The 55,334-nt window shown below is 72.8% G+C and carries 58 protein-coding genes and 3 pseudogenes (1 of these 61 running past the window's edge); 43 read left to right on the plus strand and 18 right to left on the minus strand.

The genetic code is table 11. From position 1 onward, the window contains the following. From BN2279_RS30555 to BN2279_RS11625, 3 genes are all read left to right on the plus strand, one after another. On the plus strand, positions 1-371 hold the 3' portion of the coding sequence (locus BN2279_RS30555) for a hypothetical protein (RefSeq protein WP_059008753.1). The gene continues 85 nt to the left of window position 1, outside the view; the window shows 371 of its 456 coding nt (coding positions 86-456); its start codon lies off the left edge, out of view; the stop codon is at positions 369-371. Beyond that, positions 368-1,585, plus strand: coding sequence for a glycosyltransferase family 4 protein (locus tag BN2279_RS11620; RefSeq protein WP_059008620.1), 1,218 nt, complete (start codon positions 368-370; stop codon positions 1,583-1,585). The genes BN2279_RS30555 and BN2279_RS11620 overlap by 4 nt, the downstream gene beginning before the upstream one ends. A 211-nt stretch (positions 1,586-1,796) precedes the next feature. Beyond that, a complete protein-coding gene (locus BN2279_RS11625) occupies positions 1,797-3,296 on the plus strand; it encodes an MDR family MFS transporter (protein ID WP_059008756.1) in 1,500 nt (499 codons plus the stop codon). Between the two features lie 86 nt (positions 3,297-3,382). Here the strand turns inward: BN2279_RS11625 and BN2279_RS11630 are convergent, their stop codons facing one another. Both BN2279_RS11630 and BN2279_RS11635 read right to left on the minus strand, forming a co-directional pair. After that, positions 3,383-3,622 (minus strand): DUF397 domain-containing protein, encoded by a 240-nt coding sequence (locus tag BN2279_RS11630; protein WP_059008621.1) that lies wholly within the window; start codon positions 3,620-3,622, stop codon positions 3,383-3,385. A gap of 6 nt (positions 3,623-3,628) precedes the next feature. Continuing rightward, positions 3,629-4,486, minus strand: a complete 858-nt coding sequence (locus BN2279_RS11635) for a helix-turn-helix domain-containing protein (protein WP_059008622.1) — start codon at positions 4,484-4,486, stop codon at positions 3,629-3,631. Between the two features lie 194 nt (positions 4,487-4,680). On the opposite strand from BN2279_RS11635, the gene BN2279_RS11640 reads away from it, so the two are divergent. Both BN2279_RS11640 and BN2279_RS11645 read left to right on the plus strand, forming a co-directional pair. Beyond that, positions 4,681-5,151, plus strand: a complete 471-nt coding sequence (locus tag BN2279_RS11640; protein WP_059008623.1) for an ATP-binding protein — start codon at positions 4,681-4,683, stop codon at positions 5,149-5,151. Between the two features lie 236 nt (positions 5,152-5,387). Then, a complete protein-coding gene (locus BN2279_RS11645) occupies positions 5,388-7,136 on the plus strand; it encodes a VanW family protein (protein WP_234347758.1) in 1,749 nt (582 codons plus the stop codon). 724 nt (positions 7,137-7,860) lie between these two features. Here BN2279_RS11645 and BN2279_RS28550 read toward each other — a convergent pair. Further along, a pseudogene (locus BN2279_RS28550) lies at positions 7,861-8,169 on the minus strand (replication initiator); the annotation flags it as partial. A gap of 1,285 nt (positions 8,170-9,454) precedes the next feature. Here BN2279_RS28550 and BN2279_RS11655 point away from each other — a divergent pair. From BN2279_RS11655 to BN2279_RS11685, 7 genes are all read left to right on the plus strand, one after another. Further along, positions 9,455-13,801 (plus strand): ATP-binding protein, encoded by a 4,347-nt coding sequence (locus BN2279_RS11655; RefSeq protein ID WP_234347759.1) that lies wholly within the window; start codon positions 9,455-9,457, stop codon positions 13,799-13,801. Positions 13,802-14,014: 213 nt separating this feature from the next. Next, the gene (locus BN2279_RS11660; RefSeq protein WP_059008626.1) at positions 14,015-14,716 is read left to right on the plus strand and encodes a Crp/Fnr family transcriptional regulator; all 702 of its coding nucleotides are present in this window, start codon (positions 14,015-14,017) and stop codon (positions 14,714-14,716) included. Between the two features lie 113 nt (positions 14,717-14,829). Next, the gene (locus BN2279_RS11665) at positions 14,830-15,621 is read left to right on the plus strand and encodes a hypothetical protein (protein ID WP_059008627.1); all 792 of its coding nucleotides are present in this window, start codon (positions 14,830-14,832) and stop codon (positions 15,619-15,621) included. Beyond that, on the plus strand, positions 15,618-15,905 hold the full coding sequence (locus tag BN2279_RS11670; RefSeq protein ID WP_059008628.1) for a hypothetical protein: 288 nt from the start codon (positions 15,618-15,620) through the stop codon (positions 15,903-15,905). Before BN2279_RS11665 ends, BN2279_RS11670 begins: the two co-directional genes overlap by 4 nt. Beyond that, on the plus strand, positions 15,905-16,660 hold the full coding sequence (locus tag BN2279_RS11675; RefSeq protein ID WP_159037193.1) for a hypothetical protein: 756 nt from the start codon (positions 15,905-15,907) through the stop codon (positions 16,658-16,660). Before BN2279_RS11670 ends, BN2279_RS11675 begins: the two co-directional genes overlap by 1 nt. After that, positions 16,657-16,965 (plus strand): helix-turn-helix domain-containing protein, encoded by a 309-nt coding sequence (locus BN2279_RS11680; RefSeq protein ID WP_059008630.1) that lies wholly within the window; start codon positions 16,657-16,659, stop codon positions 16,963-16,965. Before BN2279_RS11675 ends, BN2279_RS11680 begins: the two co-directional genes overlap by 4 nt. Beyond that, on the plus strand, positions 16,962-18,089 hold the full coding sequence (locus BN2279_RS11685) for a hypothetical protein (protein ID WP_059008631.1): 1,128 nt from the start codon (positions 16,962-16,964) through the stop codon (positions 18,087-18,089). The genes BN2279_RS11680 and BN2279_RS11685 overlap by 4 nt, the downstream gene beginning before the upstream one ends. Before the next feature lie 1,018 nt (positions 18,090-19,107). Here BN2279_RS11685 and urtE read toward each other — a convergent pair. The 6 genes from urtE to BN2279_RS11715 form a co-directional block, all read right to left on the minus strand. Then, positions 19,108-19,800 carry an urea ABC transporter ATP-binding subunit UrtE gene (gene urtE / locus BN2279_RS11690; RefSeq protein WP_059008632.1) on the minus strand — a complete coding sequence of 231 codons (693 nt, stop codon included), beginning with the start codon at positions 19,798-19,800 and terminating at the stop codon, positions 19,108-19,110. After that, the gene (urtD, locus tag BN2279_RS11695; protein WP_059008633.1) at positions 19,800-20,573 is read right to left on the minus strand and encodes an urea ABC transporter ATP-binding protein UrtD; all 774 of its coding nucleotides are present in this window, start codon (positions 20,571-20,573) and stop codon (positions 19,800-19,802) included. Before urtD ends, urtE begins: the two co-directional genes overlap by 1 nt. Beyond that, positions 20,570-21,652, minus strand: coding sequence for an urea ABC transporter permease subunit UrtC (urtC, locus tag BN2279_RS11700; RefSeq protein ID WP_059008634.1), 1,083 nt, complete (start codon positions 21,650-21,652; stop codon positions 20,570-20,572). Before urtC ends, urtD begins: the two co-directional genes overlap by 4 nt. Continuing rightward, entirely contained in the window at positions 21,649-22,545 is an 897-nt protein-coding gene (gene urtB / locus BN2279_RS11705) for an urea ABC transporter permease subunit UrtB (protein WP_059008635.1), read from the minus strand. The genes urtC and urtB overlap by 4 nt, the downstream gene beginning before the upstream one ends. Continuing rightward, the gene (gene urtA, locus BN2279_RS11710; RefSeq protein ID WP_104531013.1) at positions 22,542-23,810 is read right to left on the minus strand and encodes an urea ABC transporter substrate-binding protein; all 1,269 of its coding nucleotides are present in this window, start codon (positions 23,808-23,810) and stop codon (positions 22,542-22,544) included. The genes urtB and urtA overlap by 4 nt, the downstream gene beginning before the upstream one ends. A 162-nt stretch (positions 23,811-23,972) precedes the next feature. Further along, on the minus strand, positions 23,973-25,091 hold the full coding sequence (locus BN2279_RS11715; protein ID WP_079032073.1) for a substrate-binding domain-containing protein: 1,119 nt from the start codon (positions 25,089-25,091) through the stop codon (positions 23,973-23,975). Between the two features lie 161 nt (positions 25,092-25,252). On the opposite strand from BN2279_RS11715, the gene BN2279_RS11720 reads away from it, so the two are divergent. From BN2279_RS11720 to BN2279_RS11770, 11 genes are all read left to right on the plus strand, one after another. Further along, the gene (locus BN2279_RS11720; protein ID WP_059008637.1) at positions 25,253-25,720 is read left to right on the plus strand and encodes a MarR family winged helix-turn-helix transcriptional regulator; all 468 of its coding nucleotides are present in this window, start codon (positions 25,253-25,255) and stop codon (positions 25,718-25,720) included. A 539-nt stretch (positions 25,721-26,259) separates the two neighbouring features. Then, positions 26,260-26,586, plus strand: coding sequence for a gas vesicle protein GvpO (gene gvpO, locus BN2279_RS11725; RefSeq protein ID WP_079032074.1), 327 nt, complete (start codon positions 26,260-26,262; stop codon positions 26,584-26,586). Positions 26,587-26,652: 66 nt separating this feature from the next. Further along, positions 26,653-27,111 (plus strand): gas vesicle structural protein GvpA, encoded by a 459-nt coding sequence (locus BN2279_RS11730; RefSeq protein ID WP_059008638.1) that lies wholly within the window; start codon positions 26,653-26,655, stop codon positions 27,109-27,111. Continuing rightward, positions 27,108-27,845, plus strand: coding sequence for a GvpL/GvpF family gas vesicle protein (locus tag BN2279_RS11735; RefSeq protein WP_059008639.1), 738 nt, complete (start codon positions 27,108-27,110; stop codon positions 27,843-27,845). Before BN2279_RS11730 ends, BN2279_RS11735 begins: the two co-directional genes overlap by 4 nt. A gap of 7 nt (positions 27,846-27,852) precedes the next feature. Then, positions 27,853-28,095 carry a gas vesicle protein GvpG gene (locus BN2279_RS11740; protein WP_059008640.1) on the plus strand — a complete coding sequence of 81 codons (243 nt, stop codon included), beginning with the start codon at positions 27,853-27,855 and terminating at the stop codon, positions 28,093-28,095. Continuing rightward, positions 28,092-28,586, plus strand: coding sequence for a hypothetical protein (locus tag BN2279_RS29890; RefSeq protein ID WP_199827710.1), 495 nt, complete (start codon positions 28,092-28,094; stop codon positions 28,584-28,586). The genes BN2279_RS11740 and BN2279_RS29890 overlap by 4 nt, the downstream gene beginning before the upstream one ends. Positions 28,587-28,652: 66 nt before the next feature. Beyond that, a complete protein-coding gene (locus tag BN2279_RS11750) occupies positions 28,653-29,366 on the plus strand; it encodes an SRPBCC family protein (protein ID WP_079032075.1) in 714 nt (237 codons plus the stop codon). Further along, the gene (locus BN2279_RS11755) at positions 29,363-29,707 is read left to right on the plus strand and encodes a gas vesicle protein (protein WP_059008641.1); all 345 of its coding nucleotides are present in this window, start codon (positions 29,363-29,365) and stop codon (positions 29,705-29,707) included. The genes BN2279_RS11750 and BN2279_RS11755 overlap by 4 nt, the downstream gene beginning before the upstream one ends. Then, complete coding sequence (locus tag BN2279_RS11760) at positions 29,704-30,513, plus strand: GvpL/GvpF family gas vesicle protein (RefSeq protein ID WP_234347760.1); 810 nt, start codon at positions 29,704-29,706, stop codon at positions 30,511-30,513. The genes BN2279_RS11755 and BN2279_RS11760 overlap by 4 nt, the downstream gene beginning before the upstream one ends. Positions 30,514-30,575: 62 nt before the next feature. Continuing rightward, entirely contained in the window at positions 30,576-30,737 is a 162-nt protein-coding gene (gene gvpJ / locus BN2279_RS11765; RefSeq protein ID WP_079032096.1) for a gas vesicle protein GvpJ, read from the plus strand. Next, positions 30,734-31,057 (plus strand): gas vesicle protein K, encoded by a 324-nt coding sequence (locus BN2279_RS11770; RefSeq protein ID WP_059008643.1) that lies wholly within the window; start codon positions 30,734-30,736, stop codon positions 31,055-31,057. The genes gvpJ and BN2279_RS11770 overlap by 4 nt, the downstream gene beginning before the upstream one ends. Here BN2279_RS11770 and BN2279_RS11775 read toward each other — a convergent pair. Genes BN2279_RS11775 through BN2279_RS11785 form a run of 3 tightly spaced genes read right to left on the minus strand, consistent with a single transcriptional unit; the run spans position 30,982 to position 33,340 of the window. Beyond that, positions 30,982-31,938, minus strand: coding sequence for a 5-oxoprolinase subunit C family protein (locus tag BN2279_RS11775; RefSeq protein ID WP_079032076.1), 957 nt, complete (start codon positions 31,936-31,938; stop codon positions 30,982-30,984). The two genes, BN2279_RS11770 and BN2279_RS11775, sit on opposite strands and share 76 nt — an antisense overlap. Continuing rightward, positions 31,935-32,576 (minus strand): 5-oxoprolinase subunit B family protein, encoded by a 642-nt coding sequence (locus BN2279_RS11780; RefSeq protein WP_059008644.1) that lies wholly within the window; start codon positions 32,574-32,576, stop codon positions 31,935-31,937. Before BN2279_RS11780 ends, BN2279_RS11775 begins: the two co-directional genes overlap by 4 nt. Next, positions 32,573-33,340, minus strand: a complete 768-nt coding sequence (locus tag BN2279_RS11785) for a LamB/YcsF family protein (RefSeq protein WP_059008645.1) — start codon at positions 33,338-33,340, stop codon at positions 32,573-32,575. The genes BN2279_RS11780 and BN2279_RS11785 overlap by 4 nt, the downstream gene beginning before the upstream one ends. A 95-nt stretch (positions 33,341-33,435) precedes the next feature. Here BN2279_RS11785 and BN2279_RS11790 point away from each other — a divergent pair, with 95 nt between their 5' ends. The 7 genes and pseudogenes from BN2279_RS11790 (at position 33,436) to BN2279_RS11810 (ending at position 38,448) form a co-directional block, all read left to right on the plus strand. Beyond that, complete coding sequence (locus tag BN2279_RS11790; RefSeq protein ID WP_059008646.1) at positions 33,436-33,834, plus strand: YidH family protein; 399 nt, start codon at positions 33,436-33,438, stop codon at positions 33,832-33,834. Then, a pseudogene (locus BN2279_RS30565) lies at positions 33,831-33,936 on the plus strand (DUF202 domain-containing protein); the annotation flags it as partial. The gene BN2279_RS11790 and the pseudogene BN2279_RS30565, both read left to right, overlap by 4 nt. A gap of 121 nt (positions 33,937-34,057) precedes the next feature. Beyond that, positions 34,058-34,237 carry a hypothetical protein gene (locus tag BN2279_RS29310; RefSeq protein ID WP_159037194.1) on the plus strand — a complete coding sequence of 60 codons (180 nt, stop codon included), beginning with the start codon at positions 34,058-34,060 and terminating at the stop codon, positions 34,235-34,237. Between the two features lie 33 nt (positions 34,238-34,270). Continuing rightward, positions 34,271-34,732, plus strand: coding sequence for a MaoC family dehydratase (locus BN2279_RS11795; RefSeq protein ID WP_059008647.1), 462 nt, complete (start codon positions 34,271-34,273; stop codon positions 34,730-34,732). A gap of 236 nt (positions 34,733-34,968) precedes the next feature. Then, entirely contained in the window at positions 34,969-36,285 is a 1,317-nt protein-coding gene (locus tag BN2279_RS11800) for an NsdA family TPR-like regulatory protein (RefSeq protein WP_059008648.1), read from the plus strand. 60 nt (positions 36,286-36,345) lie between these two features. Further along, positions 36,346-37,668 (plus strand): homogentisate 1,2-dioxygenase, encoded by a 1,323-nt coding sequence (gene hmgA / locus BN2279_RS11805; protein ID WP_079032077.1) that lies wholly within the window; start codon positions 36,346-36,348, stop codon positions 37,666-37,668. 24 nt (positions 37,669-37,692) lie between these two features. Next, the gene (locus tag BN2279_RS11810; RefSeq protein WP_059008650.1) at positions 37,693-38,448 is read left to right on the plus strand and encodes a GntR family transcriptional regulator; all 756 of its coding nucleotides are present in this window, start codon (positions 37,693-37,695) and stop codon (positions 38,446-38,448) included. A 63-nt stretch (positions 38,449-38,511) separates the two neighbouring features. Here BN2279_RS11810 and BN2279_RS11815 read toward each other — a convergent pair whose 3' ends face one another. Next, complete coding sequence (locus BN2279_RS11815; RefSeq protein WP_059008651.1) at positions 38,512-38,778, minus strand: hypothetical protein; 267 nt, start codon at positions 38,776-38,778, stop codon at positions 38,512-38,514. Between the two features lie 184 nt (positions 38,779-38,962). Between BN2279_RS11815 and BN2279_RS11820 the strand changes: the two genes are divergently transcribed. From BN2279_RS11820 to BN2279_RS11845, 6 genes are all read left to right on the plus strand, one after another. Next, complete coding sequence (locus tag BN2279_RS11820; RefSeq protein ID WP_059008652.1) at positions 38,963-40,063, plus strand: DUF5925 domain-containing protein; 1,101 nt, start codon at positions 38,963-38,965, stop codon at positions 40,061-40,063. Between the two features lie 41 nt (positions 40,064-40,104). Then, entirely contained in the window at positions 40,105-40,668 is a 564-nt protein-coding gene (locus BN2279_RS11825; protein ID WP_159037195.1) for a hypothetical protein, read from the plus strand. A gap of 42 nt (positions 40,669-40,710) precedes the next feature. After that, the gene (locus BN2279_RS11830; RefSeq protein ID WP_059008654.1) at positions 40,711-41,130 is read left to right on the plus strand and encodes a helix-turn-helix domain-containing protein; all 420 of its coding nucleotides are present in this window, start codon (positions 40,711-40,713) and stop codon (positions 41,128-41,130) included. A 10-nt stretch (positions 41,131-41,140) separates the two neighbouring features. Beyond that, on the plus strand, positions 41,141-41,557 hold the full coding sequence (locus BN2279_RS11835) for a VOC family protein (RefSeq protein ID WP_059008767.1): 417 nt from the start codon (positions 41,141-41,143) through the stop codon (positions 41,555-41,557). A 110-nt stretch (positions 41,558-41,667) separates the two neighbouring features. Further along, positions 41,668-42,657, plus strand: coding sequence for an ATP-binding cassette domain-containing protein (locus BN2279_RS11840; RefSeq protein WP_059008655.1), 990 nt, complete (start codon positions 41,668-41,670; stop codon positions 42,655-42,657). Next, positions 42,654-43,445 carry an ABC transporter permease gene (locus tag BN2279_RS11845; RefSeq protein ID WP_059008656.1) on the plus strand — a complete coding sequence of 264 codons (792 nt, stop codon included), beginning with the start codon at positions 42,654-42,656 and terminating at the stop codon, positions 43,443-43,445. Before BN2279_RS11840 ends, BN2279_RS11845 begins: the two co-directional genes overlap by 4 nt. Here the strand turns inward: BN2279_RS11845 and BN2279_RS11850 are convergent. Beyond that, a pseudogene (locus BN2279_RS11850) lies at positions 43,426-46,364 on the minus strand (ATP-binding protein). The gene BN2279_RS11845 and the pseudogene BN2279_RS11850 sit on opposite strands and share 20 nt — an antisense overlap. A 98-nt stretch (positions 46,365-46,462) precedes the next feature. Here BN2279_RS11850 and BN2279_RS11855 point away from each other — a divergent pair. From BN2279_RS11855 to BN2279_RS11875, 5 genes are all read left to right on the plus strand, one after another. Continuing rightward, a complete protein-coding gene (locus BN2279_RS11855; protein ID WP_059008657.1) occupies positions 46,463-46,822 on the plus strand; it encodes a DUF6204 family protein in 360 nt (119 codons plus the stop codon). A gap of 59 nt (positions 46,823-46,881) precedes the next feature. Further along, on the plus strand, positions 46,882-47,340 hold the full coding sequence (locus tag BN2279_RS11860) for a MarR family winged helix-turn-helix transcriptional regulator (RefSeq protein ID WP_059008658.1): 459 nt from the start codon (positions 46,882-46,884) through the stop codon (positions 47,338-47,340). Positions 47,341-47,356: 16 nt separating this feature from the next. Beyond that, entirely contained in the window at positions 47,357-48,421 is a 1,065-nt protein-coding gene (locus BN2279_RS11865; RefSeq protein WP_079032078.1) for an ABC transporter ATP-binding protein, read from the plus strand. A gap of 99 nt (positions 48,422-48,520) precedes the next feature. Continuing rightward, entirely contained in the window at positions 48,521-49,285 is a 765-nt protein-coding gene (locus tag BN2279_RS11870; protein ID WP_059008659.1) for an ABC transporter permease, read from the plus strand. A 343-nt stretch (positions 49,286-49,628) separates the two neighbouring features. Continuing rightward, positions 49,629-51,572: an NACHT domain-containing protein gene (locus BN2279_RS11875; RefSeq protein ID WP_159037196.1), complete on the plus strand. Its 1,944-nt coding sequence runs from the start codon at positions 49,629-49,631 to the stop codon at positions 51,570-51,572. 47 nt (positions 51,573-51,619) lie between these two features. Here BN2279_RS11875 and BN2279_RS11880 read toward each other — a convergent pair whose 3' ends face one another. Next, positions 51,620-51,826, minus strand: a complete 207-nt coding sequence (locus BN2279_RS11880; RefSeq protein WP_059008661.1) for a hypothetical protein — start codon at positions 51,824-51,826, stop codon at positions 51,620-51,622. 280 nt (positions 51,827-52,106) lie between these two features. Here BN2279_RS11880 and BN2279_RS29315 point away from each other — a divergent pair, with 280 nt between their 5' ends. Together BN2279_RS29315 and BN2279_RS11885 are read left to right on the plus strand one after the other, a co-directional pair. Then, a complete protein-coding gene (locus BN2279_RS29315; protein WP_159037197.1) occupies positions 52,107-52,283 on the plus strand; it encodes a hypothetical protein in 177 nt (58 codons plus the stop codon). A 7-nt stretch (positions 52,284-52,290) separates the two neighbouring features. Then, the gene (locus BN2279_RS11885) at positions 52,291-52,671 is read left to right on the plus strand and encodes an SDR family oxidoreductase (protein WP_079032079.1); all 381 of its coding nucleotides are present in this window, start codon (positions 52,291-52,293) and stop codon (positions 52,669-52,671) included. 41 nt (positions 52,672-52,712) lie between these two features. On the opposite strand, the gene BN2279_RS11890 is transcribed toward BN2279_RS11885, so the two are convergent. From BN2279_RS11890 to BN2279_RS11900, 3 genes are all read right to left on the minus strand, one after another. Continuing rightward, complete coding sequence (locus BN2279_RS11890; RefSeq protein WP_059008662.1) at positions 52,713-53,117, minus strand: hypothetical protein; 405 nt, start codon at positions 53,115-53,117, stop codon at positions 52,713-52,715. Between the two features lie 616 nt (positions 53,118-53,733). Continuing rightward, entirely contained in the window at positions 53,734-53,994 is a 261-nt protein-coding gene (locus tag BN2279_RS11895) for a hypothetical protein (protein WP_059008663.1), read from the minus strand. A 23-nt stretch (positions 53,995-54,017) separates the two neighbouring features. Beyond that, positions 54,018-55,088: a metallopeptidase domain-containing protein gene (locus BN2279_RS11900; protein WP_159037198.1), complete on the minus strand. Its 1,071-nt coding sequence runs from the start codon at positions 55,086-55,088 to the stop codon at positions 54,018-54,020. Between the last annotated feature and the right edge of the window lie 246 nt (positions 55,089-55,334).

Here is a 55,334-nt window from a genome sequence, read left to right on the forward strand (position 1 = left end):
CCGGCGAGGCGTGGGAGCTGCTGCTGACCCTGCGGGACGGCGACGGGCGGCGGCTGCGGTACCCGGCACCGCTCGACGGCCCGGCGTTCGACGTGTCGCTCCCGGTGGGTGACCTCGCGCCGCGGGACGTCGCGCTCCCCGCCTACTGGGACGCCCACCTGGCGCCCGGCCCGGCCGCCACCGCGCCGCGACTGCGCGTGGGGCGGCTGCTGGACGACATCCGGGGCAAGAAGCACGTCATGGTCTACCCCGGTCAGACCGTCGCGGCGGACGGCAGGACGGCGCGCGTCCGGCCGTACTACACCGTGCGGGACAACCTCGCGGTCGAGGTCCGCGAGGTCCGCGAGGACGGGGAGGGCGTGGCGCCATGAGGATCCGCTATCTGCTGCTGCACGCGTACGGCATGGGCGGAACGATCCGCACCGTGCTCACCCAGGCGAACACGATGGCGGCGGCCGGCCACGACGTCGAGGTGGTGAGCGTGGTGCGGCGGGCGGGCGAGCCGCCCCTCGCGGTCGATCCGCGGGGACGGCTCAGCGACATCGCCGACCTGCGCGGCCACGCCGCCGCCCCCGGGCCGGCGGGCCGGCTGCGCGCGTGGCGCGAACGGCGGCGGGCGGCCCGTCCGCCCCGGTACGTGCCGGGCAGCGAGCCGGGGCACAAGGCCATCAACCGGGCCGTGGAACGCGCGGTGATCGGCTATCTGCGCGGGCTGCGGGACGGCATCCTCGTCACCACCCGGCCCGCGCTGAACATCCTGGCCGCCGAGTTCGCCACCGGCGGGGTCCTCCGGGTCGGCCAGGAGCACATGAACCTGGGCACCCACCGCCCGGACCTGCGGGCGGCCATCGCCCGCTGGTACCCGCACCTGGACGCCGTGGCCGTGCTGACCGGCCGGGACCGCGACGACTATCTGCGGCTGGCCCCCGGCACCCGCGTCGTCCGCATCCCCAACGCCGTGCACTCGCTGGACCAGAAGCCGTCCACCTGCGCGAACAAGATCGCCGTGGCGGCGGGGCGGCTGCGCCCGCAGAAGGGGTTCGACCTGCTGATCCCCGCGTTCGGGCAGGCCGTCGAGGCCTACCCCGACTGGCAGTTGCGGATCTTCGGCACGGGGAACAAGCAGCCGCGGCTGCGCCGGCTCATCGAGGAGCACCACCTCTACAACCACGTCTTCCTGATGGGCCGCACCGACGAGATGGACGAGGAGCTGGCCAAGGCCTCGATGTACGTGCTGAGTTCACGGTACGAGGGACTGCCGATGGTGATGATCGAGGCGATGGCGCACGGGCTGCCCGTGGTCAGCTTCGACTGCCCGACGGGCCCCTCGGACGTGATCACCGACGGCAAGGAGGGGCTGCTGGTCCCGCCGGGCGATGTGGACGGGCTGGCGGCGGCGATGCGGCGGCTGATGGGCGACGAGGCGCTGCGCGCCGAGATGGGCGACGCGGCGCTCGCCACCGTCCAGGCGTACGGTCCGGAGGCGATCCGGGAGCGGTGGACGGAGCTGTTCGAGGCGCTGGAGCGCGGGAACGGCGTACCCGGGGCTTCGGAGCCGGGGTCCCTGGTGCGCGGACCCCGGTAGGCCGGGCCGGGGACCCCTGGGGGCGGCAAAGATTTCGCCAACTCGTTACGTGTATTAAGCATCTTTATCGTATCGTCGTACGAGGGAGGCCCCGCCACGATCCGCAGCACCACCCCGACAGGGAGCCCGTTTGACCAGCCAGAGCATCGACACGCCCGCACCGGCCCACCCGCGCCCCGAGGCCCCGGCCGTCGTGGAGGTGGCGGCGCCGATGACGCATCCGGAGATCATGCGGGCGCTGTCCGGGCTGCTGCTCGGCATGTTCGCCGCGATCCTCTCCTCCACCATCGTCACCAACGCCCTGCCCCGGATCATCGGCGAGCTGGGCGGCGGGCAGTCCGCGTACACCTGGGTCGTCACCGCGACCCTGCTGGCGATGACGGCGTCGATGCCGCTGTGGGGGAAGCTCGCCGACCTCTTCAGCAAGAAGCTGCTCATCCAGGCCGCGCTGAGCGTCTACGTGGCCGGCTCGCTCGTCGCCGGTCTCTCGCAGAACCCGGCCATGCTGATCACCGTCCGCGTCGTGCAGGGCATCGGCGTCGGCGGCCTGATCGGCCTGTCGCAGATCATCCTGGCCGCGATGATCCCGCCCCGCGAGCGCGGCCGGTACAGCGGCTACCTGGGGGCCACGTTCGCCCTGGCGACCGTGAGCGGCCCGCTGATCGGCGGGGTGATCACCGACACGCCGTGGCTCGGCTGGCGCTGGTGCTTCTACATCGGCGTCCCCGTCGCCCTCGCCGCCCTGGTGGTGCTCCAGCGCACCCTGCGGCTGCCGGTCACCCGGCGCGCGGTGCGGATCGACTGGACCGGCGCGCTCCTGGTCAGCGCGGCCATCTCGCTGCTGCTGATCTGGGTGACGCTGGCGGGCGACCGGTACGACTGGGTGTCCTGGCAGACCGTCGCGATGGTCGGCGGCTCGGTGGCGCTGGGCGCGCTGTTCGTGCTGAACGAGGCGCGCGCCGACGACCCGATCATCCCGCTGCGGCTCTTCCGGGACCGGACGATCAGCCTCACCTCGGCGGCCTCGCTGCTCGTGGGGGTGGTGATGCTGAGCGGCACCGTCTTCTTCAGCCAGTTCTTCCAGCTCGCGCGCGGCCAGAGCGCCACCATGTCCGGGATCATGACGATCCCGTTCATCGGCGGCATGACCCTGACCTCCACCGCTTCGGGGTGGCTCATCACCCGCACCGGGCGCTGGAAGCACTGGCTGGTCGCCGGCGGCGCCCTGATCACCGCCGGGTCGGCGCTGCTGGGCACCGTGCGGTACGACACCCCGTACTGGCGCGTCGCGGTCTCCATGGCCGTGCTCGGGGCGGGGATCGGCATGCTGCTGCAGAACCTGGTGCTGGCCACCCAGAACGTGGTGGACGCGCGGGACCTCGGCTCGGCCAGCTCGGTGGTCGCGTTCTCCCGCTCGCTGGGCGGCGCCATCGGCGTCTCGGTGCTCGGCGCGGTGCTCGCCCAGCGCGTCGGCGGCTACACCCGGGACGGGCTGGCCGGGCTGGGCCCGTCGGACGCGGCGGGCGCCGCCGACGCGGCCGGCGGCGGCATCCCGGACGTGGCCGCGCTGCCCGAACCGCTGCGGACGGTGATCGAGGGCGCGTACGGGCACGGCATCGCCGACCTGTTCCTGTACGCCGCGCCCGCCGCGCTGCTGGCCCTGGTGATCACCGTCTTCGTGAAGGAGACCGCGCTGCGGACCCGCGCCTAGGCCCGCGCGCCCCCGCGCACGCGGGCCCCGGACGCGCCAGGACCCCCGGCCCGTGGCGGGCCGGGGGGCCTGGCGTCGCGGTGGGCTCAGGCGAGCAGGAAGTCCGCCTCGCCGCGCTTGGCTCCCCGGATGAACGACTCGATCTCGGGCTGCGTGTAGATCAGCGCCGGGCCGTCGGGATCGGTGGACTGCCGCAGCGCCACCCGGCCGTCGGCCAGCTTCATGGCCTCCACGCAGTTGCCGCCGTTGGTGCCGCTCCACGGCTTGGCCCAGCCCTCGCTGCCGAGGTTCCTGGCCGGCATCCCGTTGTATATCTCGTCACTCATGCGGGTTCAGAGCTCCTTGCGAATCGCACCGAGAAGGGCCTCGGTGTCGTGAACCGGTGCGGCCTGCGCACCTATACGGTCCAGAACCTCCAGAAAGGCCACGGTGTCGGGCCGCTCGTCGAGGTAGACCCCGCCGGTCAGGCTCTCGGTGTAGATGATGTCGGGCAGCTCAGGGATCTCGAACCGGAAGAGCTGGAACGGCCCGAACATCCCCGGGTGCGGACCGGCGCTGAACGGCATGATCTGGAGCGTGACGTTGGGCAGCGCCGTCGCCTCCACCAGCCGGTCGATCTGCGCCCGCATGAGGTCGGGCGACCCGACCCGCCGGCGCAGCACCCCCTCCTCGATCACGGCCCACAACAGCGGTGCCCGCGACCGGGACAGCAGCTCCTGACGCTCCATGCGCAACGCGACCCGGCGCCCGATCTCCTCCTGCGAGGCGTTGGGGAACCCGGTGCGCAGCAGCGCCCGCGCGTACTCCTCGGTCTGCAACAGGCCGGGCACGCAGTGCGGTTCGTACGCGCGGATGAGGCTGGCCTCGCCCTCCAGGCTCACGTGGAGGCTGAACCAGTCCGGCAGCACGTCGCGGTAGCGGTGCCACCAGCCGGGCCGGTTGGCCTCGTTGACCAGCAGCAGGAACGAGTCGGCCTCGGCGCGCGGCACCCCGTAACGCTCCAGCAGCGCCTTGACGTAGAGGGGCTTGAGGCCGACTTCCGCCTTCTCCATGCGGCGCACCGTGGTGGTGTTCACGCTGAGCGCCTGCGCCGCGTCGGCGAACGAACAGCCGGCCCGTTCCCGCAGATCGCGCAGGCGCAGCCCCAGGACGATCTGTCCCACGGTCGGGCCCGACCGTGCCTCTGCCACGCCGCCTCCCTCGCACGCGAGTTGGCGACGCCAACTCCTGGCAGCAGTCTGCCACACGGGGTAGCGGCATCGACAAAGGTCATTTGTCTTTATGCGAATTGCAGAACTCCCCTTGCGTAATGCGCACCTGGGTGCGCATAGTTGACACGCGACCCGGTCCACCCCCACGGTTCGGCACCCCCGGAGAGGCGACCATGCCCGTGTTCCCGCTTCACGGCACGACGCCGCTCACCCTTCCCGCGCAGGCCCCCACCGCTCCGGGCACACCGCGACAGGGCGAGCGTTTCGCCCTGCCGGCGCTCGCCGAGTCCGTGGCGACCGCGCGCGACCGGGTCGAGCGGCGCTTCGATCACTGGGGACTGCCGCGGGAGGTCCGCGACACCGCCCGCCTGGTGATCTCCGAGCTGGTCACCAACGCCCTCCTGCACACGGACAGTCACATCATCACCTGCCGGCTGGAGGCGAGCCCCCGCCTGGACCGGCTGCGGATCGAGGTGGCCGACGAGGGCCGCGGGCTCGACCGCCGCGCGGCGCCGCGCCCGGCGAGCGCCGACTCCGAGCACGGCCGCGGCCTGGTGCTGCTGGACGCGCTGGCCGCCCGGTGGGGCGTCCTGTGCCCCGACCGGAACGCGGGCTGCACGGTGTGGGCGGAGCTGCGACCCTGACCCCGGGGTCTTGCCGCGCGTCCCGCTCCCGGCGGTGATCAGCGGCCGGAACGGGCTTCCGGTTGCCCCGGCCCCCTCACGCGCTTTTAGTGAGATATGACGCTCTTCTCGCTGGAAGTACGACTACACCGCTCATATCGGCTGTATCGCCTGAACGTCCCATTTCCGTGCGACGCACGCGGTTGGTTACCCTTCCACTCGTCTCCGCGCACTCCGCGCCGTCCCGAGGGAGCCCCGTGGCCGCCTACCCGCCGTTTCCGGCCGAGCCGCCGCACATAGCGCGCCACCGCGCCGTCACCCGCCGCCCGGCGGTGATCGCCATCGGCGTCGCGCTGACCCTGGCCGCGCTCTACCTGATCGGGTCCCTGCTCACCGGCGGCGAGATCGCCGGGGGAACCAGCGTCCAGGGCGTCGACATCGGCGGCATGTCCCCGGGCGCGGCGCGCGACAAGCTCACCGAGGAGCTGGCCTGGACCAGGACCGAGCCGATCGAGGTCACGATCGGCGAGAACGGGGACGTCCAGGAGCTGGACCCCGTCGAGCTGGGGCTGACCGTCGACATCGACGCCACCGTCGACCAGGCCGAGGTGCCGGGGCTGCTCGGATCCCTCTTCGGCACGGGCGGCGGCGAGCTGGAGCCGGTGGTCCGGCAGGACGAGGAAGCGGGCCGCTCCGAGCTGACCGCGCTGGCCCAGGACTCCGCCACCAGCCTCCGGGAGGGCGCGGTGGGCTTCGAGAACGGCGAGGTGTCCGTCACCGAGCCGCGCCCGGGCACCGAGCTGGACGTGGACCGCGCCCTGGACCTGCTGCGGGACCGTTTCCCCGACATCGGTGAGCCGCTGCCGCTGCCGGTGCGGGAGGCGGAGCCCGTCACCGGCCCCGACGAGATCGAACGGGCCGTGGAGGAGTTCGCCGAGCCCGCCATGTCCGGCCCCGTGGTGCTGACGGCTGACGAGGAGCGGATCACCGTCCCCACCGAGGTCATCGGTGACCACCTCACCATGACCGCCGACGACACCGGACGGCTGGAACCGGCGCTGGACGGCGAGGCGCTGGCCGCCGACGAGCGGCTGGCCGACGCGTTCGAGAACGCGGGCACCGAGCCCACCGACGCCACGCTCCGCCTGGAGGGCTCCGAGGTCGTCGTCGCCGCCGACGGCACCCCCGGCACCCGCGTGGTCACCGACGGGCTCGGTGAGACGGTGCTGCCGCTGCTGACCGGACGCGGCGACGAGGCCCGCACGGCGGCCCTCCGGACCGAGGAGGTCGCGCCGGAGGTGACGGCCGACACCTACCAGGACCTCGGGATCATGGAGCAGATGTCCACCTTCACGGTGAACTTCGACCCCGCCCCCTACCGCACCACCAACATCGGCCGGGCCGCCGAGCTGATCAACGGCTCGGTGGTGCTGCCCGGCGAGGAGTGGAGCTTCAACGAGACGGTCGGTGAGCGCACCGAGGCCAACGGCTTCGTGGAGGGCCTCATCATCCTCGACGACCAGTACCAGCAGGCGCAGGGCGGCGGCGTCTCGGCGGTGGCGACCACCATGTTCAACGCGGTGTTCTTCGCCGGCGTGGACCCCGTCGAGTACGGCGCGCACTCCTTCTACATCGAGCGGTACCCGGAGGGCCGGGAGGCCACCGTCGCCTGGGGCAGCCTGGACCTGCGCTGGGTGAACGACTCGGGCAACGCCATCTACGTCGCCGCCGACGCCACCGACACCTCCGTCACCATCTCCTTCTTCGGCACCAAGCGGTACGACGACGTCCAGTCCGAGACGGGCCCGCGCGAGAACATCGAGGAGCCCGAGCGCCGGGAGGACGACAGCGAGGAGGGCGTGCCGCAGCCGCCGATGGAGGGCTTCGACGTCGAGGTGGACCGGATCCTGCTGGACGGCGGCGAGGAGGTCGGCCGCGAGACGTTCCGCACCCACTACGTGCCGCGCGACGAGGTGGTCTGCGTCGGCGGGGACGGCGGGGAGTAGCGCCGGCCCGGGGGCACCAATAGCACCTACACCACGGCTCGTGCCTGCCTTGCCGGGCACGGGCCGTTCATCTTGCTCGGACGCAGTGAAGATCGTCGTGGACGTGTGGGTAACCTCGGGTATCTGGTCGGCGGGGAGCCTGAGCGTGAACGTGATGTCATCGCTGTTCTGGTGCAGGTCGATAGTCAAGTGGGTCACGTCGACCAGACGCCGCTGTAGGTCTTCGGGCGCGTCGGGCAGGCGCAGGCTCAGGGACGGCAGGGCGTCGGGAAGGTCCGCCGCGTCCAGGCTCGGCCCCGTCGGCTCGGCCGCCTCGGCCTTGTCGATGTCGGCCACGACCGCCAGGGTTGCCTTCCGCTGGGCTTCGCGGTCGTTGTAGGTCCGCCTCAGGCCGTCCGCGAAGGGGTCGCCCGGCTCGCAGTCCCGTGCCTGCCGCAGGATGTTCTCCTGCCGCCGTGTGAGGTCGGCCAGGGCCTTCTGGTGGCGTTCCCGCTCGGCCTGGCGTTCCTTCGTGGCGCGGTCGTCCACGCCGGCGATCTCTGCGGCCAGCAGGTCCCGGCGGTGCGGGCCGAATAGCCGGTCGGCGTAGAAGGCGCCTACCGCGTCCATGAGCACGTCCTCGCGCAGATACACGCTCTTGGGGTGACCGGCGTAGGTGTCGGGGCGGCCCCGGTTGTTCGAGCGCGGCCAGCACGTGTAGTACGTGATCGCGTCGCGGTGGTTGTCAAACATGAGCCGTCGGCAGCCGCAGCGGAGCTTGCCCCGGACCGGTCAGCCGCCAGACTCCCGACCGGCTGACCGCACAGCCGCGTCGGGGTATAAGCCGGTCGGGCAGGCCCAACGCCGTGCCCTGCTGGGCGCGGTGGTCGGTGCGGGCCGAACGGAGGGCGGGCAGGGTGGTGGAGTAGTGACGGGATCCGGTGGTGAAGTGGCCGCGACAGCCGAGCATGTGGGCCCAGCGGCGCAGCGGCAGCGGCTCCGAGGCGGGCAGGCCGCCCGGCCACCAGTATGCGCCGATCATGCGCACGGTGTGGGCGCATACAGAGTCAGGGTGGCCAGGTCGGCCCGGTCACCGCACCCGCGTTCCTCCGCTCCGTTGGTGGGGTGCTGGCGACGTAGCCAGCCACGGCCGAGGAGGGCAGCGCCTTCCCGGCGTCAAACGCGGTGATGGGCCGCACGTCGATCTGCGTGCCGAAGCGCAGGTGCGCGGGCCGACGACATCGCAGCCGACCGTGCAGGAACTGGACTAGGCCGACTGCCGGCGGGCGGCGTCGGCCTGGAGATCGGCGTCGCCCGGGTGGGCGGGGCTATCTCGGGTCCGTAGGGGCCGTCAAGAGGGATCACGGTGTGGAAGTGGAGTGCGCGAGCCCTGCCGCTTCTTGGGCATAACGCTGACCTTGTCGAACAGCTCCCGGGTGAAGAGCGACTCGTGAGTAGGCATGGGTGACGGACCCAGTCCTTAGAGTCGTTGTGGCGGCCTCCCTTCTTGGTGGCTCGGCGGCTGCAGACCTGATAGCCGGCGTATTCGGGGCTGTAGAGGATCTCGCGGACGGTGGAGCCGCTCCTGCGCCCCAGCCCTACGTGTGCCCGGGTCGGCAGCGGCGGGGGATACAGCCGGGCCGGAGGCCGTGGCTCTCGGCGATGGCGTCTTAGCCCAGCCCGTCGATGCCACGCACTGGAAGATTCAAGTGACGGCAGGTGTGTGGGCCGGGGCGGCGAACAGGCTGTGCTTGTGCGGCCTTCGGCGTGGCGGGTCAGGACCGGGTGAGGAACCTTCGCGGCGAGGTAGCCGTACGGCGGCTTGCCGGGGTTCCAGCCCGGACGGGTGAGCTCGATAAGGCCGTCCCCAGACAGCTTCAGCATCTGCGGGACGTACCACTCGGAGACGGCCTGCTCAACTCGGCACGTCAGGACCGGGGGCGCGCTTGGCCCGGTGCCCGGTGACGATGGGGCCGTCGGCGGCGCACAGGGGCAGGTCAGCCTGTTCCAACTGATACTCGATTTTGGTGCCCGGGTGGATACGCCGGGCCACCACTCAATCGACTCGCGGATGACGGCGGAAGACTACGGGGCGGAGCCAGGAACAGGGGAGACGTACCGGGCCTTTGAAAGCTGCCACCGCGCAGTAAAACCTCGCGTAACCGGCCTCGGGCCCCCGGACATGTGCGGTAGCGTCCGCGCACGTACGCGGCCGACGAGGTCGTTCAGCAGACACTGGGGGCGCGATGGTACCGCGGCCGGGAGGCGAGGCGGACAAGTTCGGCAACCGCTACGAGGGAGCCTGGACAATCAGACATGCCCTGTACGTGCTCCTGGGCATGGGGACATCGATAACGCTGGAGCCGGGCGCTCCCCTGGGTGACGGCGTCGAGTTTGTCTACCGTCACAACGGCGGGACGGAAGTGCACCAGGTCAAGCGGCAGAACCGGAACGCGAACAGCTGGAACGTGGCCTCCCTCCGCGGCAAGGAGGTCTGGAAGAACCTGGGTTCCCACGTCAACGCGGGCCATGCGTTCCACTTCGTCTCCTTGGTCCCCGCCCGTACGCTCGACGAACTCGCCGACCGCGCCCGTCGCTCCAACGACTTCGCGTCCTTCGAAGCCGAGTGGTTGACCGATGAACTCCAGGGCTCTTTCGACGCCCTTGCCTCAGCCGACATCTACGGCTCTGCCGCGACGGCGTGGCGCATGCTGAGAGGGCTCTGGGTGGAGTGGCACAACGAACGAGACCTCGCAAACACCAACGCGGTCCTGGCGGAACAGGCCCTTGCCGGGGCCCCAGGCCGGCTTGCGGCTGCAGGACTCGGCGACCTCCTGATGGACAACCTGGGAACCACTCTCGACGCCTCGGCCATTACCGCCCGGCTGCCACAGTACGGGTTGCGGCGAGTCAGCCGGGTGGACGGTGACGTAGTAATCGACGCGGTGACCAAAATCACGAGTCGGTGGACAGCGAGTGTCGAACGTGATCTGCTCCGGCCCACGATCCCCCGGCAAGAGGCCGACCAGCTGGTGGAACAGGCCACGAGAGGCACCGAGCAACTCATCCTCCTGACGGGTGCTGCAGGCAGTGGAAAGAGCGCTGTGCTGCACCAAGCCTTCACCGCGCTCGATAGGCAAGCCATTCCGGTGCTCGCCTTCCGTCTCGACCGGCTGGAGGCCTCGGCCTCGACTCATCAGCTCGGGCAACGCATCGGCCTGACCATGTCGCCGGTCAGCGCCCTCGGAGCCGTGGCGGACGGGCGGCCTTGTGTGCTGCTCGTGGACCAGCTCGACGCAGTCAGCCTCGCGTCGGGACGCATTCCGGACACCTTCGACGCGGTGGGCGACCTGGTGGGCGAGGCGGTGGCAAACCCTGCCATGCGTGTCGTCCTCGTGTGCCGCGCATTCGACGTCCAGGCCGATCCCCGCATCCGTCAACTCGCCACATCGGAACGCTGCGCACGCGTCACGATAGGGCCACTCTCCGACACTCAGGTCGACACCGCGGTCATCAATATGGGCCTGGACGCCTCCCAGGTGGCCCCGCCGCAGCGGGCATTGCTGCGGTCACCGCTACATCTGGTCCTCTTGGCGCAGGTCGCCAGCCAGGAAAAGGCCCTCTCCTTCCGTACTACCAGGCAGCTTTTCGACATGTTCTGGGACACCAAGCGGAAGGGGTGCATGCGTCGCCAGCCCTCCGTGCGCTTTCACGAGGCGGTGTCGGCCATCGTGGCGGCCATGAGCGCTCGGCAGCGGCTGTCCGTACCGCACAGTGTGCTCGACCCGGACGACCTGGCAGCGACGGGGGATGTGCTGGTATCCGAGCACGTCTGCGTGCGCGACGGCCGGCAACTTGCTTTCTTCCACGAGAGTTTTTTCGATTACGCCTTCGCGCGCGACTGGCTCCGGCGCGACGAGAGCCTGGTCGCCTTCCTCACCGGTGGAGAGCAGGAGCTCTTTCGCCGTGGACAGGTGCGGCAGGTTCTCGATCACCTGCGCGATCTGGACCCGGAGCGGTTCGTTGAGGAGGTCGAGGCACTGCTGACCAGCCCTGGGATCCGCTACCACCTGAAGGACACGACCTTGGCCATGTTGCGCGGCCTGCAGGCCCCCACGGCTGCCGAGTGGGGCGCCGTCGCGCGCGTATTGGACACCCGTCCTCCCTTCCAGGACCGTCTCGTGAATGCGGTCAGCAACGCGGCATGGTTCCATCGCGCGGACGATGAGTCAGTGATCGAGAACTGGCTCACCAGCGCCGATGCGAGGGAACGCGACTGGGGAGAACGAATGATGGTCGCAGCCGCCAGCACCTGCCCCGACCGGGTGGCCCGCCTCCTGGAATCCCATGCGCTTGATTCCAGGTACGGTTCCTGGTTGGCCAGGGTCGTTCCCTTCGTCCGCCTCGCCGACAGTCGACAACTTTTTGACCTCCTCCTCGATAGCGTACGAGCTGGCCTCTTCACCGGCCGAGATCGCAGTCTCTGGATCTCGGTGGGCGACCTGGCAAGGGAAGAGCCCACCTGGGCGGTCGAGTTGCTCGGTGTGGTGCTGGCGGATCGCCCGGACTCCCTCCAACTCGATGATCAGGGCATGGTCGCCGTGCTGCGGACCCGAGAGCATTCAGCACTCCGTCTGGTGGCGGCCGCCGCGCTGGGCGCTCCCGAGCAGTTCTGTGTCCGGCTTCTGCCCGTGCTACTGGACGTCATGACCGCGACCGCCTGCCCGCCACGAGCCGGTTGGCCCGTCTTCGACAAGCACTTCGCGTTCCGCTATCCCGACGACGAACCCAGTGACTTGGGCGGCGCCTTGTTCGAGGGCGCGGCCAGTGCGCTGCGGATCGTGGCGCGCCGAGACATCGCCCAAGTGCGGGAACTTGTGGCAGGGCTCGTGAGCGTGCCGTATGAGGCGGCGCAGTGGCTCCTCTACCAAGCGCTGACCGAGGCGGGGCCTGCCCTTGCTCCTTGGTCCGCCGAGATTATTCTGCAGGGCGGACACCGTCTTCTGTCGGGCTATGGGGCCAATGTCGTGTGGGGCGCACGCGAGGTTCTCCGTGCCGTCGGTGGCGCCCTTCCTGACGACACCCTTGGTCGGCTGGAGAAAGCTCTCCTCCACCTGCGTATTCCCCCTGATGAAGAGCTTTCGCCCTGGCATGAGTTCACCCTTCTGACGGCACTCCCCGAAGGCCGGCTTTCCGAGCGTGCAGCGCGTCGGCTCGGAGAACTCCGTCGACGTCATGGCGACATGCAGGAGCCGGACGAGCCGCGGGGGATGACGAGTGGGGTCATCGGACCGCCCATCTCGTTGGAAGCGGCCCAACACATGAGTGACGACCAGTGGCTAAGCGCCATGAGAAAGCATAGCCAGGACCGCACCGACTGGGCGACCTTCACAGGCGGGGCCCGGGAGCTGTCTCACTTGCTGCGGAACATGACCGTGGCGGACCCCGGCAGGTTCGCGCGACTGGCCTTGCGGATGGACGCCGAGACGCACCCGGCCTACGGAGCCTCGCTACTCCTGGGTCTTGGTGACGCGGAGCCATACAGCGATCCGAACACCATTTTTGCGGCGGTTCGCCATTTCGCCGGCCAAGGCAGACCGGCGTATGACCGCTGGCTGGGGTGGGCGGTGGGGAAGTACCACCCCAGTGCGCCTCTCGATCTCGTGGAGACGCTCTTGAGCCGCGCTCTCGTCTCCGACGATGTCGGTGACGCGTTCAGTGAGAACAACGGAGACGTGGAGCGCGACCTGCTCACGGCAGGGATCAACAGCGTGCGGGGCAGCGCAGCCTTGAGCCTGGGTAACCTGCTCATCCACGACGCAGACGGGTCACGGGCTGCCGTGGTCGTACCTCAACTGAGCCGACTGGCCGCCGATCCCTCCCTCTCCGTCCGGACGTGCGTGGCCCATGTGTTGCATGCCGCGATACGCCACGACCGCCCTGCGGTGGCCGACGCCTTCACGGTGCTCACGGAGGCACCCGACCAGCTTCTGGCCTCACCGTATGTGACCCGCTTGGTCGTGGCTCTGTGCCATGGAGACCCGGTGGCGGGCAGACCGGTGATGGAACGGATGCTGTGCTCCCCGCTGGCAACGGTTCGCCGGAGCGGTGGGCAGGTGGCCGCACTGGCAGCGATGGAATGGGAGATAACAGATCCGCTGGCGAAGGTGCTTGCCGGGGACGACCAAGCACAGAGACGAGGAGCCGCAGACGTGTGCGCTCAGCGCCTCGTGAACACCGGCGATGCGGCCTTGGCTCACCACGCCCTCGTCCGGTTCTTCCACGACCCAGAGAGGGACGTGCGGGAAGCCGCTGCCGCGGTCGCCGCCGCGTTGAGGGACCAGCGTCTGGGGCCCTTCCGCCGGACAGTGACCGCGCTGATCGACTCTCGTGCCTTCCTATCCGCCCTTCCCCAGTTGCTGATCACTCTGGAGCACGCGCCTGACCGGGTCGACGACCTGGTGCTGACGTGTGTGAAGCGATTCCTCACGGCGCTCGGTCCTTCCTCCGCCGACCTGGCGAGCGGTGCGGCGGCCGCCCACCACATCGGTAAGTTGCTGGTCCGCGCTCATGCCCAGGCCGCCTCGGCCGCGCGCCGGTCCGAGATCCTCGACCTGCTGGACCAGCTGCTGCTCCTGGGGGCCTACGGTGTGGCCGAGGCGATCAGCACCGTCGACCGAGGCTGAGAGAGGACTGGCCATCCCGGCGCTGTCCTGCCCCAGTCGTCGCAGGACCATGGGGCGGCCGACGTCCGTGCAGCAGATATCAGCCGCGTCTCTTCGCAAGTGGAAGGTGAGTGCTCCGGCTATGCGCCGCCGTGCGCCCCGGAGTGCGTTGCTCGCACCGGCGGATCGGCGGAAAGGCACACGGCCGCGTTGGGGAAGTGCTCTGCTGAGCACATGATTCACGGCTCGAACACGGATGATTGCGCGCCGTTCCTCGACACCCTGTCGGGTGGGGAGCGCGCGGCCTTCGCACAGCTGGGCAGCCGACGCCACTATGCCGTGGGGGACGTACTGATCAATGAGGGTGACCATGCGCAGGAGCTGGTTGTGCTCCACCAAGGGCTGGTGAAGGTGACCGCCCGGCTGGACGGCGACCGGGTGTCGCTCATGGACATCAGGATCACCGGGGATGTTGTGGGCGAGGTGGCGGCCATGGACCTTGGGCCTAGGTCGGCCACGGTCACTGCCTGTGGCGACGTAGTCGCCACCGTCGTCCCGAGGCACGAACTCTGGCCTTTCCTTCTCGCCAACCCCGAGGTGTCACTGGCCCTCAACCGGGTGCTCTGTGGCCGCCTGCGTCGGTCCGACCGCTGGCGGCTGGAGTTCGGCGGATACCCGGTCCTGGTCCGACTGGCCCGCGTACTCGTCCAACTGGCGATGTCGTATGGGCGGCACGAACGGAACGCGGTACGCATCGACGTGAACCTGTCCCAGTCCGAGTTCGCCGCCCTCACCGGGTCCACCAGGCACACCGTGCACAAGGCGCTCGCCCAGCTGCGAATGGACAAGATCATCAGCACCGGCCTCCGGCAGACCTACGTACGGGACCTGGCCCGCCTGCGGAAGGTCGCCCGGCTGAGTGTGCCGACCACCTAAAGGCGGCGGCCACAGAATCGCATTAATACGGCTTTCTCGACGGCCCGGTTCCTTCCCCCGCACAGTCTGGGTGTGCACCACACCCAACGACCTTTGGAAGGTGGCCAGTTGTCGTGACCAAGCCCTCCTCCCCCTGGCCGCAGGACGCCATCCCGCACCGCCGACTGTGCCTGGCGGCGGACATGGAGCAGTACAGCCGCCTCGACACCCGGACCCAGTCGGCCGTCCAGTCCGACCTGGTCCGGCTGCTGGACGAGGCGGCGACGCTGACCGGTCTGGACCGGGCCACCTGGGCTCGTCAGCCGCAAGGCGATCAGGAGTTCGCCGTTCTCCCCGAGGCCACACCGGAAGCCGCCGTGCTGGGGCCCTTCATGCACCACCTGACGGCCCGCCTCGGCGTCCTCAACGCCCGACTGGCTGCCCCGCGTGTCAGGCTGCGGCTGGCCGTCGACACCGGTGTCGTCGCGGCCGCCGCTCTCGGCCACGCCGGGCCCACACCGGTCGCCGTGGCGCGCTATGTGAACGCGCCCCAACTAAGGGCCGTACTGGCCTCCCTCACCTCGGCGGATCTCGCCGTCATCGTGTCGGACCGGCTGTACCAGGATGTCGTGCGGTTCGGGCACCCCGACCTCCACCCGGCCCAGTATGTCCGGGCCCACGTGCGGGTGAAGGAGTTCGGTGGTTACGGCTGGATCCGGGTGCCGGGCCACGGGCCGGACGAGGTGCGGCCGTCCGTGGAGAGTGTGAGCGGACCCCTGCCGTCGCCGGACGGAGTCGCCCTGAGCCGGACGACGCCCTCCCAATACGTCCACCAGGGTGTCGCCGTTGGCGGTGATGTGAGCGGCGGCCTCACCGTCGGCCTACCCATGGACCCTCCGCCAGCGGGCCCCGGGCACGCCTTGTGACGGCCCCGTACAAGGCTTCGCTCCGGCTCGAAGGGGACGGCATCCAGTGGGCGGACTACGGGGTGAACGTCGGCCACGACCTGTACGGCGACATTCACATCCACCCGCCCACCCCGCCTGACGGGCTGTCGCGGCCCCGGCGCGAGACGGCGAGCCCGGTCTCGGAGACGCGTCAGGCGGCTGCGCTTTCGGCTCTGTTCGCCCTTCTGAGTGCCTGCGAGCAGGCTGCCGCAGCGCTATCGGTCTTCAACCGGCCCGATGAGGCCGGAAAGGAGGAGGAGTGATGACATCGACTGCCCCTAAGGGCGTATTCGCCGTGATCGACAGGAGGCTTTCTGGAGCGCTCGACGGTATGCGGCTGCCCCTCTCGTTCAGCATCGGCCAGCACACGGTGAGGCTGTCTCCGGACGAGAGCAGGAAGGCAATGTATGGGCCGCAACGCGATGAGGCTCTGCGAACGGCGATCTGGCGACAGGCGGTTACGGAGGCCCGGCGGGAGCCCGAGGACAGCGACGGCACGGGGCGGTTGCTCGTCGTCTGGTTGGCGCTACCCGGGTTGTACCGGAACCTGCACCGAATCATGTGCCGGTTGAGGGTCGAGCGGGCCGACCTTGAGGCAGAGGCCGTCCTGGCCCTACTCGCGGCCCTCGACACGGCAGATCCGGACAGTCCGGACACAGGCGGCCGCTTGATCAAGGAGGCGGTGAACGGGATGTGGGCCTATGCGAACCGCGTCAGGCAGGAGGTTCCCGTCGCGGACATCGCCGCCATCGCCGAAGCCCGCAACGCCACGGCTCCGCCGGAGGAACAACCACGGCCGGCCGACGGGTGGGAACTCCACCTCACGCCCCCGCCCCGCAGCGACGGGCTGGCCGCGACGCTCCGTTTCGCCGAGTCGCGCGCCCGGCGGGAAGGGGAACGTCTCGGAGCGCTCGCGCACCGCGCGGGCTTGCCCGACCTGGCGTTCCGAGCCCGCCGTCACGAGGATGCAGACCTCATCGGCACGCTGGTGCTCCGCCCCTTGGGAGCCCGGCGGTGAGCGCGCGGTCTGGCCCGGCCCTGGGTTTCGCAGAGGCCTTCGACCTGCCCTTGAGCGTCGACCTGCGCACGGCTGCCCGCGCCTTCGGAGTTTGCCCCGGTACGGCGTACAAGCTGATCCGCCTCGGCACCTTCCCTTGTCCCGTGCTGCGCGTCGGCCGACGTTACCGCATCCCGACGGCGTACCTGTTGCGTTCCCTCGGCATCGAGGAGCGACCGGTGTACGCCGCCGACCTGGAAGCTGGCGCCGCGCACGCCGCCCGGCTCGACGACACCCACGCTCATGGAACGGAGGACCCCGCATGATCGCGTCACTGGCTCTGGGGCAGAAGGCCGACCGGCCCCGCACGTGTTTTGTCATCGGCCCCATCGGCGACCCGTACGCCGCGCACGGCAGCTCCGAGCGTGAGGCGTACGAGCACCACCTCGGGATCTTCGAACAGGTGATCGCTCCTGCCTGCAAGAGGTACGGAATCACCGCCGTGCGCGGCGACGGCATCCCGCACGCCGGTGACATCAACGAGCAGATCTGCCGGCATGTCATCGAGTGCGACCTGGTCATTGCGGATGTCAGCGGCGGCAATCCCAACGTGATGTACGAGCTGGGGCTGCGTCATATCACCGGCAAGCCGACGATCCACATCGGGGAGGCTGGGCTGCTGCCCTTCGACATCGCATCGATCAGGACGATCCGGTATCAACGGGCGCGTAGTCACCTGACCGGCGCGCGCAAGGAGATCGAGAGCGCGCTGGAAGTCGGGCTCCGGGACGGCTTCGAACTCCTCACCCCAGCGCGGGTGCTGCGTGGACTCCAGACCATCGAGGGACCGTCGTCCGCTGCGGAGAGCGGGGACACGGAGGACGAGGACTCGCCCGGCTTGCTCGACGACTTCGTCGCGATCGAAGTCGGGCTGGATGAGATGACCGCGGACATGGAGGCGATCACCAAGACCATCGAGACAATCGGAGCGCTGACCGAACAGACCAATATCGAGATGCTCGATCTGACCCAGGCGAATGCACCCGCGAGCGCACGGCTCGCGGCGGTGGCCCGGTATGCGCAGTCGATCGGCGCGCCGGCCGGGGAACTGAACGCTGTCGCCGGGGATTTCGCAGAACGGATGGCGACCCTGGACAGCGGGGTGAGGGCCGCGCTGGGTCTCATTGAGGTCACTCCGCTCGACGAGCGTGGCGAGGAAGCGGAGGAGTTCCTGGGGCAGCTCATGGCATTGGCTGAGTCTGCTCAGGAGGGCATGGCACAGCTCGGGTCCTTTGGCACGTCCGCGGGCGGCATGGTCGTTGTGAGCCGACACCTCCGCAAGCCAGTGAAGGACATCTCCGCCGCGGTGAAGCAGATGACCTCGGCCATCACATGCATGGGGGAGTGGGCAGGCAAGGCCCGCGCTCTGGCGCACAGCACCACCGAGTGACACTGCCGTGGCGGGGGGGCGGGGGCGGGGGGGCCGCCCCCCCCCCCCCCCCCCCCCAGCCCCCCCCCGCCCCCCCCCCCCCCCCCCCCCCCCCCCCCCCCCCCCCCCCCCCCCCCCCCCCCCCCCCCCCCCCCCCCCCCCCCCCCCCCCCCCCACCCCCCCCCCCCCCCCCCCCCCCCCCCCCCCCCCCCCCCCCCCCCCCCCCCCCCCCCCCCCCCCCCCCCCCCCCCCCCCCCCCCCCCCCCCCCCCCCCCCCCCCCCCCCCCCCCCCCCCCCCCCCCCTGGCCCCCCCCCGCCCCCCCCCCCCTCTGTCTTTTACACACATCGAGTGGTGAAAAGGAGAGGGCGGGGGGCCGCCTGGGGGCCAAACGCGATGCCCAAGGCGGCGCGGGGGGCGCCCTCCAACTCNGTGAGGGCCGCGCTGGGTCTCATTGAGGTCACTCCGCTCGACGAGCGTGGCGAGGAAGCGGAGGAGTTCCTGGGGCAGCTCAGGGCATGGGCTGAGTCTGCTCAGGAGGGCATGGCACAGCTCGGGTCCTTTGGCACGTCCGCGGGCGGCATGGTCGTTGTGAGCCGACACCTCCGCAAGCCAGTGAAGGACATCTCCGCCACGGCCATGCGAGGAGTGGAGACACGCATTACAGCCCGGCCAGCTCCTCATCCGGCACCTACCGCAACGCCAGCACCCCACCCCAGCCACAGCAAGCTCGCCGTGCCGATGCACGCATCTACAGCGCCCGCCGTATCCGTCGGAAGGTGGGACACGCTGAAATCCGGACTCGGACCGGCCGACCGGCACATGGGCGACTGGGATCCGCAGGAAGTCCGCCCGCAGACCACACACGCCAGGCCATCGGCCTGTAAGGGCACAGACCCTTGATGGTCTCCCCGGGATTCATCGAGCCTCACCTCCCTGGCAGCGGCGCGGGCGCTTCCGCTCAATCGCCATCGTCGCGGAGACGACCAGCTCACGAGCGGTGCGGCTACTTGTAGATACTGTTCGAGCCGCGCCGGGGGCTCACACGCTGAGCGCCCGGCGGACGGCCTGCTCCGCGTCCGCGTCGCCCGCGCCGGAGGAGGTGACGCGGCCCGCCTCCAGCACGTAGTACCGCCCGGCCGCGCGGAGGGCGAAGCCGACGTGCTGTTCCACCAGCAGCACCGACAGGCCGCCGCGCCCGCTCAGCTCCAGGACGGTCCGCTGGATCTCCGCCACGACCGAGGGCTGGATGCCCTCGGTCGGCTCGTCCAGCAGCAGCAGCCTGGGCCGGGTGATCAAGGCGCGGGCGAGGGCCAGTTGCTGCCGCTGACCGCCGGAGAGCAGCCCGGCGCGCCGCCCGGCGGCCCCGCGCAGCGCGGGGAAGAGGTCGAGGGCCTCCGCGAGCGCCGCGTGGCCGTCCTTGCGGCCGTCGGCGACGAGCCGCAGGTTCTCCATCGCGGTCAACTGCGGGAAGCTCTGCTGCCCCTGCGGCACGTAGGCCATCCCGCGCCGGACCCGCCGGTGGGCGGGCAGCCGCGTGATGTCCTCGCCGTCGAGGAGGACCCGCCCCTCGCGGGGGCGGAGCAGCCCCAGGGCCGTCCGCAGCAGGGTGGACTTGCCCGCGCCGTTGTGGCCGAGGACGGCCGACACCCCGTCCTCGGGCACCGACAGCGACACGCCGTGCAGCACGTCGCCGCGGCCGTAGCCCGCCACCACACCGGTGATCTCCAGCATCACGCCTCCTCTCCCACCGCGTGGCCGAGGTAGACCTCCTGCACCCGCGGGTCCGCCCGCACCTCGGCGACGGTGCCCTCGCTGAGCACCCGGCCGGCGTGCAGCACGGTGACGCTGGTGGCGAAGGACCGCATGAAGTCCATGTCGTGCTCGATGACGACGACGGTGCGGTCCTCCCCCACCGTGCGCAGCAACTGCCCGGTCGCCTCGCGTTCCTCATGGCTCATGCCCGCCACCGGCTCGTCCAGCAGCAGCAGCCGCACGTTCTGCACGAGCAGCATGCCGATCTCCAGCCACTGCTTCTGGCCGTGCGCGAGGCTGCCCGCGGCGCGGTCGCGGTGGGCGGTGAGCTTGATGGTCTCCAGGGCCTGTTCGACCTCTTCCGGCACGCCGCGGCGCTGCCGCAGCAGGGTGTGCGGGCGGCGCCGCGAGCCCGCGGCGATGTCCAGGTTCTGGAGGACGGACAGGTTCTCGAAGACGGTCGCGGTCTGGAACGTGCGGCCGATGCCGAGCCGGACGATGCGGTGCACCGGGCGGCCCAGCAGTTCACGGCCGCCGAACCGGACCGAGCCGGTCGCCGGGGCCAGCCCGCTGACGGCGTCCACCAGGGTCGTCTTGCCCGCGCCGTTGGGCCCGATGAGGAACCGCAGATCGCCCGGGCCGACCCGCAGGCCCACCCCGTCGACGGCGGCGAAGCCGTCGAACGTCACCCGCAGGTCCTCGATCTCCAGGCCCGCCAGGGGCTGTTCGGTTCTCCCCGTCACGGGTGTCATGCCGCGGCCACCACCCTTCCGGTTTCCCCGGCGCGCGACCGGCGCCGACGCGTGGCGAGGTGCCACAGCGAGGCCAGGCCGCCGGGCAGGAAGGCGACCACGACGACGAACAGGCCGCCCTGGAAGTACGTCCAGCCGGCGGGGAATTCCTCCGAGAGCGTGGTCTGCGCCCAGGCCACCGCGACGGCGCCGAGCACCGCGCCCGCCACGCTGGCCCGGCCGCCGATGGCCGCCCCGATGACGAACTGGATGGACGGCACGATCCCGACCAGCGCGGGCGAGATGATGCCGACGGCCGGCACGAACAGCGCCCCGGCCAGGCCCGCCATCCCGGCCGAGAGGGTGTAGGCGCCGAGCTTGACGAGCGCCGGGTCGTAGCCGAGGAAACGGACCCGCTCCTCGGAGTCCCGTACGGCGACGAGCAGTTCACCGTAGCGGCTGAGGAAGAGCTGCCGGGTCAACAGCATCAGCGCCAGCAGGGTCCCGGCGATGATGAAGTACACCATGCGCCGGTTGACGGGGTCGTGGAGCGAGAACCCGAAGAACCCCCCGAAGTTGGTCAGGCCGTTGGTGCCGCCGGTGGTGGCCTGCTGGCCGATCAGCAGGATCGCGAAGGCCGCGGCGAGGGCCTGGCTGAGGATCGCGAAGTACGCGCCGCGCACCCGGCGCCGGAACACCGCGTACCCGATGGCGGCGGCCAGGGCCATCGGCAGCAGCACCACGGCGGCCAGCGCGACCGCCGGTGAGCGGAACGGCTCCCACCACCACGGGAGTTCGTCGGTCGAGCCGTACAGCAGCATGAAGTCGGGCAGGTTGCCCGCTCCCGCGTCGGCGAGCTTCATGTGCATCGCCATGGCGTAGCCGCCGAGCCCGAAGAACAGGCCCTGGCCCAGCACCAGCATGCCGCCGCGTCCCCAGGCCAGCGAGATGCCGACGGCGACGATGGCGAAGCACAGGTAGCGGGCGAGCTGTTCGAGCCGGAAGTCGCTCATGGCGGCGGGCGCGACGGCGAACAGCAGGGGCGCGGCCAGGGCGTAACCGGCCAGTGTGGTCCGCCGCTTGAGGAGGTATGCCGTCATGCCAGGCTCCTGGTGCGCACGGTGTGGATGCCTTGGGGACGCCATTGCAGGAAGGCGACGATCGCGACCAGCACGACGACCCGGGCGACGCTGACGGTGGTGGAGTACTCCAGCACCGACTGGAGGACGCCGAGCGCGAACGCGGCGATGACCGCGCCCTTCAACTGGCCGATGCCGCCGACGACGACCACGAGGAACGCGTCGATGATGACGTTGGTGCCCATGGTCGGCCCGATGGGCCCGACCAGGGTGAGGGCGACACCGGCCAGGCCCGCCAGGCCCGAGCCGATGAGGAAGGTGACCCGGTCCACGCGGGCGGTGGGGATGCCGGACGCCTCGGCCAGGTCGCGGTGCTGGACCACGGCCCGGATGCGGCGGCCCAGCGGGGTCAGCCGCAGGGTGAGGGTCAGGGCGACGACGGCGGCGAGCGCCAGGCCGAGGATGAACAGCCGGGCGTGCGCCAGCGTCAGCGGGTCGTCGCCGCCGATGAGGGTGACGCGCCCGGAGAGCCAGTCGGGCGCCTCGGTGTGGACGTTGGGCGCGCCGAACAGGTCCCGCGCGAGCTGCTGGAGCATCAGCGAGACGCCCCAGGTGACCAGGAGGGTGTCCAGCGGCCTGGTGTAGAGCCGGCGGATGAGGAGCCATTCGAGCAGCACCCCCATCGCGCCGGCCACCGCGAACGCCACGGGCAGGGCGACGAGCAGGGAGAACCCGGCGGAGTGGATCGGGCCCTGGAGCATGTAGACGGTGTAGGCGCCGGCCATGATGAACTCGCCGTGGGCCATGTTGATCACGCCCATCTGCCCGAAGGTGAGGGACAGGCCCAGGGCGATCAGCAGCAGCACGGCGCCGATGCTGACGCCCGTGAACGCCTGGGTGAGGATGACGGTCATTCGTTCTCCGCCGCCGCCGCCTCGGCCAGGCCCTCGGCCCAGTCGTACTCGCGCAGGAACGGGTCGGGCCGGATCGGTCCCTCGGAACTCCACACCTCGGTGATCAGGCCGTCGGCGCCGATGCGGCCGATGCGGCTGGTCTTGTAGAGGTGCTGGGTCTCGCCGTCCACGGTGACCTCCCCCTCGGGAGCGTCGAAGGTGATGCCGTCGGCGGCGGCGCGGACGTCCTCGACCTCGAACGAACCGGCCGCCTCGACCATCGCGGCCCACAGGTGGACCGAGGTGTAGGCCGCCTCCATCGGATCGGAGGTCGGCTTGTCGGCGCCGTACCGCTCCTGGTAGGCGGCGACGAAGCGGTCGTTGGCCTCGCCCTCGGTGGTCTGGTAGTAGTTCCAGGACGTGAGCTGGCCCTCCAGGGTCTCCGCGCCGATGCCGCGGACCTCCTCCTCCGCGATGGACACGGACATGACGGGCATGGACTCGGCGGTCAGCCCGGACGCCTCGTACTCGCGGAAGAAGGAGACGTTGCTGTCGCCGTTGAGGGTGTTGAAGACCGCGTCGGCGCCGGACGCCTCGACCTTGTTGGCGATGGTGGAGAACTCGGTGGAGCCCAGCGGCGCGTAGTCCTCGCCGACGATCTCGATGCCGTACTCCTCCGCGTACGCGTTGATGACGCGGTTGGCGGTGCGCGGGAAGACGTAGTCGCTGCCGACCAGATAGAGCGACTCGACGCCCTCCTCCCGCAGGTAGTCCAGGGCGGGGATGATCTGCTGGTTGGTGGTGGCGCCGGTGTAGAAGATGTTGGGCGACTGCTCCAGCCCCTCGTACTGCACGGGGTAGAACAGCAGCGAGCCGTTCTGCTCGAAGACGGGGAGAACGGCCTTGCGGCTGGCGGACGTCCAGCAGCCGAACACGGCGGCCACGTGGTCCTGCTGGATCAGCTTCTCCGACTTCTCCGCGAAGGTGGGCCAGTCGGAGGCGCCGTCCTCGCTGATCGGCTCGATCTGCTTGCCGAGGACCCCGCCCGCGGCGTTGATCTCGTCGATCGCCAGCAACAGGGCGTCGCGTACGGTGACTTCGCTGATGGCCATGGTGCCGGACAGCGAGTTGAGCAGGCCGACCTTGATGGTGTCGCCCGATGTGTCGATCTCCGCGGCGCTGCCCGACGATTCCTCGTCGGTCCTGGCGCCGCAGGCCGACAGCGCGACCGCGGTGGCGAACGCGAGCGCGATCGCGGTGTATCGGGTTCCCCGGGCTCTGGGCATGACCATCCTCCTGATCCCCGTGTCGGACGCGGGGAGTTGTGAGAGGGGGCGGGTAACGCCGGGCCACGCCGCCCGGCGCGGGCATGCCACAGCCTCGGAGCGAGCTGTTTCCCCGGCATTGCCCGACCGTTAACACTTCCGCCCGGAAGCATCACGGGGACGTCACACCCGGCTGCTCCAGGCGTCCAGATCGGCGGTGACCGCGAAGTCGAGGCCGTCCGCCTCGGCCAGGTAGATGCGTTGCCGCACATGACGGCCCCTCAGCCGCAGCAGCCCCCGGGCCCCTTCGTAACTGACCTCCCCGGCCGTGCCCTCGATCGCGGCGACGTCCCAGGAGCGGGCCCGGGTGACCAGCGCGGCCAGCAGCAGCACGCCCTCGTAACAGGACTCCCCCAGGGCGCTGGGCGCCGGGGAGCCGGGGCCGAAACGGGCTCCGTAGCGGCCGTGGAAGTCGAGGGTGTCGGCGGTGGCGAGGGAGCCGAAGAACCCGGCCGTCGCGCTCAGTCCGCGGGTGGCGTCGGCACCGCTGGCGACCAGCATGTTCTCGTCCATGAGGGTGCTCAGGCGCAGGCAGCGCTGGTCCAGCCGGGAGGCGGCGAAGGCCCGGTTGAACCGCACCGCGTCACTGCCCACCAGCAGCATCAGGACGGCGTCCGCGTCGGCGTGCTCGACGCGGCGGAGCGCGGCGGGGAAGTCGTGGGTGCCCAGCGGCAGATAGCTCTCGCCGCAGATCCGGCCGCCGCTCTCGCGGGCGTAGGCGTGGGCGGCCCTGGCGGTACGGCGCGGCCAGACGTAGTCGTTGCCGATCACGTACCAGCGGCGCACCCGCCGTTCGGCGGCCAGCAGCCGCATGGCGGGCCGCAGTTGGCCGTCGGGGGTCTCGCTGGTCAGGTAGACGCCCTGGGAGTTCTCGCCGCCCTCGTACAGCGCCGTATACACGTAGGGCACCCGGTGGGCTATGCGCGGCGCGAGGGCCTGCCGGACCGAGGAGATGTGCCAGCCGGTGACGCCCCGCACGATCCCGGCCGCGACCAGCGCCTCGACCTCGTCGGCGACCTGCCCCGGCGGGGCGCCCCCGTCCACCATGACCAGCCGCACCTCGCGGCCGAGGACGCCGCCGGCCGCGTTGACCTCGTCGGCGGCGAGCCGCGCGCACAACTCGCAGGCCGGGCCGAAGATTCCGGCCGGGCCCTGCCGGGGCACCACCAGGGCGACGCCGAACGTGCCGGGCTCGGCCGCCAGCGGCCCCCGGCGTCCGGCGTCGTGGTGGTCCCCGCACATCACCGGCCCATCATGGCGCGTGTGTGCGAATGCCGTGCGGAATAGCCGGGGAACGAGACAAACGCCTGCGGACCGCCCTTCCCGCCCGCCGCGTTCCCCCCGCTCGCGCCCGCGTGGCGCCCGTACGATGGAGGGGCCGTCGGCCCGAGGAGCGCAGCGACATGTCAGAACCGCCCGCCGTCCATCGCGCCCACGATCTGGTCGGGTTGCTGACCCGGGCCGAGCGGCTGTCCGTGCGACGGCTGCGGGCGGTGCTGTCGGAGACCGGGTGCTCGGTCGACGCCTGGCGCGTGATGTCGCTGCTCGCGGACGGCGAGGGGCACGGGATGACGGCGATCGCGGAGTGCGTGCTGCTGCCGCCGCCGACCCTGACCCGGCTGGGGGACCAACTCGTGGACGACGGCGGGGCGCGCCGCCGCGTCGACCCGCTGGACCGCCGCCGCATCCTGGTGCATCTGACGCCGCGCGGCATGGAGTTCTGGCGGCACCTGGACGAACGGGTGCGCGCGAGCTGGGAGTCGCTTCCGGCCGGAGCCGGGGACGACGAACTGCTGGGCGCGCTGCTGCGACGCCTGATCACGGAGCTGGAGGGCACCCCCGCCGACCGCGCCGCCTCCCCGGCCGCGTAGGAGCGCGCCCCGGCCCCGGGGAAAACGGCGGCCGTTGCGGGTCCGGGGCCCGGGGGATGCCCGGCGACGCCGAGTGCCGCCCGCTGACCGCCGGTCATGTCGCCCCGGGCCGCCGGAGTCGGCGCCGGACACGGAGCCGCCGTGGTGCTCCGCCGGGTTCCGGGGGACCGCGGCGCGTCCCACCAGGGTCGTCCCTCCCGGCGGGCGTCCGCCGGGGCGACGACGACACGGCTCCCGACCCGGCGCGCGCGGCGCCTCCTCCGGTCACGGGTCCTCCTCGATGCCGGGGGTCCGGTCGCCCCGGTCCCCGCCGGCCCGGCGGAGCGGGTGCCACGACCGTCGTCGTCCTGGGAGACCGGCGGCGACGGCCCGGCGCGCGGGGACCCACGGGGCCTTCCCGGCCGGTCCCGCGGGCCGCGCCGGGGGCGTGACCAGTGGGCCGCGCGCGGTAGTTCGAGCCCGGCCGCCGGTGCCCCGATCGGGTCCACGCGCCCGGAAGGACGTTTGGCCCGGCTCACGCAAGGAACCCGGCAGGAGCCATGGCAGACGACGAAACGCGCGAAAAGCGCGAACAAGACGAAGAGCGGCGGAGCGGGACGGCTCCCGGCTCGCGGCCGGTGCTGGACGTGATACGCACGGCCGGCGCCGAGTTCACCGAACTCACCGGTCTGCGCGCCGAGGCGGTGACCCGGTTCGAACGGGACACCGACGGCTGGGTCCTGGAGACGGAGGTCACCGAACTCGCCCGTGTCCCCGACACGATGAGCCTGAGGGCGACCTACGAGGTCACCACGGACCCCGACGGACGGATCACCGGCTACCGGCGCGTCCAGCGCTACGAGCGCGGCCGGGCCGACCGGCGGTAGCACCGGCCGGCCTCGCGCCGCCGCCCCGAAAGGCCCTGACAGGCCCCTAGAAGGAGGCATCCGAACATGACCACAGCGGTCGCACCCCTGCAGCAGTCCTCGGGCTCCCGGTCCGGCACCCTGTACGACGTCCTGGAACTGATCCTGGACCGGGGGCTGGTGATCGACGCGTTCGTCCGGGTGTCCCTGGTCGGCATCGAGATCCTCAAGATCGACGTGCGCGTCGTGGTGGCGAGCGTGGACACGTATCTGCGGTTCGCGGAGGCGTGCAACCGGCTCGACCTGGAGGCCGGACCGGCCAAGGACCCGGGTGTGCCCGAACTGGTCGGCGGGCTCACGGAGAACGGCGCGCGCGGCAAGACCAAGGGCGCGCTGGCCGGGGCCGCCGAGACGATCTCCGACGCCTTCAAGAAGGGCAGAGACGGTCTGACCTCGTCCTCGTCCGGTGACGACGACGAGGCGGAGAAGGAACCGACGAAGTCACGCCGGACCACGACGTCGCGGCGGGAGAGGGAATCCGAGTGACCACGTATGTCTACGGCATCGCCGAGGCCGACCTGCCCCGCCTCCCCGGGGGGCTGGTCGGCGTCGGCGATCCGCCACGTCCGGTGCGCGTCCTGCGCGAGAGCGGCACGGCCGCCGTCGTCAGCGACTGCCCCGAGGGGCTGCGGCCCAAGCGGCGCGACCTGTTCGCCCACCAGCGGGTGCTGACGGCCGCCGCCGCGGCGGGCGCGGTGCTGCCGCTGCGGTTCGGCAGCACCGCGCCCGACGACGACGCCGTCCGGGGCGCGCTGGCGCGGCACGCCGAGCTGTACCGGGGGCAGTTGGCCACGGTCGCCGACCGCGTCGAGTACAACGTCAAGGCCCTGCACCGGGAGGACGTCCTGCTGCGGGCGATCCTGGCCGACAGCCCGGAGATCAGGAAGCTCAACGAGGCGACGCGGGTCGAGGGCGGCGCGACGTACCAGGACCGGCTGCGGCTCGGGCAGCTCGTCGCGGACGCCTTGCGGGAGCACGAGACGCGCGACTCCAGGACGGTCGAGTACGCGCTCGCCACCCACGCCGAGCACCACCGCCGGGGGCCGGAGGGCTCGGGCCGCGTGGTGAACCTGTCGTTCCTGGTGGGCCGCGACGAGGCCGCGGGCTTCCTCGCCGCGCTGGAGGAGCTGAGGGCGGCGAGCCCGCACCTCGACGTCCGGGTCAACGGGCCGCTGCCGCCGTACAGCTTCGTGCGGACCGAGTCCGTCGAGGCGGCGTGAGGCGGCCATGGGCCTGCTGAGGGAGATCCTGCTGCTGCCACTCGCCCCGGCCCGTGGCGCGGGCTGGGTGCTGGAGCAGGTGGTCGCGGAGGCGGAGCGGCAGTACTACGACCCGGCGGTCGTGCAGCGTGAACTCGTCGCGCTGGAGGAGGAGCTGACCAGCGGCCTGATCGACGAGGAGGAGTTCGACCGCAGGGAGGACGAGCTGCTGGACCGCCTGAACCCGACACACGATTGGCTGACACGATGACGAGCGACAGCAGAACCACCCTCGCCGCCGCCGTGGCCGTGGCCGCGGGCGCCGGTTACGTGCTGGGCCGGGTCCGTTTCCCCGGCGCGCTGCTGGCCCGGCTGCCCGTGGGCGCCGTGACGCGGCGGCTGCGGCAGGGCACGGACGCGGTGACGGAGACGGCGAGGGAAACGGCCGGGGCGGCGCGGGACGCGGCCGGGAAGGCCGCGGACGCCGCCGGGGAGACGGCCCCGCGGAAGGCGGCGGCGAAGAAGACGGCGGCCAAGAAGACGGCCGCGAAGAAGACCGCGGACGCCAAGAAGACCGCCGCGAAGAAGCCTCCGGCCAAGAAGAGCCCGGCCAGGAAGACCGCCGCGGCGAAGAAGGCCGCCGCGAAGAAGAGCACCGGCCCGGCCGGGAAGACCTCCCGGACCGCCAAGACGGCCACGACGTCCGGACGCGCCCCGGCGGGGAAGGTTAAGGCCGACGATCGCGGTGAGGCGGAACAGTGACGCCCCCCGCCCGGCCGGGGCGTCGGCGGAACGCACCGACACGCTGAGGGCAGGAGCACCGACACCATGAAGATCGCGGAGATCACCGGAAGAACCACCAAGAAGGCCGCCGAGAGCACCAGCGCCGTGCGGTCGGCCGTGCAGGCGGGCACGGCCGGCCTGAAGGACAGGATCGCCTCGACCGGTCTCAAGGACAAGATCGCCTCGACCGGTCTGAAGGACCGGATCACCCCGAGCGGCGGCGGGTTCCTGACCGTCATCGAGGACATCGACGTCGGCGTCCCCGTCCGCGAGGCGTACGACCAGTGGACGCAGTTCCAGGAGTTCAGCTCCTTCGCGGACGGCGTCGAGGACGTGGAGCAGGTCGACGACACGACGACCGCCTGGCGCGCCAAGGTCATGGGCGTGACCCGCACCTGGCGGGCCCGGATCACCGAGCAGATCCCCGACGAGCGGATCGCCTGGACCACCGAGGGCGGCCGGGGCACGCTCAAGGGCGTCGTCACCTTCCACCCGCTGACCGACACCCTCACCCGGGTCCTGCTGGTCATCGAGTACCACCCGCAGGGCCTGCTGGAGCGGACGGGCGCGCTGTGGCGCGCGCAGGGCCGCCGGGCGCGGCTGGACCTGAAGAACTTCCGCAGGTTCGTGACGCTGCGCGGCGAGGCCACCGGCGAGTGGCGCGGCGAGATCGAGAACGGCGAGGTCGTCGCCGGTGACCGGGAAGCGGTCGCCGACGGGGACGGCGGGAACGGGACCGGCGGGGACGCGCGGTCATGACGTCGCCGGCCGTGTCCGGACCGTACGGCCTGCCCGGCCCACCGGCCGGGGGCGGCGGCAGCGCCAACCTGGCGGACATCCTCGAACGGGTCCTCGACAAGGGCGTGGTGATCGCCGGGGACATCAAGATCAACCTGCTCGACATCGAGCTGCTCACCATCAAGCTGCGGCTGCTCGTCGCCTCCGTCGACAAGGCGAAGGAGATGGGCATCGACTGGTGGGAGCACGACCCGTCGCTCTCGTCCGGCGCCCACCGCGACGGCCGGCGGGAGCTGGCCGAGGAGAACGAGCGGCTGCGCGAGCGCGTCGCCGCCCTGGAGAGGCGGGAGGAGACCCCATGAGCGCCACCGACCCCATGACGACCGCGCCCCTGCGGTACGTCTACGCCATCACCCGTGACGGCGCGGGCCCGTTGCCCGGCGGCCTGCGCGGTGTGGACGACGGGCCGCTGACGGCGGTCGCGCGGGACGGGTTGGCCGCCGTCGTCAGCCCGGTCGCGGACCGGGACTTCGCCGAGGAGCCGCTGCGGGCCCGGCTGGAGGACCTGGCCTGGCTGGAACGGACGGCGCGGGCCCACCAGCGCGTGGTGGACGGCCTGACGGGCGCCGACGGCGGCGTGCTGCCGCTGCGGCTGGCCACCGTCTGCCGCGACGAGGCCGGGGTGCTGCGGCTGCTGGCGGTGAACCACGACCGGTTCGCCGCCGCGCTGGACCGCCTCGACGGGCGCGCCGAGTGGGGCGTCAAGGTGTACGCCGACCCGGCCGACGCCGCCCCGGCGGCCGTCCCCGCCGCCAGGCCCGCCTCCGGCCGCGACTATCTGCGGCAGCGCGGCCGGCAGCGGCAGGCCGAGGGCGCGGCGCGGCAGGCGGCCGAGGAGGCCGTCCGGTCGGTGCACGACACGCTGGCGCGCGCGGCCGAGGGCACCCGCCTGCACCCGCCGCAGGCCGCCCGCCTCTCCGGCGAGCCGGGGCAGAACCTCCTCAACGGCGCCTATCTCGTCCGCCGTGAGGACAGCCGGGCGTTCTGCGCGCTGGCCGGTGAGCTGGCGGGGCGCCTGACCGGGCTCCGGCTGAGCCTGACCGGCCCCTGGGCGCCGTACTCGTTCGCCGCGACGGCGGGCGCGGCCGAGGAGGCGGGGTCGCGGTGAACGAGCCGATACCCGCGGCGCCTTACACCTCCGGGTACGCCCCCGGCGACGCGCCGGGCGCGGTGCCCGCCGCCCGCCGGATCGCGCTGGTCGACCTGCTGGACCGGCTGCTGGCGGGCGGCGTCGTCCTGGTCGGCAACCTGACGCTGAGCATCGCCGACGTCGATCTGGTCCGCGTCGATCTGCGGGCGCTGATCAGCTCCGTCTCCGGGGACATCGGATGACGGGCGGCCGGGCGGCGGGCGGCCGTACGGGAGAACGCGCGGGCGGGCGCATCGAGCTGGACCGCGACACGGTCGAACGCGACCTGATGCGCCTGGTCCTGACCGTGATCGAGCTGCTGCGCCAGCTCATGGAACGGCAGGCGCTGCGTCGCGTCGACCAGGGCGACCTGACGGAGGACCAGGAGGAGCGGATCGGGCTGACCCTGATGCTGCTCGCGGAACGCATGGACGAGCTGTGCGCCCGCTACGACCTGACGCCCGAGGAACTCAACCTGGACCTCGGCCCGCTCGGCACGCTGCTGCCGCCGCCCGGCACCTGACCGGCGCGCGGCGCCACCCGGCGCAGCGGCACGAAGCGCAGCGGCGTGCCCGGCGCGGCCTGGGCGGCGGCGGCGAGGTCGGCGGCGGGCACCACACCGACGACGGGATAGCCGCCGGTCGTCGGGTGATCGGCGAGAAACACCACCGGGCGCCCGTCCGGCGGCACCTGCACGGCGCCCAGCACCATGCCCTCGCTGGGCAGCTCGCCCTCCCGGGAACGGACCAGCGCGGGCCCCTCGGTGCGCAGGCCGACGCGGTTGCCGGCGGACGACACCCGGTACCGGCCGGTGGCCAGCGTGCGCGGGGCGGCGTCGGTGAACCAATCGTCGCGCGGACCGAGCCTGAGCCGCAGGACGAGTTCGCGCGGCGGCGCGGGCTGCGGCGCCACGTCGAGCGGGGGCGGCGGCGCGGCCGGCTTCCCCAGCGGCAGGACCGTTCCGTCGGCCAGCGGCTCGGGGCCGAGCCCGGAGAGCAGGTCGGTGGCGCGGCTGCCGAGCACCGGCTCGACGGCCACCCCTCCCGCGAACGCGAGGTAGGCGCGCACCCCCCGGACCGCCGGGCCCGCCGCGAACACCGCCCCGGCGGGCCCCCGGACGGCCGCTCCCCCCGGCGCGGGCCGCCCGTCGCTCGTGACCGCGCTCGGCGCGCCGGTCACCGCCGCCGTCACGGCCCGGTGGGCGCGGACCGCGCAGCCGTCGAGGGTGGTCTCCAGGGTGGCGGCCCCCGGCGCGTTGCCGACGAGCCGGTTGGCCAGCAGGTGCGCGGGCAGGTCCAGGGCGCCCGAACGCGGCACCCCCAGGTGCGCGGACCCGGCGCGGCCGGGGTCCTGGGCGGTGGTCAGCGCCCCCGCCCGGACCACGGTCAGGGCCGGGCCCGTCACGCCGGCCGCCCGCGTTCCGCCGGGGCGTCCACCGCGGTGAACCGCACCGGGGTGCCGGGCGTCAGCAGCGCCGCCGGTTCGCGGGCCGGGTCCCACAGCACGGCGTCCGTGGTGCCGATGAGCTGCCAGCCGCCCGGCGAGGCGCGCGGGTAGACGCCGGTGTACGGGCCGGCGAGGGCGACCGACCCGGCCGGCACCCGCGTCCGGGGGGTGTCGCGGCGCGGCACGGCGTACCGTTCGTCCAGCCCCGTCAGGTAGCCGAACCCGGGGGCGAAACCGCAGAACGCGACGCGGAACCGGGTCGCTGCGTGGACGCGCGGCACGTCCTCCGGCGCGACGCCCCACAGCGCGGCCACGTCGGCGAGGTCGGGGCCGTCGTACCGCACCGGGATCTCGACCGTCCCGGCCGCGTGCGCGGGCGGCGGCGGGATGTCCCAGCCGGTCAGGCTCCGGGCCAGGCCGCCCGGATCGGTGACGCCGTCGAGCAGCACGGTCCTGGCGGCGGGCACGATCTCCGTGACCGGCGGCAGGGTCCCGGCCGCGCGGCGGCGCAGCAGTTCGGCGTGGAGGGCCTGGGCGTCGTCGCCGGTGGGCAGCTCCACCAGCAGCGCGTCCTCCCCCACGCGCAGCACCCTCACGCGAACCGCTCCAGCGCCACCCCGGCCCGCTCCAGCGCGGCCCGGACCCGCAGGGCCAGGTCCCGGGCCCCGGGAGTGTCGCCGTGCAGGCACAGGGAGCGGGCCGCGACGGCGACCCGGGTGCCGTTCCGCGACGTGACCGCGCCGTCCCGCGCGATGCCGACCGAACGGTCCACCACCGCGTCCGGGTCGGTGATCACCGCGCCCGCCTCGCCGCGCGGCACCAGCGTGCCCTCGTCCGTGTAGGCGCGGTCCGCGAACGCCTCGGCCACCACCGGCAGGCCCGCCCGCGCGGCGGCCTCGTGCAGTCGGGAGCCCGGCAGGCCGAGGACGGGCAGCGACCGCCCGGCGAGGGCGACGCCCTCGACGACGGCGGCAGCCTGCGCCTGGTCGCGCACGGTCCGGTTGTAGAGCGCGCCGTGCGGTTTGACGTAGGCCACGCGGGAGCCCGCGGCGCGGGCGAAGACCTCCAGGGCGCCGATCTGGTAGGCGACTTCGGCGGCCAGCTCGTCCGGCGGGACGTCCATCGCGCGGCGGCCGAATCCCGCGAGGTCGCGGTAGGACACCTGGGCGCCGATGGCCACGCCCCGCTCGGCGGCCAGCGCGCACACCCGCCGCATGGTGGGCGCGTCGCCCGCGTGGTACCCGCAGGCCACGTTGGCGCTGGTGACGACGGAGAGCAGGGCCTCGTCGTCGGTCAGCCGCCAGCGGCCGAAGCCCTCGCCGAGGTCGGCGTTGAGGTCGATCGACGTCGTGTCTGTCATCGGTGACGAACATATACCCCGGCATATACCCCGGCGTACGCGCCGCCGTGAACGGCCACCGGCCGTCGCGGCGGTGCGCCACCTAGGCTCATAGCATGATCAGACAGGTTCTGGCGGCGCTCCGGCTCTGGTTCTCCCCGCACCGCCTGCGGGCGGAGGGGCCGACCCCCGACTACCGCTTCAGCCTGGCCAACGAGCGGACGTTCCTGGCGTGGCTGCGCACCGCGCTGGCGCTGCTGGCCGGCGGGATCGCGGTGGACCAGTTCCTGACGGAGCTGCGCTGGGCGGTGCGCACCACGGTCGCCGTGCTGCTCCTCGCGGGCGGCGCGCTGTGCGCGGTACGGGCGGTCAACCACTGGGTGCGCTCCGAACGCGCGATGCGCCGGGGCGAGGACCTTCCCGCGAGCCGCTTCCCCGCGCTGCTGGCGGTGGGCACGGTGCTCACGGCCCTGCTGGTGATCTGCGCGGTCCTGCTGGGCTGGGCCGCCCCATGAGCGGCGGCCACCGGGACCCGGGGGCGCAGCCGGAGCGGACGCGGCTGGCGTGGCGGCGTACCACGTTGTCGTTCGCGCTCGTCGTGGTGCTGGCGGCGCGGGGGCTGGTCACCGCCGACGGGGGGCTGGCTCTTTTACACCTTTCCGAGCTGTGCCTCTTTTTTCTGTGTCATCACTCTGCCCTCACCCTCATCTCTCCGCTTCGTCGGCCGCGTAGGGTCGGATGTGTATAAGCGACAGGCTGCTGTGGGTGGTCTTCCTGGTGCTGGCCCACCGCCGGATCCAGGCGCTGGCCACCGGCCGGCCGCCGGGCCCGCCGGCGGGCGGGACCGTGCTGGGCGCGGCCGGGGTGGTGGCCGCGGCGGCGCTGGTCGGAGCGGTGGTCCTGATGGTCCCGCGCTGATGACGGGGACACGCCGACCCGTATGCTGACGGCATGGCTGAGCCGAGGATTTTCACGTCGCCGGAAGAGCTGCGGGCCGCGGGCGGCGAGCGGTTGGGGGCCAGCGACTGGCTGGCGGTCGAGCAGCGGAAGATCGACCTCTTCGCGGAGGCGACGGGCGATCACCAGTGGATCCACGTCGACCCGGAGCGGGCGGCGGCCGGCCCGTTCGGTACGACCATCGCGCACGGCTATCTGACGCTCTCCCTGCTGCCGGTCCTCGTGCCGCAGATCGTGCGGGTGGACGGGGTGCGGATGGCGCTCAACTACGGTCTGAACAAGGTGCGGTTCCCCTCCCCCGTGCCGGTCGGCTCACGCATCCGGGCGAGTGCCGCGATCGCCGACGTCACGGACGTGGGCGAGGGCGTGCAGGTCGCGCTGGCGGTGACCGTGGAGCGGGAGGGCGGGCCGAAGCCCGTCTGCGTGGCGGAGGGCGTGACCCGCTACTACTTCTGAGCTCTTCGGGGCGTCCGAGCCTTCCGGGCCCGGGCGCCGGGGCGGGCGGGTCACACTGCCGTACATCCAGGGGTCGTTCATGCGTTCACCGTCAATCGGTCGTCCCTCAGGCACCACTTGAAGGCGACCGATCACCGGAAAAGCAACCCGATCGTGTGATCTTGGGGCATATCAGGGCTCCTCTGTGCCCCCATGCGCCCTGTTGCCCCGGTCCGGTGGCGTGAGACCACAGGACCATGACGAACCGGCGCGGCCCGAACTACCGACTGCGGGCCCTGCTCTCCGAGGCCGGCTGGACCCAGGAGGCACTGGCCCGAGCGGTCAACGCGCTGGGCACCGAGATCGGCGCCGCCCTGCGGTACGACCGCACCGCCGTCGCGCACTGGCTGGCCGGGACCCAGCCCCGGCACCCCGTGCCGCAGCTCGCCGCCGAGGCGCTGTCGCGGCGGATCGGCCGGTCTGTGGCGCCGGAGGCGGCCGGGTTCCCCTCGTACGCCCGCGACGCGCCGCCCGCGGACCCGGTGGCGGGCTTCACCGCCCTGTGCCGCGCCGACGCGGACGCCGGCCGCCGGGTGCCGCTGCACCAGCGCCCGTACCGGGTGGCCGACACGGTGGTGCCGAGGCCCCCGGAGGCGCGGTCGCCCGAACGGCCCCTGGGCGGGCGCACGGAGGGCACCACCGCCCTGCACGACGCCGTGGAGTTCTTCGCGGCGTCGATCGACCCCCACGGCGGGCGGCACGCGCGCAGCGCCCTGTCCGCGTATCTCGCCGACGACGTGAGCCCGCTGCTGACCGCCGCGCCGCAGGGCCGGGGGCGCGGCGAGCTGCTGGTCGTGGCCTCACGGCTGGCGTTCCTGCTGGCGCGGATGTACGAGGACGGGCTGCTGCACGGCGTGGCCCAGCGGTACTACACGTACGCGCACCGGCTGGCCGGTGAGTCCGGTGACCGCGTCGCGTGGAGCGTCGTGGTGCGGGCGATGAGCGCGCAGGCCCAGCGGCTGGGCCACCTGCCGTCCGCGCTCCAGCTCGCCGAGGCCGCCCAGCGCGGCACCCGGGGCGCTCCCGGCGCCCACCAGGCGTACATCCAGGCGCAGTTGGCGGTCGTGCTCGCGCTGAGCGGCGACCGGCGCGGCGCGCTGGCGGCCGTGGCGCAGGCCGAGCGGGCGGCGGAGCGCGCGACGGGCGGGACGGCGCCGTTCGACAGCTATCCGCAGGCCGCGCTGCACTTCCAGATCTCGGCGGTGCTGGAGGCGCTGGGCGACCTGCCGGGCGCGCTGGCCGCGCTGCGGCGCGCGGCGGGCGAGCGGGCCGCGGCGGACGTGCGGGGCCGGGCGCTGACCCAGGCGCGGTTCGGGCAGCTCCTGCTGCGGACCGGGCATCTGGACGAGGCGTGCGCGGCGTGGGAGGTGTTCCTCGCGGCGCAGGAGCGGTTGCGTTCGGGCGACGCGGAGCGCGCGCTGCGCGACATGCGCCAGGCGCTCCAGCCGTACCGGAACCGCAAGCGGGTCGCGGAGCTGCTGGCGCGGACGGTCAGGACGGCACACGGTCGTTGACTTGCGCCCCCACCATTCCTATGGTCGGACGAATGAATGGTGAGGCGGCGGGAGTGCGCGATGGACACGGCCGGAACGGGCAACGCGACGGGCGACTCCCCGGCGGCCTCCCCGCCCCGCGCGCCGGTCTACTCGCCGGGCTTCGGCAACGAGCACAGCGGTGAGGCCGTCCCCGGGGCGCTTCCCCGGGGACGGAACTCGCCGCAGCGCGCGCCGCTGGGGCTGTACGCGGAGCAGCTCAGCGGCACCGCGTTCACCGAGCCGCGCGCCCGCAACCGCCGGTCCTGGCTGTACCGGATCAGGCCCTCGGCCGCCCACCCGCCGTTCCGCCGCGTGCCGGACGGCGCGCTGCGTTCCGGGCCGTTCGAGGAGACCGGGCCCGACCCCAACCGGATGCGCTGGGGCCCGCTGCCCGCGCCGCCGCCCGGCACCGACTTCGTGGCCGGCCTGTGGACCCTGGGCGGCAACGGCGATCCGCGTCGGCGCGCCGGCATGGCCGTCCACCTGTACCGCGCCAACGCCCCGATGACCGACCGGGTGTTCGGCGACTCGGACGGCGAGCTGCTGATCGTCCCGCAGCGCGGCGCGCTGCTGCTGCGCACCGAGTTCGGCCCGCTGCTCGCCGCCCCCGGGCACATCGCGCTGATCCCGCGCGGGGTGCGGTTCCGGGCCGAGCTGCCGGACGGCGAGGCGGCCGGGTACGTCTGCGAGAACTACGGCGTCCCCTTCGCGCTGCCGGAGCTGGGCGTCATCGGCGCCAACGGCCTGGCCGCGCCCCGGGACTTCCTCGCCCCCACCGCCGCCTACGAGGACACCGACCGCCCGGTGCGGGTGCTCAACAAGTTCTGCGGCGGCCTCTGGGCCGCCGACTACGACCACTCCCCGCTGGACGTGGTCGCCTGGCACGGCACCCTCGTGCCGTACCTGTACGACCTGCGCCGGTTCAACGTGCTGGGCTCCGTCAGCTTCGACCACCCCGATCCGTCGCTCTTCACCGTACTGACCGCCCCGGCCGCCGACTTCGCCGTCTTCGCGCCCCGCTGGCTGGTCGGCGAGGACACCTTCAGGCCGCCCTACTTCCACCGCAATGTGATGAGCGAGTACATGGGCCTGATCGAGGGCTCCTACGACGCGAAGGCCGAGGGCTTCGTGCCCGGCGGCGGCTCGTTGCACAACATGATGTCCGCGCACGGGCCCGACCGGGAGACGTTCGAACGGGCCAGCGCCGCCGAGCTGCGGCCCCAACGCGTGGACGAGGGACTGGCGTTCATGTTCGAGACCGGCTGGCCCGTGCTCCTGACCGCGCAGGCGGTGACCTGCGGACACCGGCAGCGCGGATACGACGAGGTGTGGGAGGGTCTGAGACGGAACTTCCCTTCATAACATCGTCGACCCGGAGCGACCGCTGTGACCGTCTTCGCCCCCGACTCGCTCGCACTGAACCGGAAGCTGCCGTTGTGGTACCAGGTGTCGCAGTCGCTGCGCGCCTCGATCCTCGGCCGCTCCCCCGAGGCGCCGCTCCGGCTGCCCACCGAGGAACAGCTCGCCGAGCACTACGGGGTGAGCGTGCTCACCATGCGCCAGGCCCTCAAGGAGCTGGAACTGGAGGGCCTGATCACGCGGTTCCGCCGGCGCGGCACGTTCATCGAGCCAACGGCCCGGCACAGCGCGCCCGTCCGGCTGCTGGGTTCGGTGGACACCATCGTGGCGCAGCAGTCGGGCGAGACCACGACGCTGCTGGACCACGGGCCGGTCCCGGTGCCGCCCGAACTGGCCGAGCACTTCCCGGGTCTCGGCGAGGTGGTCCGCTTCCGCCGGGTGCGTCACGACCGGGCCACCGGCGATCCGGTCAACTGGGCGGAGAATCTGCTCCATCCGGAGATCGCCGACCGCATCGACCCCACGGCGCTGGAACGCTGGCCGATGACGAGAGTGCTGCGGGACGTGGCCGGAGTGACGGTCAGCCGGATAGCCAACACCGTGCAGGCGCGGCTGGCCGATCCGCCGACCGCGCAGCTTCTCCAGGTGCCGCTGCTGAGCCCGATCCTGCACATCACCGGTGTCGAGTACGACGAGCGGGAGCGGGCGGTGGATGTCGCCCGCATCCATTACCGCGGCGACCGCTTCTCGTTCGCGGTCACCATGGACGCCTCCCCCGAGTGACCCCCCGCACCCCGGGGTGACGCACGGACAGGCCGCCGGTCCCGCCCGGCGGCCACCGTCACGTCAGCCGCGACCGCCCAGCAGGGTCCGCCGCAGCCGCCGCAGAGGCGTGAACAGCCGCACGCGCGCGCTCCGGGTCGTGCGGGCGCCGGTCCTGTCGCGCTGGGTCAGCTCGCGCATCAACAGCGTGGCCTCCTCGGCCTGGCGCTGCGGCACGGCCGGGCCGGAGAGCACGCTCAGGTGGCGGTCGAGACGCGAGCTGCTCGCGCCGGTCCCGCAGTTGATGGCAGGGACCCGTGGCGGCCTGCCCCGCACTGTTATCTGCTCCATGACTCTCCCACCCGTACAACGACACCCGGTCCGGGCAGGGTAACCCTAACTCCCCGCACCGACGCATGGGTATCCCGGTCCCGTGATTCACCTTTCCCCGCAACGGGGTTGACGCACACCGCGGGACAGGCGTTCGCCGGGAAACCCCGTGCGCGCGGGGCGGGCGTGCCGGATCATGGGGTGTATGCGTCCCGAGAATCCTTCCACCCCGAAGGAGGAATCCCCGATCCGGTTCACCGTGACCGAGGCCGATTCCCCGGCCGACGCCATCGACATGCTGCTGCTCACCGACTTCGCGTCGGGCGCGCTGCCCTTCGCCCAGGGCCAGCGCCTCCAGCGGGTCAAGGAGCACCACACCCTGCTGCCCGAGGGCGCCGGCATCCGGCGGATGACGCGCGACACCGACACCGAGACGGTCCTCGCCTCCGGCGACGGCTGGACGCTCCGCGCCCGCCGCTGGCGGTTCGGCGCGCATGTGACGGTGATCGCGGAGAGCGACGCGCTCGCCGGGCAGATCCTGAAGCAGGCCGTCGACGGCGCGGAGGAGGAGCCGGAGACCGAACCGACCAGCGTCACCATGGGCTTCTGGCACTTCTCGCCCGGCGGTCGCGGCCCGGTGCGCACCACGCGCAAGATCTCCGCCGACGCCTGGCCCGACGTGCGCGCCGGGTACTCGGCGCCGGTGGCCGGCGCGATGGACCGCCTGCTGGCCCTCACCCCGGAGGACATCTCCGCCCGCCTGCTCCTGCTGCACGGCCCGCCCGGCACCGGCAAGACCTCGGCGCTGCGCACCCTGGCGCTGGCGTGGCGGGACTGGTGCCAGGTCGACTGCGTGCTGGACCCGGAGCGGCTGTTCAACGACGTCGGGTACCTGATGGACGTCGCCATCGGCAAGGACGACGAGCAGGAGCAGTGGCGGCTGCTGCTGCTGGAGGACTGCGACGAGCTGGTCAGGGGCGGCGCCAAGAACGGGGCGGGGCAGGCCCTGTCCCGGCTGCTGAACCTCACCGACGGGCTGCTCGGGCAGGGCCGCCGCGTTCTGGTCGGCATCACCACCAACGAGGACCTGGAGCGGCTCCACCCGGCGGTCGTGCGGCCGGGCCGCTGCCTGGCGCGGATCGAGGTCGGGCCGCTGACCCGCGCCGAGGCCGTGGCGTGGCTGGGCACGGAGGAAGGCATCGGCCGGGAGGGCGCGACCCTGGCCGAGCTGTACGCGCTCCGGCGCGGCACCGGCCCGGCGGGCGCGTCCCCGCCCCGGGACCCGGAGGCGGGCCTCTACCTGTGATGCCCTGCCGCGTCGGCGGCCCGCGTTCTACCCTGCTGCCCATGAGCGAACGCGGCGCGGGGACCAGGGCGGGCGCGGCACGGGCGGGAGGAGGCGCGGTCGTGGCGGCGGCCCTGGGGCTGGGGCTCCTCGCCGGCTGCTCGGGCGGCTCCGGGGGCGGCGCCGGGACGCCCGCCGGGACGCCGGAGCCGTCCGAGGCGTCCACCTCGCCGGAGGCACCGGAGTCGTCCGGGACACCCGACACCTCCGGGACACCGGGGGCGGGGGACGACGACGGGCCGCCGCCGGAGGCGGACTCCCCCTGTTACGACGGGGAGTGCGAGATCACCGTCGCGGTGGGCACCGAGATCGCGGTCGATCCCGCGGCGTTCGGCGTGACGCGGCTGGTCGTCACCGGCATCGAGGAGCAGGAGCTGGCGGCCGGGTTCAGCTCGCCCGCCGTCCTCTACGACGTGTACGACGGCTCCGAGGTGGTCGCGACCTTCTCCAGCGGGGTCGGCACCTCCTCCACGACCAACGACTCCCTCACGGTCTTCCCCGCCGACGTGGACGTCGCCGGGGGCAGCGCCCGTCTGGAGATCACCCCCCGACCGCCGGCCCGGTGACGCGCGTGCGCCCGGCGTCCGGCGCTGTGGGAGGGTGGCCGGGTGACGCTGGAGGACCTCGTCCGGCTGCGCCGGGCCCGTGACCTGATGGATCGCGACTACGCGAAGCCGCTGGACGTGCCGGCGCTGGCGCGCGCCGCCCTGATGTCGCCGGGCCATTTCTCCCGCAGCTTCCGCGCCGCCTTCGGCGAGACGCCGTACAGCTACCTGATGACGCGCCGCGTCGAGCGCGCCAAGGCGCTGCTGCGGCGGGGCGACCTGTCGGTGACGGAGGTCTGTTTCGCGGTCGGCTGCACCTCGCTGGGGTCGTTCAGCTCGCGGTTCACCGAGCTGGTCGGCGAGAGCCCCAGCGCCTACCGGGCCCGCCGCCACGACGAGGGTGCCGCCATCCCGGCCTGCGTCGCCAAGATCCACACGCGACCGGTCAGGAACGGAGAAGCGAAACGCCCGCCCCGCCCGTAGCGTGCGACGCATGGACATCAAACTCTCCCAGTGCTTCCTCGCCGTCGACGACCATGACAAGGCGATCGCCTTCTACCGGGACGTTCTCGGCCTGGAGGTGCGCAACGACGTCGGGTTCGAGGGGATGCGCTGGGTCACCGTCGGCGCGCCGTCGCAGCCGGACGTGAACATCGTGCTGGAACCGCCCCTCGCCGACCCGGGCGCCTCGCCCGCCGACAAGGAGGTCATGGCGGAGCTGCTGGCGAAGGGCCTGTTGCGCGGGGTCATCTTCGCCACCGACGACTGCGACGCGACGTTCGAACGCATCCGCGCCGCGGGCGGCGAGGTGTTGCAGGAGCCGTTCGACCAGCCGTACGGCGTCCGCGACTGCGCCTTCCGCGATCCGTCCGGCAACATGCTCCGCTTCAGTCAGTCCCGCGCGCGGTGACCCCCGGCCGGGCGCGGGTCGGCGGTGCGCCGTCGCGGCCCGGCCCGGTTCCCGGGCGCTGAAGCCATGGTGAAACCGCGCTGAATCCGCCCCGCAGCAGGCTGTGCGGCATGACTACGACACCGGACGCCCCCGCCATCGCGGCCAGGGGGCTGCACAAGTCCTACGGCGGGAAACACAGCGGGAAGGACGGCGGAAAGGGCCCGAAGAAGGTCCTCGACGGCATCGACCTGGCCGTGCCGCGGGGCACGATCTTCTCCCTCCTGGGACCCAACGGCGCCGGGAAGACCACCGTCGTCAAGATCCTCTCCACCCTCGTCACCGCCGACGCCGGCGACCTGCGCGTCGGCGGCCACGACCTGGCCGCCGATCCGCAGGCGGTACGGGCCATGATCGGCGTCACCGGGCAGTTCTCCGCCGTCGACGGCCTGATCACCGGCGAGGAGAACATGCTCCTCATGGCGGACCTGCACCATCTCCCCCGCCGGGAGGGCCGCCGCACCGCCGCCGAGCTGCTGGAGCGCTTCGATCTGGTGGAGGCCGCGAAGAAGCCCGCCTCCACCTACTCCGGCGGCATGAGGCGCCGCCTCGACATCGCCATGACACTGGTCGGCGCCCCCCGGATCATCTTCCTCGACGAGCCGACCACCGGCCTGGACCCGCGCAGCCGCCACAGCATGTGGGGCATCATCCGCGAGCTGGTCTCCGGTGGCGTCACCGTCTTCCTCACCACCCAGTACCTGGAGGAGGCCGACGAACTCGCCGACCGTATCGCGGTGCTGAACGACGGCCGGATCGCCGCCGAGGGGAGCGCCGACGAGCTGAAGCGGCTCGTCCCGGGCGGGCACGTGCGGCTGCGGTTCACCGACCCGGCCGCGTACCGGTCCGCCGCCGTCGCCCTGCGCGAGGTCACCCGGGACGACGAGGCGCTGTCGTTGCAGATCCCCAGCGACGGCAGCCAGCGCGAGCTGCGCTCCATCCTCGACTGGCTGGACTCGGCCGGTGTCGAGGCGGACGAGCTGACCGTGCACACCCCCGACCTCGATGACGTGTTCTTCGCCCTGACCGGCGGCACCGACCAGCGTGAGGATGTCCGATGAGTTCCCTGACCCTCGCCGTTCGCGACTCGGCCACGATGCTGCGCCGCACCGTCCTGCACGCGTGGCGCTACCCGTCGCTCACCCTGAATCTGCTGCTGACGCCGATCGTCCTGCTGCTGCTCTTCGTCTACATCTTCGGCGACGTGATGAGCGCGGGCATCGCCGGCGGTCACGCCGACCGTTCCGCGTACATCGCCTATCTCGTCCCGGGCATCCTGCTGATGACCATCGGCGGCACCGTGGTGGGAGCGGCGGTGTCCGTGTCCATGGACATGACCGAGGGCATCATGGCCCGCTTCCGCACGATGGCGATCCACCGCGGGTCGGTGCTCATCGGGCATGTCGTCGGCAGCGTGCTGCGGGCGCTCGTCAGCGTGGTCCTCGTCGGCGCCGTCGCCGTGGCCATCGGCTTCCGGTCCACGGACGCCACGGCCCTGGAGTGGCTGGCGGCGTTCGGGCTGCTCGCGCTGGTCGCCATGGCGCTCACCTGGATCGCGGTCGGGCTGGGCATGGTCAGCCCGAACGCCGAGGCGGCCGGCAACAACGCGATGCCGCTGATCGTCCTGCCGTTCGTCTCCAGCGCCTTCGTCCCGGTCGACGCCATGCCGGGCTGGTTCCGGCCGGTCGCCGAGTACCAGCCGTTCACACCGGCCATCGAGACCCTGCGCGGGCTGCTGCTCGGCAGCGAGATCGGCGGCGACGGGTGGCTGGCGGTCGGCTGGTGCCTGGGCCTGGCGGCGCTCGGCTACCGGTGGTCGACGTCGCTGTTCAGCCGCGACCCGCGATGAGCGCGCGGGCCGCCGCCCGCAGCCCGTCCCGCTCCAGGGCGGCGTACTCCGACCCCGCGTCGGCGTACGCCGCCCGGTCGGCGTCCTCGGCCGCGCGCCGGGCGCGGTCCGCCGACATGGTCGGCTGGAACTCCCGCAGCACGCCCAGCCGTTCGGCCAGCGCGATCATCCGCACGGCGGAGGCGTCGCCGGACGCGAGTCCCGCCATGCCGAGCGCGTGCAGCACCGTGCCGAACACGGGAAGTTCCATGGGCGAGCGGGACGGGCCGGTCAGCAGCGTCCGCAGCCCCTGCCGCAGCCGGTCGGCCGGCTCCGCGACGAGTCCGGGACGGCCGGCGTGCGCGTGCGCCGTCACCGCCGCCGACTGGATCTGCAACGCCCACGGGTCGAACCAGGGATCGCCGCCGTGCGCCGGACCGGCCTGGGACATCCGGGCCACGGCGCCGCGCCACAGGCCGAGCCCGACCTCGGTCAGCCCGCGGGTGAGCGCGATCTCGGCGCGCGCGCCGAGATCGGGGTTGTAGAAGAGGTCCTGCTGCGCGGTGCCCGCGTTCTCCGCCTGCCTCAGCCAGTACTCGGCCTCGTCGGGGTCGCCGCGCTGGAGGCAGGCGAGGACGAGGGCCGAGCGGATGCCCAGGTGGTCGTGCTCGTCGCCGAGCCGCGGCAGCGCCGCCAGCGCGGCTCTGAGGTGCCCGTACGCGATCTGTCCGCGGCCGGTCCGCAGGCACAGCTCGCTCAGCCGGGCGTGGCCGATGACCTGCGTGGCGGGGTTGTCGATCGGCGCCAGCGCGGCGATCATCCGGCGGGCCGAGGCCAGCGCCCGGTCGATGTCGTGCTCGCTCTCCCGGCGCGCGGACCGTGGCCCATGAACAGCGTCGCCGTACCCACCACGGCGGCGGCGCGGGCGACTTCGACATACTCGGGCCCGGGGCGGTAGTGCGACAGCGGCGGGCCGGGGTCCGCGGCGAGGGCGGCGAGGCGGGGGAAGTTGGACTCGGTGGACCACAGCGCGCCGAGGACCGCGGTGAGGGCGGCGATGGTGGGCCCGTCCGTACGGGCCAGGGCGTGCCGCAGGGCCGGTACGAGGTTGTCCTGCTCGGCCCTGATCCGCTCCCACGCGGCTCGCGGCTGCGCGCCGAAGAGCCACGCGTGGTGCGCCACCCCGAAGTCCCGCGCCCAGGCGAGGAACCGGCCCACGGCCTCCTCCTCCTCGCCCGCCTCCGCGCGCCGGGCCGCGCTGAACTCCCGTACGGTCTCCAGCATCCGGAACCGCACACCGGCCGGGGTGTCGGTGACGGTGAGCAGCGACTGATCGGCCAGCTCCTCCAGCGGGCCCAGCGCGTCGTCGCCCAGCACCCGTTCGGCCGCCTCGCCGGAGAAGCCGCCGGGGAAGACGGACAGCGTGCGCAGCGCGGCCCTGGCGTCCTGGGTGAGCAGGTTCCAGCTCCACTCCACGACCGCGCGCAGGGTGCGGTGGCGCTCCGGCGCGTCCCGGGCGCCGCCGCGCAGCAGCGCGAACCGGTCGCCGAGGCGGCGGGCGATCTCCGGCACCGACAGCGCCCGTACCCGCGCCGCGGCCAGTTCCACGGCGAGCGGCAGCCCGTCGAGGTGGCGGCAGAGTCCGGCCACCGTGTCGGGCGGCAGCTCCACGCCGGGCCGGGCGGCACGGGCCCGTTGCGCGAACAGCTCGACCGACGTGTCGAGCCCCAGCTCCGGCAGCGCGTACACCGCCTCGGAGGTCAGGCCCAGCGGCGCCCGGCTGGTGGCGAGCACCCGCAGGTCAGGCGAGGACGAGACCAGGGCCCGTACGAGGTCGGCGGCGCCCCGGACGACCTGCTCGCAGTTGTCCAGCACCAGCAGCGCGGGGCCCGGGCCGAGCATGCCGCGGATGCCGGCCACCGGATCGGGGAGGTGGCCGCTCAGGGCGCCGTGCCGCCCCTCCCCCGCGCCGAGCGCGGACGCCACCTCCGTGGCCACGTCCTCGTCCGCGGTGACGCCGGCGAGCGGCACGAAGTACACCACGCGCTGCCCGGCCCGGCGGCTGACGGCGTGCGCGAGGCGGGTCTTGCCGAGGCCGCCGGGGCCGAGGAGGGGGACGGCCCGGGAGGCGCGCAGCGGCCGGCCCACCGCCGCGATGTCCTCGTCGCGTCCCAGCAGCGGGTTCGGCTCGTGCGGCACGCCGTGCCGGACCACGGGCTCCTCGCCGCTCAGCAGTTCCCGGTGCACGGCCCTGAGCCCGGCGCCCGGGTCCGTGCCGAGCGCGTCGCGCAGCTCGCGGCGGTACGCCTCGTACCGCGTCAGCGCCGTGGACGGGCCGGCCGTCGCCGCCTCGCCGCGCAGCAGCTCCGCGAGCACCTCCTCGTCGCGCGGATGCCCGGCGGCGACCGCGGCCAGCGGCCCGGCGGCCTCCGCGTGCCGTCCCAGCCGGGCGAGCGCGAGCGCCCGCGCGCGCAGGAGCGTGGCGCGCACGGGCGCGCGTTCGGCGCGCAGCGCGGCCACCGGATCGTCCGGGTCGCCGGGCTCGTCAGGGGTGCCCTCCCACAGCGCGAGCCCGGCGTCGGCCGCGGCCAGCGATCCCGCGTGGTCCCCGGCCCTGGCCCGGTCGGCGCTCGCGGCGGCGTGCAGCAGCAGGGCGGAGCTGTCGATCCGGTCCTCGGCGAGGGCGAGCCGGTACCCGGCCGGGGTGCTCGCGATGACGTCGGCGCCCAGCAGCGCCCGCGCCCTGGAGACGAGGACCTGCACCGCCTTCCCCGGCCGCTCCGGCAGCTCGTCCGGCCACAGCCCCGCCACCAGCCGCTCGGTGCCGCAGCCCGCGCGCACGTCGCCCGCGAGGAGCGCGAGGAGTGCGCGGAGCCGGGGCGCGGTGACCTCCTGTCCGCGATAGGCGACGCGCGGCAGCAGGGTCAGGTCGGTGGTCACCCGTGCAGGTTAACCAAGGCGCCGGCCGCCGGATCTCCCGCGAACCGGCGCCGGAAACGCGGTGGAGCCGCGCCGGTCGCGCTGGCTAGGGTCGCGGGATGACGACTCGTACCTTCCGTATCACCGTCCGCGGTGTCTTCGCCGGACTCGACCCGGATCAGCGGGCCGAGCTTCTGGCCCGTGCCGCCGAGCACGACATCCTCCGGGCGTCCTTCACGCCCGAGGGGCACCTCAGTTACGACCTGTCCGCGCGGTCCGCGTTCACGTTCCGCTTCCTGGACTCCGGCGAGAAGGAGGAGGACATCGTGGTGGCGACCGAACGCGCCGAGGAGGCGGCGCGGGCCTGGCTGACCGAACGCGGCTACGGCTTCCAGCACCTCAGGAGCAGCGCCGAGGACCTTTCCCGGGCCCCCCTGGGCAAACGGCAGCGCCGCGCCGAGGCCCGGCGCAACGCCTGATCCACCGATCCTTGACTGCTCAAGCATGCTGATATGCTTGAGCAGTCAAGGAGGTGGCAATGAACGACGCGCTGGACGTCTCCCTGCGTCTCGTACGGGCCCAGACGGCCCTCGTGAAGCGGTTCGACGCGAGCCTGTCGGGGCTGCATGGCGTGAGCCTGGCCGACTTCACGATGCTGCTGCGCCTGGGGCAGGCCCCCGGCGGGCGCATGCGCCGCGTGGACCTGGCCGAGAAGCTGGGGCTGACCGCCTCCGGGGTCACCCGGGGACTGGCACCGCTGGAGCGGATCGGGCTGGTCACGCGGGAGTCCGACGCCCGCGACGGACGCGTGGCCTACGCCGCGCTGACCGGCACCGGACGCGAACGCCTGACCGACATGCTCGCCACCGCCGAGCGGATCGCCGCCGAAGTCTTCGCCGCCCCCCTGTGGAGCAAGGAGGACATCGGCCAGTTCTCCACCCTGCTCACCCGCCTGGGCGGCACCGGACTGCCCGGCCACGGCACCCCGCCCCCGTAACCCCGCAGGAGCACCCATGGAAACCGCCCCCGCCCGCCCACGGCAGCCCGTCACCCCGGCCGGCACCGCGACGGCCATCCGCACGGAGGGCCTGCGCAAGGTCTACCGGCGCGGGCAGGACACCCTCGTCGCCCTCGAAGGACTGGACCTCACGGTCGCCCAGGGCGAGTTCTTCGGCCTCCTCGGCACCAACGGCGCGGGCAAGTCCACCACGATCGGCATGCTCACCACCCTGGTCACGCCCACCGCCGGGCGCGCCTGGGTCTCCGGCCACGAGGTCGGCGCCGACCCGGTCGGCGTGAAGTCCCGCATCGGCGTCGTCCCCCAGGCCAACACCCTGGACCGCGCGCTCACCGTGCTGGACAACCTCGCCTTCCGCGGACGCTACTTCGGCATGTCCGCCCCGGCCGCGCGCCGCCGGGCGCTGGAGCTGCTGGAGCGGCTCGGCCTCGCCGGCACGGCCGGGGCCAAGGCCCATCAGCTCTCCGGCGGCCAGGCCCGCCGGGTCATGATCGGCCGGGCCCTGATGCACGTCCCCGAGGTGCTCTTCCTGGACGAGCCGACCGCCGGCGTCGATCCCCGGGCACGCGAGGACCTCTGGCAGCTCATCGGAGACGTGCACGCGGCCGGGCAGACCGTGGTGCTGACCACGCACCACCTCGACGAGGCCGAGGCGCTGTGCCGGCGCCTCGCCGTCATCGACCACGGGCGGCTGCTCGCCTGCGGCACCCCCGAGTCGATCAAGGCGGCCGGCGGCGCCCGGTCCGTCATCACGGTCCGGTACGACGCCGACTCCCGCGCCGTCGAGGACGCGGCGCGCCGCACCCCCGGCGGCCCGCACGAGATCGTCGTCGACGGCCCGACCGTACAGGTGCGCACCACCCACCCCGACGGCGTGCTGGGTCACCTGGTGCGCGCGGGAGGCGCCGCCGGGCTGACCGTCCGCGACGCCACCACCACACCCCCCAGCCTCCGCACCGCCTTCCTCACCCTGACCGGACATGACTACCCTGTCTCTTCTACCCATCTGACGCTGCCGACCAAGCGGATAGTCGAGGTCTCACAGAGTGCCATCACATAGCGCCTAAGAACGCAGTACACCTAGTAAACAAGAGTGTTTACTTAAGCAGTGGGGGAAATCCCAGGGCTCAACCTGTGCTCTTCGTCGTGAGCGGCGTGTGTGTACGACCTGCGGGTCCTGAGCCGCAACGTTCCGGCCCTCCTCGTGCAGGTGGGTCTTCAGCCGCTGCTCTTCACCTTCGCCTTCGCGTACGTGATGCCCGGCATCGGCGGCGGACCCGGCGGAACGACGTCCTTCCCCACGTTCTCCACGATCCTGCTGCCCGGTCTGATGGCCGGCACCCTGATGCTCCAGAGCATCATGTCCGTGACCGGGCCGCTGGCCGCCGAACTCGGTCCCGGCCGCGAGATCGCCGACCGCGCCCTGGCCCCGCTGCCGCTCTGGGCCCTCGGCCTCCAGAAGATCACCTCGTCCGCGGTCTTCGGCCTGCTGTCGTCCCTCGTCGTCGTCCCGATCGTGTGGCTCGTCCACGCGCCGGGCGCCGCGCCCCGGGCCCAGGTGGACAACTGGCCGCTGCTCGTCGTCACCCTCGTCCTCAGCGCGCTGCTCGCGTCCACGCTCGGGCTGCTGCTCGGCACGGTGATCGACGCCTCCGCCTTCGGGGCACTGCTCGGCCTGCTCCTGGCCGCCGCCACGATGCTGGGCTGCGTCTACTACCCGTGGGCCGCGCTGGACCCGCTCGGCTGGGTCCAGGTCCTCACGCTCGCCAACCCGCTCGTGTACATGAGCGAGGGCCTGCGCGCGAACCTGACACCCGCCGTCGGCCACATGCCGACCTGGGCCTACCTCACGGCCCTCACCACCGGCACCGCCGCCCTCGGCCACCTCACCCTGCGCCGCTTCACCCGCCAGGTCCGCACCTGACGTCCCCGGCACCCACGAGCGGCCCCCACGAGCCCTCGCCGCCCGCCGCGCCCATGCTCATCTCCGCCGCGAGGGAGTGGCGCCACTCACCTTCGGGTGACCGGGGAGCGACAACGCCCCCGGGGGGTGCGCGGGAATGCGTAGGGTCGCCTCCAGAGCGCTGTACGGGGAGTGATGACCGGATGGGCGGGGGTCGCGAAGCGATCTCCGTGCGGGACGGCGGGTGGGGATGAGGGGCGGACGCGAACAGGCAGTGATGTTCGGGTCGGTCGCGGTGGTGTTGTTGGCCACGGCGGCCGTTCTGGGGGAGCCCGCGCTGCCGGGGGCGGATAGGAGACTGGTCGTGGGGCTCGCCTCGCTGGCGCTGAGCGTGTGGTCGGGACGGCTGGCGGTCCGGGCGGGGCGCTGGCAGGACACCGGGACGAGGGAGGTGGCCGACCGTCTGGCCGTGGAGGTGCTCGCCGCGGAGCGCGCGGCGTGGCGACAGTTGCTCGGGGGAAGCGACCGCGCCATCGATGTCCCGTTCGTCCACCACCCCGCGCCCGCGCACGACGCGGCCGGTGCCGCTCCGTACGGTCGGCTGGAGGAGGTCGCGGACTACTACCGGCGGTTGCGCCCGGGGCGGCTGGTCATCACCGGCGCGCCGGGCGCGGGCAAGACCGTTCTCGCCCTGCGGATCATGCTGCTGCTTGTCGAACAGCGCTCGGCCGGGGATCCGGTTCCGGTGCGCCTGTCACCGGCTTCGTGGGATCCCGGCATGCCGCTGGAGGAGTTCGTGGCCCATCATCTGGTGGAGACGTACCGCCTGACCCGGGCGGCGGCCGACGCGCTGGTCAAGGACCGGCGCGTGCTCCCGGTGCTTGACGGCCTGGACGAGATGGACGCCGACCCCGAGCCGGGCTACGGCTCCCGGGCCGCCCGCGCGCTGGAGGCGCTGAACGCCTATCACCAGGGTGTGCGGAAAGCCCAGTTGATCGTCACCTGCCGCAGCGGCCCCTACTCCGCGCTGGAAGCGCTGCGGGTGTGGGCGCACGACGCCGCCCGGGTCGAGATCACCCCGCTCGACGCCGTCACCGTGCGGCGATTCCTGGCCGACCGGGTCAATGACCCGGCGCGCTGGCGGAATGTGCTCGATCGCCTCGCCGCCGACCCCACCGGGCCGCTCGCCACCGGGCTGGCCACGCCGTGGCGGCTGACGCTGGCCGCCGGCGTCCACGAGCAGCGTCACCCCGGCGGCGCGTTCGCGCGCCATCCCGACACTCTCCTGGCCCCGGCCGTGGACACCCCGGACGCGGTGCGCGATCACCTGTTGGATCTGTTCGTGCCCGCGGCGACCGCGGCCTGTCCGCCACCCAGCGGCGCCGACTGGACCCCCGACCAGATCCGCGCCTGGCTGTCGGTGCTGGCCCGCTATCTCGACGGCGACGGCGCCACCGGCCGCTCGCTCGCCGGGCGGGCGCTGCCGGGCACCGACATCGTGCTCCACGAGCTGTGGCCGCTCGCCGGTCGCCGCGGCCGGGCCGTGAGCGCCGTCGTGCCCGTGGTGGTGTGGCTGGCCGGTTGCGCGGTCCCGCTCAGCCTGGCCCCCCTCGACACCCGGAGTCGGCTCGTCGGCCTGGTCGTGGCCACCGCGCTGGCGGTGCTCTTGTCCTGCGCGTCCTGGCGCGCCCTCTGGCCGGAGCCGGGCCGGATGTATCTGCGGCGGCGGAATGCCTCCGCCGAACGGCGTAACCTCGGCCCCGGGATCGCCTCGGGTGTCCTGACCGGTCTGGCGTTCGGCACCGCGTTCGGGCTCGGCTTCGGTCCGGTGATCGGCCTGGCCTCCGGCCTCACGCTGGGGGCCGCGGTCGGGCTCGTGGTCAGCCTGGGGACCTCCGGGGCCGTGGGCGCCGTGAGGCCCCGGGACATTCTGCGGAACGACCTGCTCGCCGGAGCAGCGGTGACCGTCGCGGCCGGGCTGGCGTTCGGCCTGGTGGTCACGCTGGTCGTCGGGCGCCCCTCCGGGTTCGCGTTCGGATCAGCCTTCGGGTTCGCGTTCGCCTTCGGGACAGGCATGCCTGGTGGCCTGGTCGGCCTGCGCTACGCCGGTTTCCTGACCGGGACGCGGAAGGGCTCCGGCCGGTGGCTGCCCTGGCGGCTGGGCCGGTTCCTCGACTGGTGCGAGGAGGCGGGCCTGGTGCGGATCGCGGGCGTCGGCTACCAGTTCCGGCACCGCGAACTGCAGGACCACCTCACCGGCCACCGCGCCGCGGCTTCGCACCCCTCACGGGACGACGCCCCCGCCTAGAAAGGCTTCCGCGTGGCACGTGACAGGCCCAAGTGGCGTTACTTCGGTCATGCCCCCGGCCTGAGCCCCGGGCGGCTCGGGCTGAGTCCCGCGTCCAGGTCGACGATCGTGACGCGGCCGAGCTGGACGACGAGCTGGGAGGCGAAGACCCAGCACATGCGACCGATGACGCCGTAAGCACGGAACCGCCCACTACCGGGGACGAACCGGAGGTCGCCGCACAGACCGCTGCCGTCCGCACACGATGTCGTCACACCGGGAAGAGCTGATCGACGGACACGACCGGTCCGCCTCACAGGCGGTGCCGGACGCGTTGCGTCCGGACACCCGGCGGGCGGAAGCAACGTGTTCGGCGTTACATGCCAGGTGCGGGGCAGTGCGCCAAGAGTGTGCGGTAGGTGGTGCTCATGGTTTCGGGGACGTGGCCCAGGCCGGCCCGGTGCACTTGGTGGAAGTACGGCACGAGGCGGAGGAAGGCGGGTCGGGCCTGCCAGAAGGCGCGGGGTCGGGGGAGTCGGCAGCGCTGCCGGTGAGGTGGCCGAGGATGACGATCTTGTCGGCGGTAGCGGCGTGCAGGAGCCACGGCGTGATGGTGAGGGTGGCAAGGCGGCGGGCGGTGTTTGCCTGGGTGGGCTGGTTGAGGACGTCGTGCTCAGCATGGAGTTGATGGACAAGTGCCAGGACGTCGGGGCCGCAGTATGGAAACTCTGACCGCCCCCTGGAAGTCGACCTCCTCGGTGCCTGGCGCCTGGCTGACGCGGTGGTTCCCCATATGAGGAGCGCCGGCTACGGTCGCATCGTCAAGGTCTCCAGCAACCTCGGCTCCCTCAGCCTGATGACCAGCGGCAGCGAACCCGCGTACCGCGTCTCCAAGGCCGCGCTCAACGCCATGACCCGCTTCCTGGCCGCAGACCTCACCGGCACCGGCATCCTCGTCAACGCCGCATCCCCCGGCTGGGTAAGGGCCGACATGGGCGGCCCCGGGGCGCCCCGCCCTCCCGAACAAGGCGCCGACACCCCCGTCTGGCTGGCCACCCTCCCCGACGACGCAACCACCACCGGCGGTCTCTTCTACGACCGCCAGCCCCTGCCCTGGTGACCGCGACCGGCGAGAGCCGGACCGAATGTCCAATCGATCGGCTAGGGAACAGCCGGCTCCTCGCAGCCCGTGGCCGAGCCGGGCCCGCAGGCACGGACGTAGAGCAGGCCGCCGCGCGCCGCTGCCGCCGCGCAGCCGCTTCCGTCCGCGTGCGAGGTGGGAACGGCCCCGGCCTCCGGCGAGGTCCACACCACCACCTCGGGGGGCGGGGCGCCGTCGCCCGAGACGTTCCCCAGCAGCAGCAGGTCACAGCCCTCCGCGCCCGTGGCGTGCTCGATCCACAGCACGTCGCGGTCCTCGATGTACCGCCCGTGCTCGGCCACGTCTCCGATGCACGCCGCCCGCAGCGCGTGCTCGGCCTCGGCGCAGCGCACCGCCAGTGAACAGACGGCACCCGCGGCGGGGCGTATTCCCTCCCGCTGCGGACGCGACGACTTCTCGAACATTTCTGCCTCCCGGACGAGCGGACTGGACGGAGCCGGAGCGCTGCGCGCCGGCCGCGGGCGCACAACGGCGGCCCGCCGGAACCTGGAACGGCCTGGTGAGCGCGGAATCCGTCGGTGCCATGCCCGACCTGGCGGTCCACGGATCCGCGTGGGGGGAAGGCGTTCGCGCAGACCTGCGCGATGGCCACCTCGCTGCGCCTCGGTCCGGAGACCCGGCCCAGGAGCGGACACGGACCTCGTCGCGGCCCGGCGGGCAGTCACGGCCCTACGGCCAGGGGCAGAATCCGCCGTCTTCGGCAACTGATCTCGCGGCTGCGCGGTAGCCGCTTCGCCGTGTTCCGGACAGCCTCCGGCCACACAGACTCACCTGCACGATCGGCTGAAACACCCGCAGCCAGCACCTCGCCGCAGGAAGGGAAACCGCGGAGATGGGCATCCGCCCCGCGCTCGACCACAGCCGGGCGAGCCGCGGTGGCGGCTCGCCCGGCTGGGCCGGGTGCCCGGCCCGTGCGCTTCCTCGCCTGGGCGGGCAGCGCCGGGCGCGGGCCGCGGCGTGCGACCGGGCCGTCGTGGGGCCGGGCCGGCCGTGCGCCGGGGTTCTCCCCTTGTGGGGGTGTCAGGCGGTGGTACGGCTCCTGGCGTTGCGGCGGCGGGGGACGCCCAGGGTGGCGGCGCCGGCGGCCAGCAGGATGGCCGCGGTGGCGGCGAGTGCGGTCAGGCCGTCGCCGTCGCCGCCGGTGGTGGCCAGATCGGCGTCCGGGGCCGCGCTGTCGGCCGTTTCCCCCGCCGGTGAGAGGCCCGCGTCGCCTTCGCTGCCGGAGGGGTCGGCGGCGGGGCCGTCGTCGCCGGTGGGGTCCGCGACCGGCGTCTTAGACATATCTGACGCTGCAGTCGAGGAGGCTAGAGTGGGCCTGGGGGGGGCCCTGATGTGCACAGGAGAAAGACGATGTATGTCGCATCTGTGTCTTGTTTGTTTATCCCGTGATCCGGATCACCGGCGGCAGGGGATTCCGTGCCGCCGGTGATCCGGATGGTGGCGGTGTCGCCGTCGGTGGAGACGGTCTCGACGGTGATGCCGCTGGTGTGGTCGGTGACGCTGGCGCCGGGGACCAGGCCGTTGCTGTCGTTCTCGTTGCTCTCGGGCGTGGGGTCGACGACCTGGGAGGGGTGGTAGGCGTCCGGCCGGGTGAGGTGGAGCTGGACGCCCGTGTCGGCGTCCACGTCGAGGGTCTGACCGTTGGCGCGGTAGGCGACCACGAGCCGGTCGCCCTCGTCGTTGCGGGGAATCTCCAGGACGCGGGTGCCCTCGGCCTGCGCGGGGGCGTGCAGGGCCCGCAGGGTGTAGGTGCCGGCGGCGGTGGTGGTGACGTGCCGGGCCTGGGGGACCCAGCCCATGTGCAGCAGTTCGGGGGCGGACAGGCCGCTGCCGGCGCCGCCTCCGCCCATGGGCGAGGAGCCCCGATAGCCCGCGTCGGAGCAGTTGTCCAGGGTCCCGGGGTCGCAGGTCACGGCGCTCAGGTGGCGGAAGCCGAGGTTGTGGCCCAGTTCGTGGATCAGGGCGCTGGTGCCGCCGCCGGTGGGCATCCAGGTGGTGCTCCCCGGCTGCTGTCCCAGTCCGCCCCAGCCGCAGTCGGCGCGGAACCAGATCGAGAGGTGGGCGTAGTCCTCCTCGGGGATGCCCTGCGCGGCGAGGGCCTGGCGGGTGCCGCTGTTGATGGCGCCCGCGTCGCAGGTGTTCGCCAGGTCGAGGCCGACGGGCCCCAGCACCTCGGGCCGGCCCTCCAGCGGAACGAAGGTGAGCTGCCCGTCGCTCGCCTCGCCGTAGTACGGCGCGAGACCCTCCGGACCGAAGAACAGGTCCTCCATGCGGGCGCGCAGCTCGTCGGGGTTCTCGATCGGGGCGTCGGTGAAGTCGACCATCACGGCGGCTATCGGCCTGGGGCACAGCCCCGCCGGCTCGACGTTATACACACCTGGCGCTGCCGACGGAGTGGCGGCTATAACACGCGCGGCGAGACCGAGGGCCGTCGCGGCGGCGCTTCCGGCCAGGAGTGCGGCCCGGGCCCGGAGTTTCAGGGAAGGGCGGTGCATGGGGATTGCCTTTCGGTGGTCCGCGGCCCGCCGGCTGTGCGGCCCGCGGTACGTGCCCAACAGTGCGGTACGTGCCTGACAGTGACGTGTTCTGCGGCGGCGCCCCGCGCGGCCCTCACGGGCCGC

The sequence above is a fragment of the Streptomyces specialis genome, from assembly GCF_001493375.1.
Classification (GTDB): Bacteria; Actinomycetota; Actinomycetes; order Streptomycetales; family Streptomycetaceae; genus Streptomyces; species Streptomyces specialis.

Coding starts and splice junctions, on each gene's coding strand:
- BN2279_RS11620 (WP_059008620.1), top strand. CDS start 368: ATGAGGATCCGCTATCTGCTGCTGCACGCGTACGGCATGGGCGGAACG.
- BN2279_RS11625 (WP_059008756.1), top strand. CDS start 1,797: ATGACGCATCCGGAGATCATGCGGGCGCTGTCCGGGCTGCTGCTCGGC.
- BN2279_RS11630 (WP_059008621.1), bottom strand. CDS start 3,622: ATGAGTGACGAGATATACAACGGGATGCCGGCCAGGAACCTCGGCAGC.
- BN2279_RS11640 (WP_059008623.1), top strand. CDS start 4,681: ATGCCCGTGTTCCCGCTTCACGGCACGACGCCGCTCACCCTTCCCGCG.
- BN2279_RS11655 (WP_234347759.1), top strand. CDS start 9,455: ATGGGGACATCGATAACGCTGGAGCCGGGCGCTCCCCTGGGTGACGGC.
- BN2279_RS11660 (WP_059008626.1), top strand. CDS start 14,015: ATGATTCACGGCTCGAACACGGATGATTGCGCGCCGTTCCTCGACACC.
- BN2279_RS11675 (WP_159037193.1), top strand. CDS start 15,905: ATGACATCGACTGCCCCTAAGGGCGTATTCGCCGTGATCGACAGGAGG.
- BN2279_RS11685 (WP_059008631.1), top strand. CDS start 16,962: ATGATCGCGTCACTGGCTCTGGGGCAGAAGGCCGACCGGCCCCGCACG.
- urtE (WP_059008632.1), bottom strand. CDS start 19,800: ATGCTGGAGATCACCGGTGTGGTGGCGGGCTACGGCCGCGGCGACGTG.
- urtD (WP_059008633.1), bottom strand. CDS start 20,573: ATGACACCCGTGACGGGGAGAACCGAACAGCCCCTGGCGGGCCTGGAG.
- urtC (WP_059008634.1), bottom strand. CDS start 21,652: ATGACGGCATACCTCCTCAAGCGGCGGACCACACTGGCCGGTTACGCC.
- urtB (WP_059008635.1), bottom strand. CDS start 22,545: ATGACCGTCATCCTCACCCAGGCGTTCACGGGCGTCAGCATCGGCGCC.
- urtA (WP_104531013.1), bottom strand. CDS start 23,810: ATGCCCAGAGCCCGGGGAACCCGATACACCGCGATCGCGCTCGCGTTC.
- BN2279_RS11715 (WP_079032073.1), bottom strand. CDS start 25,091: ATGTGCGGGGACCACCACGACGCCGGACGCCGGGGGCCGCTGGCGGCC.
- BN2279_RS11720 (WP_059008637.1), top strand. CDS start 25,253: ATGTCAGAACCGCCCGCCGTCCATCGCGCCCACGATCTGGTCGGGTTG.
- gvpO (WP_079032074.1), top strand. CDS start 26,260: ATGGCAGACGACGAAACGCGCGAAAAGCGCGAACAAGACGAAGAGCGG.
- BN2279_RS11730 (WP_059008638.1), top strand. CDS start 26,653: ATGACCACAGCGGTCGCACCCCTGCAGCAGTCCTCGGGCTCCCGGTCC.
- BN2279_RS11740 (WP_059008640.1), top strand. CDS start 27,853: ATGGGCCTGCTGAGGGAGATCCTGCTGCTGCCACTCGCCCCGGCCCGT.
- BN2279_RS29890 (WP_199827710.1), top strand. CDS start 28,092: ATGACGAGCGACAGCAGAACCACCCTCGCCGCCGCCGTGGCCGTGGCC.
- BN2279_RS11750 (WP_079032075.1), top strand. CDS start 28,653: ATGAAGATCGCGGAGATCACCGGAAGAACCACCAAGAAGGCCGCCGAG.
- BN2279_RS11755 (WP_059008641.1), top strand. CDS start 29,363: ATGACGTCGCCGGCCGTGTCCGGACCGTACGGCCTGCCCGGCCCACCG.
- BN2279_RS11760 (WP_234347760.1), top strand. CDS start 29,704: ATGAGCGCCACCGACCCCATGACGACCGCGCCCCTGCGGTACGTCTAC.
- BN2279_RS11770 (WP_059008643.1), top strand. CDS start 30,734: ATGACGGGCGGCCGGGCGGCGGGCGGCCGTACGGGAGAACGCGCGGGC.
- BN2279_RS11785 (WP_059008645.1), bottom strand. CDS start 33,340: ATGACAGACACGACGTCGATCGACCTCAACGCCGACCTCGGCGAGGGC.
- BN2279_RS11790 (WP_059008646.1), top strand. CDS start 33,436: ATGATCAGACAGGTTCTGGCGGCGCTCCGGCTCTGGTTCTCCCCGCAC.
- BN2279_RS29310 (WP_159037194.1), top strand. CDS start 34,058: ATGTGTATAAGCGACAGGCTGCTGTGGGTGGTCTTCCTGGTGCTGGCC.
- BN2279_RS11795 (WP_059008647.1), top strand. CDS start 34,271: ATGGCTGAGCCGAGGATTTTCACGTCGCCGGAAGAGCTGCGGGCCGCG.
- BN2279_RS11800 (WP_059008648.1), top strand. CDS start 34,969: ATGACGAACCGGCGCGGCCCGAACTACCGACTGCGGGCCCTGCTCTCC.
- hmgA (WP_079032077.1), top strand. CDS start 36,346: ATGGACACGGCCGGAACGGGCAACGCGACGGGCGACTCCCCGGCGGCC.
- BN2279_RS11815 (WP_059008651.1), bottom strand. CDS start 38,778: ATGGAGCAGATAACAGTGCGGGGCAGGCCGCCACGGGTCCCTGCCATC.
- BN2279_RS11820 (WP_059008652.1), top strand. CDS start 38,963: ATGCGTCCCGAGAATCCTTCCACCCCGAAGGAGGAATCCCCGATCCGG.
- BN2279_RS11825 (WP_159037195.1), top strand. CDS start 40,105: ATGAGCGAACGCGGCGCGGGGACCAGGGCGGGCGCGGCACGGGCGGGA.
- BN2279_RS11835 (WP_059008767.1), top strand. CDS start 41,141: ATGGACATCAAACTCTCCCAGTGCTTCCTCGCCGTCGACGACCATGAC.
- BN2279_RS11840 (WP_059008655.1), top strand. CDS start 41,668: ATGACTACGACACCGGACGCCCCCGCCATCGCGGCCAGGGGGCTGCAC.
- BN2279_RS11845 (WP_059008656.1), top strand. CDS start 42,654: ATGAGTTCCCTGACCCTCGCCGTTCGCGACTCGGCCACGATGCTGCGC.
- BN2279_RS11855 (WP_059008657.1), top strand. CDS start 46,463: ATGACGACTCGTACCTTCCGTATCACCGTCCGCGGTGTCTTCGCCGGA.
- BN2279_RS11860 (WP_059008658.1), top strand. CDS start 46,882: ATGAACGACGCGCTGGACGTCTCCCTGCGTCTCGTACGGGCCCAGACG.
- BN2279_RS11865 (WP_079032078.1), top strand. CDS start 47,357: ATGGAAACCGCCCCCGCCCGCCCACGGCAGCCCGTCACCCCGGCCGGC.
- BN2279_RS11890 (WP_059008662.1), bottom strand. CDS start 53,117: ATGTTCGAGAAGTCGTCGCGTCCGCAGCGGGAGGGAATACGCCCCGCC.
- BN2279_RS11895 (WP_059008663.1), bottom strand. CDS start 53,994: ATGTCTAAGACGCCGGTCGCGGACCCCACCGGCGACGACGGCCCCGCC.